53 protein-coding genes (2 of these 53 only partly in view) are annotated in these 57,449 nt (G+C 60.9%); 39 read left to right on the plus strand and 14 right to left on the minus strand.

Annotated elements, in window-relative coordinates:
• From AC1RMF_RS06950 to AC1RMF_RS06960, 3 genes are all read right to left on the minus strand, one after another.
• Positions 1-6,451 carry the 5' portion of a beta strand repeat-containing protein gene (locus tag AC1RMF_RS06950; RefSeq protein WP_493140703.1) on the minus strand. It extends 1,589 nt beyond the left edge of the window, so the window shows 6,451 of its 8,040 coding nt (coding positions 1-6,451); its start codon is at positions 6,449-6,451; its stop codon lies beyond the left edge, outside the window.
• 269 nt (positions 6,452-6,720) lie between these two features.
• Positions 6,721-8,634 carry a tetratricopeptide repeat protein gene (locus AC1RMF_RS06955; protein WP_493140705.1) on the minus strand — a complete coding sequence of 638 codons (1,914 nt, stop codon included), beginning with the start codon at positions 8,632-8,634 and terminating at the stop codon, positions 6,721-6,723.
• A gap of 2 nt (positions 8,635-8,636) precedes the next feature.
• Positions 8,637-10,001, minus strand: coding sequence for an efflux transporter outer membrane subunit (locus tag AC1RMF_RS06960; RefSeq protein ID WP_342618991.1), 1,365 nt, complete (start codon positions 9,999-10,001; stop codon positions 8,637-8,639).
• 168 nt (positions 10,002-10,169) lie between these two features.
• Between AC1RMF_RS06960 and AC1RMF_RS06965 the strand changes: the two genes are divergently transcribed.
• Positions 10,170-11,996, plus strand: a complete 1,827-nt coding sequence (locus tag AC1RMF_RS06965; RefSeq protein WP_493140707.1) for an O-linked N-acetylglucosamine transferase, SPINDLY family protein — start codon at positions 10,170-10,172, stop codon at positions 11,994-11,996.
• Here AC1RMF_RS06965 and AC1RMF_RS06970 read toward each other — a convergent pair.
• The 6 genes from AC1RMF_RS06970 to AC1RMF_RS06995 all read right to left on the minus strand — a co-directional run bounded on the left by AC1RMF_RS06970 (position 11,985) and on the right by AC1RMF_RS06995 (position 20,076).
• Positions 11,985-12,281, minus strand: a complete 297-nt coding sequence (locus tag AC1RMF_RS06970; protein WP_342618993.1) for a flagellar protein FliT — start codon at positions 12,279-12,281, stop codon at positions 11,985-11,987. The two genes, AC1RMF_RS06965 and AC1RMF_RS06970, sit on opposite strands and share 12 nt — an antisense overlap.
• A gap of 2 nt (positions 12,282-12,283) precedes the next feature.
• Entirely contained in the window at positions 12,284-12,805 is a 522-nt protein-coding gene (gene fliS, locus AC1RMF_RS06975; RefSeq protein ID WP_342618994.1) for a flagellar export chaperone FliS, read from the minus strand.
• Between the two features lie 64 nt (positions 12,806-12,869).
• Positions 12,870-16,439, minus strand: coding sequence for a glycosyltransferase (locus AC1RMF_RS06980; RefSeq protein ID WP_493140710.1), 3,570 nt, complete (start codon positions 16,437-16,439; stop codon positions 12,870-12,872).
• Between the two features lie 192 nt (positions 16,440-16,631).
• Positions 16,632-17,477 carry a flagellin N-terminal helical domain-containing protein gene (locus tag AC1RMF_RS06985; protein ID WP_342618996.1) on the minus strand — a complete coding sequence of 282 codons (846 nt, stop codon included), beginning with the start codon at positions 17,475-17,477 and terminating at the stop codon, positions 16,632-16,634.
• A gap of 162 nt (positions 17,478-17,639) precedes the next feature.
• Entirely contained in the window at positions 17,640-19,088 is a 1,449-nt protein-coding gene (gene fliD, locus AC1RMF_RS06990) for a flagellar filament capping protein FliD (protein ID WP_493140712.1), read from the minus strand.
• A gap of 142 nt (positions 19,089-19,230) precedes the next feature.
• Positions 19,231-20,076, minus strand: coding sequence for a flagellin N-terminal helical domain-containing protein (locus AC1RMF_RS06995; RefSeq protein WP_342618998.1), 846 nt, complete (start codon positions 20,074-20,076; stop codon positions 19,231-19,233).
• 333 nt (positions 20,077-20,409) lie between these two features.
• On the opposite strand from AC1RMF_RS06995, the gene flhD reads away from it, so the two are divergent.
• The 11 genes from flhD (at position 20,410) to AC1RMF_RS07050 (ending at position 30,600) form a co-directional block, all read left to right on the plus strand.
• Positions 20,410-20,736 carry a flagellar transcriptional regulator FlhD gene (gene flhD, locus AC1RMF_RS07000; protein ID WP_493140714.1) on the plus strand — a complete coding sequence of 109 codons (327 nt, stop codon included), beginning with the start codon at positions 20,410-20,412 and terminating at the stop codon, positions 20,734-20,736.
• A 23-nt stretch (positions 20,737-20,759) separates the two neighbouring features.
• The gene (gene flhC / locus AC1RMF_RS07005) at positions 20,760-21,296 is read left to right on the plus strand and encodes a flagellar transcriptional regulator FlhC (RefSeq protein WP_342619000.1); all 537 of its coding nucleotides are present in this window, start codon (positions 20,760-20,762) and stop codon (positions 21,294-21,296) included.
• Positions 21,297-21,396: 100 nt separating this feature from the next.
• A complete protein-coding gene (gene motA, locus AC1RMF_RS07010) occupies positions 21,397-22,254 on the plus strand; it encodes a flagellar motor stator protein MotA (protein WP_342619001.1) in 858 nt (285 codons plus the stop codon).
• Positions 22,255-22,272: 18 nt separating this feature from the next.
• On the plus strand, positions 22,273-23,211 hold the full coding sequence (gene motB, locus AC1RMF_RS07015) for a flagellar motor protein MotB (protein ID WP_342619002.1): 939 nt from the start codon (positions 22,273-22,275) through the stop codon (positions 23,209-23,211).
• Positions 23,212-23,272: 61 nt separating this feature from the next.
• Positions 23,273-23,662: a chemotaxis response regulator CheY gene (cheY, locus tag AC1RMF_RS07020; protein ID WP_342619003.1), complete on the plus strand. Its 390-nt coding sequence runs from the start codon at positions 23,273-23,275 to the stop codon at positions 23,660-23,662.
• A gap of 2 nt (positions 23,663-23,664) precedes the next feature.
• Positions 23,665-24,309, plus strand: a complete 645-nt coding sequence (locus AC1RMF_RS07025; RefSeq protein ID WP_342619004.1) for a protein phosphatase CheZ — start codon at positions 23,665-23,667, stop codon at positions 24,307-24,309.
• A gap of 92 nt (positions 24,310-24,401) precedes the next feature.
• A complete protein-coding gene (locus tag AC1RMF_RS07030) occupies positions 24,402-25,556 on the plus strand; it encodes an EscU/YscU/HrcU family type III secretion system export apparatus switch protein (RefSeq protein ID WP_342619005.1) in 1,155 nt (384 codons plus the stop codon).
• On the plus strand, positions 25,553-27,631 hold the full coding sequence (gene flhA, locus AC1RMF_RS07035; protein ID WP_342619006.1) for a flagellar biosynthesis protein FlhA: 2,079 nt from the start codon (positions 25,553-25,555) through the stop codon (positions 27,629-27,631). Before AC1RMF_RS07030 ends, flhA begins: the two co-directional genes overlap by 4 nt.
• Positions 27,628-29,103, plus strand: coding sequence for a flagellar biosynthesis GTPase FlhF (gene flhF, locus AC1RMF_RS07040; RefSeq protein WP_493140718.1), 1,476 nt, complete (start codon positions 27,628-27,630; stop codon positions 29,101-29,103). Before flhA ends, flhF begins: the two co-directional genes overlap by 4 nt.
• Complete coding sequence (locus tag AC1RMF_RS07045; RefSeq protein WP_342619008.1) at positions 29,096-29,884, plus strand: hypothetical protein; 789 nt, start codon at positions 29,096-29,098, stop codon at positions 29,882-29,884. Before flhF ends, AC1RMF_RS07045 begins: the two co-directional genes overlap by 8 nt.
• The gene (locus AC1RMF_RS07050; protein ID WP_342619009.1) at positions 29,884-30,600 is read left to right on the plus strand and encodes an RNA polymerase sigma factor FliA; all 717 of its coding nucleotides are present in this window, start codon (positions 29,884-29,886) and stop codon (positions 30,598-30,600) included. Before AC1RMF_RS07045 ends, AC1RMF_RS07050 begins: the two co-directional genes overlap by 1 nt.
• 25 nt (positions 30,601-30,625) lie before the next feature.
• On the opposite strand, the gene AC1RMF_RS07055 is transcribed toward AC1RMF_RS07050, so the two are convergent.
• From AC1RMF_RS07055 to flgA, 3 genes are all read right to left on the minus strand, one after another.
• Positions 30,626-31,006: a hypothetical protein gene (locus tag AC1RMF_RS07055; protein ID WP_342619010.1), complete on the minus strand. Its 381-nt coding sequence runs from the start codon at positions 31,004-31,006 to the stop codon at positions 30,626-30,628.
• A gap of 54 nt (positions 31,007-31,060) precedes the next feature.
• Positions 31,061-31,375 (minus strand): flagellar biosynthesis anti-sigma factor FlgM, encoded by a 315-nt coding sequence (gene flgM / locus AC1RMF_RS07060; protein WP_342619011.1) that lies wholly within the window; start codon positions 31,373-31,375, stop codon positions 31,061-31,063.
• Positions 31,376-31,469: 94 nt separating this feature from the next.
• On the minus strand, positions 31,470-32,219 hold the full coding sequence (gene flgA, locus AC1RMF_RS07065; protein WP_342619012.1) for a flagellar basal body P-ring formation chaperone FlgA: 750 nt from the start codon (positions 32,217-32,219) through the stop codon (positions 31,470-31,472).
• Between the two features lie 194 nt (positions 32,220-32,413).
• Here flgA and flgB point away from each other — a divergent pair, with 194 nt between their 5' ends.
• The 16 genes from flgB (at position 32,414) to AC1RMF_RS07145 (ending at position 45,724) form a co-directional block, all read left to right on the plus strand.
• On the plus strand, positions 32,414-32,869 hold the full coding sequence (flgB, locus tag AC1RMF_RS07070) for a flagellar basal body rod protein FlgB (RefSeq protein WP_493140722.1): 456 nt from the start codon (positions 32,414-32,416) through the stop codon (positions 32,867-32,869).
• Between the two features lie 29 nt (positions 32,870-32,898).
• Positions 32,899-33,303, plus strand: a complete 405-nt coding sequence (gene flgC / locus AC1RMF_RS07075) for a flagellar basal body rod protein FlgC (RefSeq protein ID WP_342619014.1) — start codon at positions 32,899-32,901, stop codon at positions 33,301-33,303.
• Between the two features lie 19 nt (positions 33,304-33,322).
• A complete protein-coding gene (locus tag AC1RMF_RS07080) occupies positions 33,323-33,973 on the plus strand; it encodes a flagellar hook assembly protein FlgD (RefSeq protein ID WP_342619015.1) in 651 nt (216 codons plus the stop codon).
• 21 nt (positions 33,974-33,994) lie between these two features.
• Positions 33,995-35,224 carry a flagellar hook protein FlgE gene (gene flgE / locus AC1RMF_RS07085; RefSeq protein WP_342619016.1) on the plus strand — a complete coding sequence of 410 codons (1,230 nt, stop codon included), beginning with the start codon at positions 33,995-33,997 and terminating at the stop codon, positions 35,222-35,224.
• 16 nt (positions 35,225-35,240) lie between these two features.
• Positions 35,241-35,981, plus strand: a complete 741-nt coding sequence (locus AC1RMF_RS07090; RefSeq protein ID WP_342619017.1) for a flagellar basal body rod protein FlgF — start codon at positions 35,241-35,243, stop codon at positions 35,979-35,981.
• Between the two features lie 21 nt (positions 35,982-36,002).
• Positions 36,003-36,785 (plus strand): flagellar basal-body rod protein FlgG, encoded by a 783-nt coding sequence (gene flgG, locus AC1RMF_RS07095; protein WP_342619018.1) that lies wholly within the window; start codon positions 36,003-36,005, stop codon positions 36,783-36,785.
• Between the two features lie 17 nt (positions 36,786-36,802).
• Positions 36,803-37,507: a flagellar basal body L-ring protein FlgH gene (locus AC1RMF_RS07100; protein ID WP_493140726.1), complete on the plus strand. Its 705-nt coding sequence runs from the start codon at positions 36,803-36,805 to the stop codon at positions 37,505-37,507.
• Between the two features lie 66 nt (positions 37,508-37,573).
• Positions 37,574-38,731, plus strand: a complete 1,158-nt coding sequence (locus tag AC1RMF_RS07105) for a flagellar basal body P-ring protein FlgI (RefSeq protein ID WP_493140728.1) — start codon at positions 37,574-37,576, stop codon at positions 38,729-38,731.
• A gap of 1 nt (position 38,732) precedes the next feature.
• Complete coding sequence (gene flgJ / locus AC1RMF_RS07110; RefSeq protein WP_493140730.1) at positions 38,733-39,635, plus strand: flagellar assembly peptidoglycan hydrolase FlgJ; 903 nt, start codon at positions 38,733-38,735, stop codon at positions 39,633-39,635.
• Between the two features lie 11 nt (positions 39,636-39,646).
• Positions 39,647-41,569 (plus strand): flagellar hook-associated protein FlgK, encoded by a 1,923-nt coding sequence (flgK, locus tag AC1RMF_RS07115; RefSeq protein ID WP_493140732.1) that lies wholly within the window; start codon positions 39,647-39,649, stop codon positions 41,567-41,569.
• Between the two features lie 20 nt (positions 41,570-41,589).
• The gene (gene flgL, locus AC1RMF_RS07120; protein WP_342619023.1) at positions 41,590-42,831 is read left to right on the plus strand and encodes a flagellar hook-associated protein FlgL; all 1,242 of its coding nucleotides are present in this window, start codon (positions 41,590-41,592) and stop codon (positions 42,829-42,831) included.
• Between the two features lie 127 nt (positions 42,832-42,958).
• Positions 42,959-43,201: a hypothetical protein gene (locus tag AC1RMF_RS07125; protein WP_493140734.1), complete on the plus strand. Its 243-nt coding sequence runs from the start codon at positions 42,959-42,961 to the stop codon at positions 43,199-43,201.
• 100 nt (positions 43,202-43,301) lie between these two features.
• The gene (locus tag AC1RMF_RS07130) at positions 43,302-43,655 is read left to right on the plus strand and encodes a PAAR domain-containing protein (protein ID WP_493140736.1); all 354 of its coding nucleotides are present in this window, start codon (positions 43,302-43,304) and stop codon (positions 43,653-43,655) included.
• A complete protein-coding gene (locus AC1RMF_RS07135) occupies positions 43,648-44,814 on the plus strand; it encodes a glycoside hydrolase family protein (RefSeq protein ID WP_493140739.1) in 1,167 nt (388 codons plus the stop codon). The genes AC1RMF_RS07130 and AC1RMF_RS07135 overlap by 8 nt, the downstream gene beginning before the upstream one ends.
• The gene (locus AC1RMF_RS07140; RefSeq protein WP_493140741.1) at positions 44,801-45,214 is read left to right on the plus strand and encodes a lysozyme inhibitor LprI family protein; all 414 of its coding nucleotides are present in this window, start codon (positions 44,801-44,803) and stop codon (positions 45,212-45,214) included. Before AC1RMF_RS07135 ends, AC1RMF_RS07140 begins: the two co-directional genes overlap by 14 nt.
• Positions 45,215-45,277: 63 nt before the next feature.
• On the plus strand, positions 45,278-45,724 hold the full coding sequence (locus AC1RMF_RS07145) for a hypothetical protein (RefSeq protein WP_493140743.1): 447 nt from the start codon (positions 45,278-45,280) through the stop codon (positions 45,722-45,724).
• A 207-nt stretch (positions 45,725-45,931) separates the two neighbouring features.
• On the opposite strand, the gene AC1RMF_RS07150 is transcribed toward AC1RMF_RS07145, so the two are convergent.
• Positions 45,932-47,359, minus strand: coding sequence for an aminotransferase-like domain-containing protein (locus AC1RMF_RS07150; RefSeq protein ID WP_493140745.1), 1,428 nt, complete (start codon positions 47,357-47,359; stop codon positions 45,932-45,934).
• A gap of 142 nt (positions 47,360-47,501) precedes the next feature.
• On the opposite strand from AC1RMF_RS07150, the gene AC1RMF_RS07155 reads away from it, so the two are divergent.
• The 8 genes from AC1RMF_RS07155 (at position 47,502) to AC1RMF_RS07190 (ending at position 54,033) form a co-directional block, all read left to right on the plus strand.
• Entirely contained in the window at positions 47,502-48,452 is a 951-nt protein-coding gene (locus tag AC1RMF_RS07155; RefSeq protein WP_493140748.1) for a DMT family transporter, read from the plus strand.
• Positions 48,449-49,048 (plus strand): LysE family translocator, encoded by a 600-nt coding sequence (locus AC1RMF_RS07160; RefSeq protein WP_493140750.1) that lies wholly within the window; start codon positions 48,449-48,451, stop codon positions 49,046-49,048. Before AC1RMF_RS07155 ends, AC1RMF_RS07160 begins: the two co-directional genes overlap by 4 nt.
• Before the next feature lie 70 nt (positions 49,049-49,118).
• The gene (locus AC1RMF_RS07165) at positions 49,119-50,348 is read left to right on the plus strand and encodes an aminotransferase-like domain-containing protein (protein WP_493140752.1); all 1,230 of its coding nucleotides are present in this window, start codon (positions 49,119-49,121) and stop codon (positions 50,346-50,348) included.
• Between the two features lies 1 nt (position 50,349).
• Positions 50,350-50,970 (plus strand): glutathione S-transferase family protein, encoded by a 621-nt coding sequence (locus tag AC1RMF_RS07170; RefSeq protein WP_493140756.1) that lies wholly within the window; start codon positions 50,350-50,352, stop codon positions 50,968-50,970.
• 21 nt (positions 50,971-50,991) lie between these two features.
• A complete protein-coding gene (locus tag AC1RMF_RS07175) occupies positions 50,992-51,945 on the plus strand; it encodes a PhzF family phenazine biosynthesis protein (RefSeq protein WP_493140758.1) in 954 nt (317 codons plus the stop codon).
• An 8-nt stretch (positions 51,946-51,953) separates the two neighbouring features.
• Entirely contained in the window at positions 51,954-52,877 is a 924-nt protein-coding gene (locus tag AC1RMF_RS07180) for a pyridoxal-phosphate dependent enzyme (protein ID WP_493140760.1), read from the plus strand.
• Between the two features lie 11 nt (positions 52,878-52,888).
• Positions 52,889-53,335, plus strand: coding sequence for a DUF3291 domain-containing protein (locus AC1RMF_RS07185; RefSeq protein ID WP_493140762.1), 447 nt, complete (start codon positions 52,889-52,891; stop codon positions 53,333-53,335).
• The gene (locus AC1RMF_RS07190) at positions 53,332-54,033 is read left to right on the plus strand and encodes an aspartate/glutamate racemase family protein (protein WP_493140764.1); all 702 of its coding nucleotides are present in this window, start codon (positions 53,332-53,334) and stop codon (positions 54,031-54,033) included. Before AC1RMF_RS07185 ends, AC1RMF_RS07190 begins: the two co-directional genes overlap by 4 nt.
• 31 nt (positions 54,034-54,064) lie before the next feature.
• On the opposite strand, the gene AC1RMF_RS07195 is transcribed toward AC1RMF_RS07190, so the two are convergent.
• A complete protein-coding gene (locus AC1RMF_RS07195) occupies positions 54,065-54,592 on the minus strand; it encodes a GNAT family N-acetyltransferase (protein WP_493140766.1) in 528 nt (175 codons plus the stop codon).
• A gap of 284 nt (positions 54,593-54,876) precedes the next feature.
• On the opposite strand from AC1RMF_RS07195, the gene AC1RMF_RS07200 reads away from it, so the two are divergent.
• The 3 genes in view from AC1RMF_RS07200 to AC1RMF_RS07210 are tightly spaced (at most 37 nt apart) and all read left to right on the plus strand, a layout consistent with a single transcriptional unit that may run on beyond the window.
• The gene (locus tag AC1RMF_RS07200; RefSeq protein WP_493140769.1) at positions 54,877-55,953 is read left to right on the plus strand and encodes a homoserine dehydrogenase; all 1,077 of its coding nucleotides are present in this window, start codon (positions 54,877-54,879) and stop codon (positions 55,951-55,953) included.
• Between the two features lie 37 nt (positions 55,954-55,990).
• A complete protein-coding gene (locus AC1RMF_RS07205; protein ID WP_493140771.1) occupies positions 55,991-57,343 on the plus strand; it encodes an MATE family efflux transporter in 1,353 nt (450 codons plus the stop codon).
• A gap of 25 nt (positions 57,344-57,368) precedes the next feature.
• A protein-coding gene (locus tag AC1RMF_RS07210; protein ID WP_493140773.1) for a histidine phosphatase family protein crosses the window boundary here: on the plus strand, positions 57,369-57,449 show its 5' portion. 594 nt of this gene lie beyond the right edge of the window; 81 of the gene's 675 nt are visible here — the first part of the coding sequence; it begins with the start codon at positions 57,369-57,371; the stop codon falls past the right edge of the window.

Genomic DNA, 57,449 nt, shown 5'->3' on the forward strand with positions numbered 1-57,449 from the left:
CCACCACCTGGCTGGTGGACAGCGCCTGGACGCCCGCTGTAGTGATCGCCTGCACCTGGTTGGTGTTGAGCGCAATCACCTGGTCGGTCGTCAGCGCCGCAACCTGGTTGGTCTGCAGTGCGGCCACGTCGGCCGTGGTAATCGCCTGCACCTGCGCTGTCGTCAGCGCCGCCACACCGGCTGTGGTGATGGCCTGGATCTGCGCCGTCTTCAGCGCTGCAACGTCCACCGTCTCGATCGCCACCACCTGGTTGGTAGTGAGCGCCTGCAACTGAGCTGTAGTCAGTGCTTGCACGCCTGCCGTGGTCAGGGCGATCACCTGGTCTGTGGTCAATGCCACCGCCTGGGCTGTCGTCAGGGCTGCGACCTGGTTGGTCTTGAGTGCCGCGACATCCGCCGTCTCAATCGCCACCACTTGGCTGGTGGAGAGCGCCTGCACGCCCGTAGTGGTGATTGCCTGCACCTGGTTGGTGTTCAGCGCCACCACCTGGTTGGTCGTCAGCGCTGCCATCTGGTTGGTGTACAGAGCCGCCACGCCGGCGGTAGTGATCGCCTGCACCTGCGCTGTCGTAAGGGCCGCCACACCGGCTGTGGTGATGGCCTGGACCTGCGCTGTCTTGAGCGCGGCCACATCCACCGTCTCAATCGCCACAACTTGGCTGGTGGAAAGCGCCTGCACGCCCGCGGTGGTCACCGCCTGCACCTGGTTGGTGTTCAGTGCCATCACCTGGTTGGTGTTCAGCGCCGCAACCTGGTTGGTCGTGAGGGCCGCCACGTCTGCCGTGGTGATCGCCTGCACCTGGTTGGTCGTCAGCGCTGCCACACCCGCTGTGGTGATGGCCTGTACCTGCGCGGTCTTCAGCGCGGCCACGTCCACCGTCTCGATCGCCACCACCTGGTTGGTGGTCAGCGCCTGCAGCTGGGCCGTCGTCAGGGCCTGCACACCGGCCGTCGTCAGGGCAATCACCTGGTTCGTGGTCAATGCCACGGCCTGGCTGGTGGTGAGCGCTGCAACCTGTGCTGTCTTGAGCGCGGCCACATCCACTGTCTCAATCGCCACCACCTGGCTGGTCGACAGCGCCTGGATGCCCGCAGTGGTCACTGCCTGCACCTGGTTGGTGTTGAGTGCAATCACCTGGTCGGTCGTCAAGGACGCTACCTGACTTGTCGTGAGTGCTGCCACGTCCGTGGTCGTGATCGCCTGCACCTGGTTGGTCGTCAGGGCCACCACGCCCGTGGTCGTCAGCGCCGCAATCTGGTTCGTCTTCAGCGCTGCAATGTCCGCTGTCGTGATGTTCTGAACCTGCGTGCTCGTCAGAGCCTGGATACCGGCAGTGGTCACTGCCTGAGCCTGGCTGGTCGTCAGCGCACCGATCTGATTGGTCGTCAGCGCAGCAACACTTGCCGTGGTGAGCGCTGCAACCTGATTGGTCTTGAGCGCGGCCACATCCGCTGTCTGGATCGCCACTACCTGGCTGGTGGACAGCGCCTGGATACCCGCAGTGGTCACCGCCTGCACCTGGTTGGTGTTGAGCGCAATCACCTGGTCGGTCGTCAAGGACGCTACCTGCGCCGTCGTCAGTGCCGCCACGTCCGTGGTCGTGATCGCCTGCACCTGGTTGGTCGTCAGGGCCACCACGCCCGAGGTCGTCAGTGCCGCGATCTGGTTCGTCTTCAGCGCTGCAATGTCCGCTGTGGTGACGCTCTGCACCTGCGCGCTCGTCAGTGCCTGGATACCGGCAGTGGTCACTGCCTGGGTCTGGCTGGTGGTGAGCACGCCCACCTGGGTGGTCGTCAGCGCCGCAATCTGGTTGGTCGTGAGGGCCGCCACGTCTGCTGTGGTGATCGCCTGCACCTGGTTGGTCGTCAGCGCTGCCACTCCGGCGGTGGTGATGGCTTGCACCTGCGCGGTCTTCAGCGCGGCCACGTCCACCGTCTCGATCGCCACCACCTGGTTGGTGGTCAGCGCCTGCAGCTGGGCCGTGGTCAGGGCCTGCACTCCGGCCGTCGTCAGGGCAATCACCTGGTTCGTGGTCAATGCCACGGCTTGGCTGGTGGTGAGCGCCGCAACCTGATTGGTCTTGAGTGCCGCCACATCCGCTGTCTCAATCGCCACCACCTGGCTGGTGGAGAGAGCCTGGATGCCCGCTGTAGTGACTGCCTGCACCTGGTTGGTGTTGAGTGCAATCACCTGGTCGGTCGTCAAGGACGCTACCTGCGCCGTCGTCAAGGCCGCCACGTCCGTGGTCGTGATCGCTTGCACCTGGTTGGTCGTCAGGGCCACCACGCCCGTGGTCGTCAGCGCCGCAATCTGGTTCGTCTTCAGCGCTGCAATGTCCGCTGTGGTGATGTTCTGAACCTGCGCGCTCGTCAGCGCCTGGATGCCGGCAGTGGTTACCGCCTGGGTCTGGCTGGTGGTGAGCACGCCCACCTGGGTGGTCGTCAGCGCCGCAATCTGGTTGGTCGTGAGCGCGGCCACGTCTGCCGTGGTGATGGCCCGTACCTGGTTGGTCGTCAGAGCTGCCACACCGGCTGTGGTGATGGCCTGTACCTGTGCTGTTTTGAGCGCTGCCACATCCGCCGTCTCGATCGCCACCACCTGGTTGGTGGTCAGCGCCTGCAGCTGGGCCGTAGTCAGGGCCTGGATCTGGGCCGTGGTCAGGGCAATGATCTGATCGGTCGTGAGTGCTGCCACCTGCGCCGTGGTCAAAGCTGCCACCTGCGAGGTCTTGAGGGCCGCGATGTCCAGCGTCTCGATGGCCACGTTCTGGGCCGTGCTCAGCGCCTGGATGCCCGCCGTGGTGAACGCCGGCATCTGGCTGGTCGTCAGCGCCACGATCTGGTTGGTCGTGAGCGCGGCCACTTGTGCGGTCGTCAGCGCTGCCACATCCGCCGTGCTGATGGCTTGCACCTGGGCCGTGGTCAGGGCCTGCACGCCCGAGGTGGTGATGGCCGATATCTGGTTGGTTTTGAGGACTGCAACGTCCACCGTCTCGATGGCCGCCACCTGACCTGTGCTCAGCGCCTGCACGCCCGCGGTGGTCACCGCCTGCACCTGGTTGGTGTTCAGCGCTATCACCTGGTTGGTGTTCAGCGCCGCAACCTGGTTGGTCGTGAGGGCCGCCACGTCTGCCGTGGTGATCGCCTGCACCTGGTTGGTCGTCAGCGCTGCCACACCCGCTGTGGTGATGGCCTGTACCTGCGCGGTCTTCAGCGCGGCCACGTCCACCGTCTCGATCGCCACCACCTGGTTGGTGGTCAGCGCCTGCAGCTGGGCCGTCGTCAGGGCCTGCACACCGGCCGTCGTCAGGGCAATCACCTGGTTCGTGGTCAATGCCACGGCCTGGCTGGTGGTGAGCGCTGCAACCTGTGCTGTCTTGAGCGCGGCCACATCCACTGTCTCAATCGCCACCACCTGGCTGGTCGACAGCGCCTGGATGCCCGCAGTGGTCACTGCCTGCACCTGGTTGGTGTTGAGTGCAATCACCTGGTCGGTCGTCAAGGACGCTACCTGACTTGTCGTGAGTGCTGCCACGTCCGTGGTCGTGATCGCCTGCACCTGGTTGGTCGTCAGGGCCACCACGCCCGTGGTCGTCAGCGCCGCAATCTGGTTCGTCTTCAGCGCTGCAATGTCCGCTGTCGTGATGTTCTGAACCTGCGTGCTCGTCAGAGCCTGGATACCGGCAGTGGTCACTGCCTGAGCCTGGCTGGTCGTCAGCGCACCGATCTGATTGGTCGTCAGCGCAGCAACACTTGCCGTGGTGAGCGCTGCAACCTGATTGGTCTTGAGCGCGGCCACATCCGCTGTCTGGATCGCCACTACCTGGCTGGTGGACAGCGCCTGGATACCCGCAGTGGTCACCGCCTGCACCTGGTTGGTGTTGAGCGCAATCACCTGGTCGGTCGTCAAGGACGCTACCTGCGCCGTCGTCAGTGCCGCCACGTCCGTGGTCGTGATCGCCTGCACCTGGTTGGTCGTCAGGGCCACCACGCCCGAGGTCGTCAGTGCCGCGATCTGGTTCGTCTTCAGCGCTGCAATGTCCGCTGTGGTGACGCTCTGCACCTGCGCGCTCGTCAGTGCCTGGATACCGGCAGTGGTCACTGCCTGGGTCTGGCTGGTGGTGAGCACGCCCACCTGGGTGGTCGTCAGCGCCGCAATCTGGTTGGTCGTGAGGGCCGCCACGTCTGCTGTGGTGATCGCCTGCACCTGGTTGGTCGTCAGCGCTGCCACTCCGGCGGTGGTGATGGCTTGCACCTGCGCGGTCTTCAGCGCGGCCACGTCCACCGTCTCGATCGCCACCACCTGGTTGGTGGTCAGCGCCTGCAGCTGGGCCGTGGTCAGGGCCTGCACTCCGGCCGTCGTCAGGGCAATCACCTGGTTCGTGGTCAATGCCACGGCTTGGCTGGTGGTGAGCGCCGCAACCTGATTGGTCTTGAGTGCCGCCACATCCGCTGTCTCAATCGCCACCACCTGGCTGGTGGAGAGAGCCTGGATGCCCGCTGTAGTGACTGCCTGCACCTGGTTGGTGTTGAGTGCAATCACCTGGTCGGTCGTCAAGGACGCTACCTGCGCCGTCGTCAAGGCCGCCACGTCCGTGGTCGTGATCGCTTGCACCTGGTTGGTCGTCAGGGCCACCACGCCCGTGGTCGTCAGCGCCGCAATCTGGTTCGTCTTCAGCGCTGCAATGTCCGCTGTGGTGATGTTCTGAACCTGCGCGCTCGTCAGCGCCTGGATGCCGGCAGTGGTTACCGCCTGGGTCTGGCTGGTGGTGAGCACGCCCACCTGGGTGGTCGTCAGCGCCGCAATCTGGTTGGTCGTGAGCGCGGCCACGTCTGCCGTGGTGATGGCCCGTACCTGGTTGGTCGTCAGAGCTGCCACACCGGCTGTGGTGATGGCCTGTACCTGTGCTGTTTTGAGCGCTGCCACATCCGCCGTCTCGATCGCCACCACCTGGTTGGTGGTCAGCGCCTGCAGCTGGGCCGTAGTCAGGGCCTGGATCTGGGCCGTGGTCAGGGCAATGATCTGATCGGTCGTGAGTGCTGCCACCTGCGCCGTGGTCAAAGCTGCCACCTGCGAGGTCTTGAGGGCCGCGATGTCCAGCGTCTCGATGGCCACGTTCTGGGCCGTGCTCAGCGCCTGGATGCCCGCCGTGGTGAACGCCGGCATCTGGCTGGTCGTCAGCGCCACGATCTGGTTGGTCGTGAGCGCGGCCACTTGTGCGGTCGTCAGCGCTGCCACATCCGCCGTGCTGATGGCTTGCACCTGGGCCGTGGTCAGGGCCTGCACGCCCGAGGTGGTGATGGCCGATATCTGGTTGGTTTTGAGGACTGCAACGTCCACCGTCTCGATGGCCGCCACCTGACCTGTGCTCAGCGCCTGCACGCCCGCGGTGGTCACCGCCTGCACCTGGTTGGTGTTCAGCGCTATCACCTGGTTGGTGTTCAGCGCCGCAACCTGGTTGGTCGTGAGGGCCGCCACGTCTGCCGTGGTGATCGCCTGCACCTGGTTGGTCGTCAGCGCTGCCACACCCGCTGTGGTGATGGCCTGTACCTGCGCGGTCTTCAGCGCGGCCACGTCCACCGTCTCGATCGCCACCACCTGGTTGGTGGTCAGCGCCTGCAGCTGGGCCGTCGTCAGGGCCTGCACACCGGCCGTCGTCAGGGCAATCACCTGGTTCGTGGTCAATGCCACGGCCTGGCTGGTGGTGAGCGCTGCAACCTGTGCTGTCTTGAGCGCGGCCACATCCACTGTCTCAATCGCCACCACCTGGCTGGTCGACAGCGCCTGGATGCCCGCAGTGGTCACTGCCTGCACCTGGTTGGTGTTGAGTGCAATCACCTGGTCGGTCGTCAAGGACGCTACCTGACTTGTCGTGAGTGCTGCCACGTCCGTGGTCGTGATCGCCTGCACCTGGTTGGTCGTCAGGGCCACCACGCCCGTGGTCGTCAGCGCCGCAATCTGGTTCGTCTTCAGCGCTGCAATGTCCGCCGTGGTGACGCTCTGCACCTGTGCGCTCGTCAGCGTGGCTACCTGGCTGGTGGTAAGGGCCTGCGTCTGGTTGGTGGCAAGAGCGGCGATCTGGGTGGTGGTGATCGCCTGCACCTGGCTGGTGGTGAGTGCTGCCACACCGGCGGTGGTGATGGCCTGCACTTGCGCTGTGGTCAGGGAAGCCAGGTCTGCCGTTTCAAGGGCGGTGATCTGGCTTGTCTTGAGGGCTGCAATGTCCGCGGTTTCAATGGCGGCCACCTGGTTGGTGGTCAGGGCAATCAGTTCGGTGCTGGTGAGGGCCTGGATTTGCTTGGTGGTCAGCGCTTGAATCTGGGCGGTGGTGAGCGCTTGGACCTGATCCGTTCTCAGGGAGGCAATGTCGTCAGTCGTCAACGACTGTATATATTGCGTCGTGAAGGATGCAATGACTGCTGTCGAGAAACCACTGATATTGCTAGCCATTTATTTTCCTTTGGAACCCGAAGGTTCACCAAACCATCTTTGAACGGCCGCCCCACCCTGGTTCAGCCCATCCCTGCAAACGCCACCCATCGCATCCAACCGCTTGCTTTTCGGCAGACACACAAATTAACAAATGCCGCAGTCGAGCAGACTACGGCCTGTCTTCCTAATCGGCAGATCTTTGCAATTCTTAAGCAAAAATCTGACAAATCCTTGAAATCAGCCGATTTCGGCCTGATTTCAGCAAACTTTTGTTACATCAGGCCATCTTAAATGCGCGTTTGCTTGTCAGAACGCGATAAAGCGCGGCTTTTCCACTCATTTGCGCGCCTTTGGCCTTCCGCCGTCTGCTTGGGGCTGTTGAGGGCCAGGGAGCGCTCCAAATTCGCCCGGGCGCTTGCATCGCCACTTTCGGCAGCCAGAAAAAGCCATTTGTGGCCTTCAATCGGGTCCAGCGCCGCCCCCTCGCCCGTGACATACATCAAGCCAAGACGGCTTTGGGCGGCCACCACACCCAATTCGGCGGCGCGGCCCAACAAGGAGAGCGCCTGGATTTCGTCCTTTTCCACGCCTTCCCCCTTGGTATATGCCAAGGCTAGGTTGTACTGGGCTTCTGGGTCTTCCTGCATTGCGGCCTTCTTCCACTCCGCCACGGCACGCTCTGGCAGTCCGGTCAGTGCATACAAAATGCCCAGATTGGAGCTGGCAGCGACAAAACCCTGGTCGGCGGAGCGCTGGAACCACTGAAAGGCGAGCTTGAGATCCCGCGTGAGCCCATCTGCACCGGCTGCGTACAAGGCACCCAAATTCCACTGCGCACGGGCATCCCCCTGCTCAGCCGCCTTGAGCAACCACTGGAGCGCCACCTTGAAGTTCTTTGCAACGCCCTTGCCACGCAGATAAGCCACGCCCAGTGCGCATTGGCCACCGGCATGCCCTTGGTGCGCGGCCTTCTCGTACCACTCGAGGGCTGTATCGCCATGCTGCGACCGCGTCTTGCCCTGCTCCAGTTGCTGCCCCAGCAGGAATTGCGCCTGGGGTTCGCCCAGTTGCGCGGCCTTTCGCAAAGCAAGCAGACCCAGTTCCCGGGTGTCACTCAGCATCCAGTGGCCCAACGCAGCCAGAGCCTGGGGATGCTCCTGACGCGCGGCCTGCATCCACAGGTCCAGGCTTTCGAGCGGGTCCTGCATGCCGCTGGACGTGTTCAGGTAGAGCTGACCCAGCGCAAATTGCGCCTGCGGCAGCCCGGCCTTGGCGGCGCTGAGATACCACTTGAACACGTCCGGTAGCCCGGCCGCCTCGCTCAGGCGCGCCAACGCCAGCTGCGCACGGGCGTGCCCCTGCTGGGCCGCAACACCATACCAATAGAGTGCCGAATCGAAATCCGCATCAAGCCCCAAGCCCCTCTCATACATCTGGCCCAGGTGATAGCGCGCATCGGAGTTCCCCTGTTCCGCAGCTTTGATCCAGCGCCCCTCATTGCGCCTGCGCTCCGCCTGCCCATGCCTTTGGACACGCAGGCCGCGCAAGGAACCAATGGTTTGACCTTCCTGCTCCAGGGTCTCAATGGCGACCTGGGCAGCCAGATGGTCCTGGCGGGCGGCCTTGCGGTACCAGGCCAGCGCCGCATCGGTGTCCGGCGGCGAGACCACCCCCTTGAGCAGCGCCTCACCCAGTGCATGCTGGGCCTCCGGCAACCCCTGAGAGGCGGCTGCCTGGTACCAATGGATCGCCTGTGCCGGGTCCTGCTCCATGCCATCACCCTGCAGGTAGGCATTGGCGAGCGCGAGCTGGGCCTGGGCCAGACCGGCATCGGCAGCACTGCGCAGAAACTGCATGGCCTGGGCGGTGTGCGTCTTCCCATACAGCACGCCCAGACGAAGCTGAGCTTTGGAATGCCCTTGTTCAGCGGCCTTGGCAAACCACAGTTTGGCCGAATGCACGCTCTGCTCGACACCGATGCCGGACTCGTAGCGCGTGGCCAGCAGGTACTGCGCGGCAGCAAGCCCCCGCTGGGCAGCCTGCGATACCCAGTGCACGGCCTGGGCGATGTCTTGCACCACACCAATGCCGTTGGCGTACATCAGGCCAACTTCATACTGCGCATCGGCCGCACCCAGCCGTGCGGATTTCAGTGTTTCATCGAATACACGCTTGTCTTTGGCGCTGAATCTGGTTGCCATGGTCAGGCTCCACCGCCCAGGGCTTTGTAGAGTTGTGCAGCCGTCTCCAGCTGGGAGCGCCTGAGTTGCAAGGTGATCTGCTGGGCTGCAACCAGATCACGCTGGCGCTCCAGTACGTCGTTATATCCGGTCAGCCCGATGTTGTGGCGCGCCTGCGCGATGTCCAGCAGCCGTTGCTGCGACTTCTCGTTGATCCTCGCGGAGCGCATCTGGCGTGCCAGCGAACCCCTGGCCGACAACAGGTCAGCGACTTCGCGAAACGCCATCTGGATGGTTTTTTCGTAGTCGGCCACCGCAATCACCTTGCGCGCCTCGGCCAGCTCCTTGCCGCCGGTCAGACGCCCGCCGTCAAACAGCGGTGCGGAAATCAGGGGCTGGAACGTCCAGGCCGCGCCACTGAACAGGCTGGACAGTCCCGCGCTGGCCACACCCAGGCTGGTGGTCAGAAGCACCTTGGGCATGAACGCTGCGCGCGCCGCATCAATATTGGCATGCGCCGCCAGCAACCGCTTTTCGGCGGCAATCACGTCGGGGCGCAGCAGCAGCACATCACTGGGCAGACCGGGAATGATCACCTCGCCAAAGCCCTGGCTGTCGAATGGCAAGGGAGGCGGCAAGTCCGGGACCACCTCTCCCACCAGGTAATTCAGGCGATTCACCGTGGTGTTGCGCTGGTGTCCGTATGCATCCAGCGCGGCGCGCGCCGACTCCTGCAGCCCTTGGGCCTGCTCGACCTCCAAGTCATAGGCACCGCCGGCGTCTCTGCCTTTCTTGACCAAATCCAGACTCTGGGCGCGCGACTGCAGTGTCTTCGTGGCAAAGGCAATCTGCTCGTCGAGCTGCAGTAGCGTAAAGTAAGTCGTAGCAATGTCGGCGATCAGCGATACCTGAAACGCCTTTTGCGCCTCTTCGGTCGCCAGATAGCTGTTTCGGGCCGATTCGGTCAAACCGGCGATGCGCCCCCAGAAGTCCACCTCGTAGGAAATCGACGACACGCCGAGGTCGTAGCGCTCTGCGGTGGTGGTGCTGGACAGACTCTCGGGCACTCCCGTAAAGGCGGCGCTGCTGAGCAGGTTGACACTGGGATACCGGTCTGCCTGGGCGATTCCGTATTGCGCCTTCGCCTCCTGCACCCGCCCCACGGCAATACGCAGGTCGCGGTTGTTCTTGAGCGCTGATTCGATCAGCGCATGCAAACGCGGATCCACGAAGTACTGGCGCCAGTGGATGCGCGACACCTCTTGCGGGTCGCCCGCCACCCCGGGCCACTGGGTGGGCACGGGCAGTTCCGGGCGCACATATTCCGACGGCTGGGCGCAGGCCGCCAGGAGCAATACCAGAAGCAGAGAACCCCACCGGCTCAACATGAAGTCCTGTCCAACAAATCAAAGCGCACACGGATAAGCAGCATGGAGTGAGTGTAGGCCGCGCTAATGACTCCATATGCGGGGAAAATAGCCCCCGAACGCACGCTACTTCTGCCCGGTCCGGGTGATGGAAGCGTGTCCAATGTGCGCCTACAACTCTCCAGACCCATGACCCCAGACGCTACGTACGCCGAATCTGTCACCCGTGCCTGGCAGAAGACCATGGACTTCTCCAGCCTGCTGGAGACCGCAAGCAGCCTGGAGGCGGCGGGGCAACCACACCTGGCTGCGGTGCTGTACCAGACCTGGCTCAGCCGCAATGAGTCGCCCTACGCCTATGCCGCACATTTCAACTGCGCGCTATCCCTGGCCAACGCCGGCGACTTGCAGGGCGCCGAGGCGGCCTACCGCAAGTCCATAGAAATCCATCCCGGCTTTGCCCAACCGCGGCTGAACCTGGGCATGCTGTACGAACGCATGGGAAGACCGGAGCAGGCGCTGCAGGAGTGGATTTGGGTCGAACAAAACATCAGCGCGGCACAAAAGGAGAACGTTCCCTTTGTCGTGATGGCCCTGAACAACCTGGGCCGCTTGCAGGAAAGCCGCAAACAGTTTGCCGATGCCTATGCCTATCTGACCCGCAGCCTGGCCATTGACCCCAACCAGCCGGACGCCCTGCACCACTGGGTGCACATACGACAGAAGCAGTGCATCTGGCCGGTGTACGCGGAACTTCCGGGTATCAGCCTGCAAGCCATGCAGCAGGCCACCTCTGCCTTGGCCATGCTTAGCATTTCCGACGACCCGGCTGCCCAGCTCGCCGCCGCCCGGCGGTTTGTGCAGAAGAAAGTGGCGGCCCCGACTCGCGTGCTGGCACCGGGTGGCGGCTACGGTCACAAAAAACTGCGCATTGCCTACGCCTCGTCGGACTTCTGCCTGCATCCGGTCTCCATGCTGATGGTGGAGCTCTTTGAGCTGCACGACCGCTCGCAGGTGGAGGTGTACGGCTATTGCTGGAGTCCCGAGGATGGCTCCGCCATGCGCCAGCGCGTGATTGCCGCCATGGACCACTTTCACCGCATTGACGCACTCAGTGATGCAGACGCGGCCGAGCTGATCCGCTCCCACGAGATTGACGTGCTGATCGATCTGCAGGGCCAGACGTCCGGCGCCCGGCCCAACATGCTGGGCCTGCGCCCGGCGCCCATCCAGATCACCTACCTGGGATTGCCAGCCACGACCGGGCTGCCCTCGATTGACTATGTCATCGCCGATCCGTTCCTGATTCCGCAGGAGTTTGCGCCTTTCTATTCGGAAAAGCCGCTGTACATGCCGGACATCTACCAGGTCAGCGACCGCAAGCGACTGGTCGGCGCCATTCCAACACGGGCCCAATGCAATCTGCCGGAAGACGCCTTTGTGTTCTGCTCGCTCAACAACAACTACAAATACACGCCCGAGGTGTTTGATACCTGGATGCGCATCCTGAAGCGCACACCGGGCAGTGTGCTGTGGCTGCTCTCCGACAACCCCTGGGCGCAGGAAAACATCTGCAAGGAAGCGGCGGCACGCGGCATTGGGCCGGAGCGTCTGGTCTTTGGCGGACGTCTGTCGCCGGAAAACTATCTGGCGCAATACGCCTGTGCCGACCTCTTTCTGGACACATTCCCATTCAACGCGGGGACCACGGCCAACGACGCGCTCTGGATAGAGTTGCCCCTGCTCACCTACTGTGGGCGCAGCTTTGCCTCGCGCATGGCCGGTGCCCTGCTGACTGCCGCCGGCCTGCCGGAGCTGATCACCTACAACCTGCAGGCGTACGAAGAGAAAGCCGTTGACTTGGCCCACGATCCGGACCATTGCAAGGCGTTGAAGGCGCGGCTCGCAGAAGTGAAAAAAAGCGGGGTGCTGTTTAACACTCCGCTTTTTGCGAGAAATCTGGAAGACCGGCTACGCACACTGGTAGCGGGTCTGCAAACCGCATCAGTGCAGTAGCCTGCTGCCTTCGATGTGCTGTTCGCACTGGGCAAGCCAGGGCTCAGCCAGGTAACGGATCTGGGCATCGTTCTTGAGGATGCGCTGCATGATGTGGGTCTTTTCGATGCGGGCCGCCAAGTCCAGCGCTTCTGACTTGGCGCGCAGACGCAACTGCTCTATCAGCACCGCGCAAGCCCCTTCGTAACGCACCACGGACTCCCAGTCCTTCATGCGTGCGGCGTCCAGCATTTTCCTGCTGCTCTCCTCGATGGCCTGATAGCAGCCGATCAAACTGTCTTGCATGGTTACCGGCCTCCTGCGGCAAAGCCTGCATAGGCATTGGAGCCATACAAGCGCTGAACGCTGGGCACAGCGCTTTTGAGAGTACGTGTGACGGTGGCCAAGACGTCCTGACTATTGTCAGCGCCAGCCTGTCCACCCGCGCGGACCGTCATCCAGGCGTTCAACAGAGGGGTGAGCAACTCGCCGATCTCGTCCAGAGCCGCCAGATCATTGCGGGAATTGGCGTGCAGCAGACGGACCGAGCAGTAGGCATACAGGTCGTCAAGGTTCACCGCGATTTCGCCACCGGCAGCCATGTCCAGATGGGCACGCAAACCTTCGCTGATGATTTCCAGTGCCTTGTTGATGTGCTTGATTTTCTGGCCGATGTCGCGCTGCGCCATGGCGGCCCTGGCCAGCTTGACGCGGTCCAGAACGCCTTCGATCAGCAAAATGACCAAATCAACACCACTGGAAGAGCTTGCCCTGCTCTCCAGGCCAACCGATGCATAGGCAGATGCTGCGCGTGATTGTAAAGTTGTCATGTCATGTCCGAGTAGCTAGTGATTCAGTTATCGGCTCAATCTGCACGAACTTTATAGCGTCGTGTCAGTCCAGCAAACAACTTTTCCACTTTTGCACCACGCCACTCAACAAAAACCCGGAATTCACCCAGTCATGCAGCTGCTGCCCCATGCCCAGACGCAATTCCCGGTCGGCAATCAGCCTGCGCAAGGCGCCTATCCACTCGTCCTTGTTGTCGCTGCAGCGGATCACAGGGGCATCATAGGAGCGATAGGGATAGACGTCCGAACACACCACCGGCCAGCCCATGGCACCGTACTCCAGCAGGCGCAGATTGCTCTTGCACTCGTTGAAAATGTTGGACTCCAGCGGCGCTATGGCAATGTCCAGATTCAGGCTGGCCATCTTGCGGGGATAGTCTGAAATCTGCACGAAGCGATGGAACTCCTTGAGGTGCGGCGCTATCTCGTCGGTCTGCATGCCCATGAACACCCAGTCGACCTCATCGGCCAGCTCACGCACCACGTCCACAACCAGATCCAGGTCACCCTTGTGCTGACCGGCACCGACCCAGCCCACGCGCAGTTTCTCGCGCGGCTCGGGAATCGTGCGCAGGCCCAGCCACTGTTTGTCCAGGGTATTGGGCACCAGCCGGACGTCGGCAACGTACTTCTTGTAGTGGGTTCTCAGGGGCTCGGTGGTCACCACCAGGATGTCCGACTTCTTGAGAGCCTGGATCATGCGTTGGTGTCCCTCGCGGGTCTGGAAGTTGCGGTTCGGGTGTTTGGCAGGTACATCACCCAGCAGATCGTCCACCATCTGCACTATTTTCAAATCGGGCATGACCAGCCGGTATTTGTCGATCAGGCCCAGTTGACCATCGTCCACCGAATGCTGCAGTACCAGGCGATCGGGCGCGGCTCTTGCCAGCTCGAGCGGCAACAAGGGTCGCGTCGTTCCTCGCATGGGGGGAATGACCACACAGGTTTGTACCAGGCTGGCATCCTGCAGTGCGTTCAGTGGTTCGATCACGCGGTACTGCCCGGCGCCGCTGGTCAGCGGAACGGCCAGCACCCTTGGCCTGTCGTGGCGTTTGGGATGCCAGTCGATCACCACGATGGACTCCAGATCAAACGGAGCCACCAGGGACAAATGGCGGTTGTAGCAGGGGTCCGAAGAAAGCACGCTGGCCCACTTGAGCAACAGGGCATCCTTTTCCTGCAGCTCCGAGTCCGCCAGTCTGAATTTGCTGCGTGCGTCGCGGGCCAGGCTGCCCACTGTCTTGCCACCGTGGTGCAGGACATTGCTCAACGGCGTCCAGACGTGGCGCTTGCCCGCCTGCGACAGGCGTAGGCAGTAATCCAGTACGGCGTACCAGAGGCCAAATTCCGTCTCGTTGAATCCGCCCAGACTTTTCCAGTCACTGCGGCGCATCAGGAAAAAGTGGCCCGAAACCGTGCTGACGTCCTGTGTAAGCTGCAAGCGGGAATAGATGCCGGACTCTTCCAAGCGCCCTTCCTCCCCGTTGTAGCTGGCGGCAGAACCGTTGATGCCCAGCACCATGGGACCACCGACCACGCGCGCTTCCGGACCGCGATTGGCCATCAGGCGCGGCGCCACACAGCCCACATCGGATTGCAGCGCAATACCCAGCAGGGGCGTCAACCAGTCCTTGTGCAGGATCTCGGTGTCATCGTCACAGACCAGGATGAAGTCGCCGCTGGCGCGCTCTATGCCCGTGTTCAACGCGCGGGAGTGGCAATAGCTGTCTTGCTGCAGCTGGACTATGACCAGGGGGATGGCCGGCATCACGTCGCTGAGCGCGTATTCCACTTCCGACACCTGGTCGGGCGCGGTCACCACGATGATTTCCGCCAGATGCGATTGCGGGTACGACTGCAGGGATTCAACCAGACTGCGCAGGTAACCGGTCTGCAATCCGCTGGGGACCACCAGGCTGACGCGGGCGTCCGGCCGGGCGTCATAGTCCACCAGCCAGGTACCCAACTTATCGTGGGGTAGCATGCGTTTGGCAATGCCCCCGTCCACCAGCACTTGGCGCGCAGCCAGGAATTCACGATTTTCGCTCTCGGGATCCAGGCCGCCCGCGATGTGCGAGAGCACGATGTCTATATGGGCCAGCGCGCTACGTCCCTTGCGCGCCAACAGGTCCAGTGCGTGGCGGTAGATCTCGTCACCCGACAAGGGGCAGGAAGCCTTCGCCCACGACTGCACGTTCACCAGTACTGCGTTGCCCAGGTAATTGGTACAGCGCAACAGCTCCACGTTGGCATCGGGTTTGAAATTGGGGTACTGGCCGGAGCTTTCCTCAGACCAGCTATCGTCATCCGCATAGATCAGGTCCACACCGGCGTGCGAAGCAGCAGCCAGTGACCATTCGACAATGCCCTGCGGAAGAATCCTGGTGCCGGACTTGACCAGCAGCGCCCAGTCGGTACCCAGCCCTGCGCCTTCCAGATTGAAAGTTGCGTCACCGCCAGGCGTTTCGAGCCAGTGGATATGGGCCACGCCTTCCAGTTCTGCGGGTGCGGCCTGTTCACTCACGATGAAGAGTGTTGCGGGCTCACCCAGGCTCTCGGCCAGACTGTCCAGGGTATCGGCCAGTTCGTTGATGTGCGTGTTTCGATGGTCGATGACGACCGATAGCTGGGGCAATTTGCCCGAAACCAGGTGCTCGGCGTAGATGTCGGCGTCGATCTCGCGCAACGTGCACAACTCTTTCCAGCGCGTGTACTGGGCATTCAGGCGCGCATATTTGCGGCGGTCTGCACGGCCACCCAGCTCTTGCGCTGAAAGATCCGGAATGGGTAAGGTGTCGACAATGGCTGCTGGCCAAGCCTGCTCCAATGTCAGCTTTTCTGCAGCACTTTGTGTGCCCTGAATGAAGGTTTGGAGCTCCTGCTGCCACAGCGAGAGGTCCTTGAGAAACCTGGGCCACCTTTCGGTGACCGTGCGCATGGCATATTCAATTTCTTCGGGGTCTTCTCCCCACGCAATGCCCTCTTTCCCCAGCTCGTTGATCGACTGCGGCATGGTTTCCAGGGATATGGCGTTCGGAATCATCACGACCGGGCAGCCGCACAGCGCAGCCTCCAGAACAATGCCGGATGATTCGTAGGTATAGAGCACCTTGGCCTTCTTCAGAATGGCCAATGTTTCGACGTTGGTTGCCGGAAATGTGGAGGAAATTTCCAATGCATCAGGCCCGAAGTCCCGCATCTTTCCACCGGCCTTGGTGTAACGGTTGTGGTAGTAGGCCACCTGCGTGCGCTGGTCCTGCTCCAGCCTGTCGTCAACAATGTTGCGCAGATTGATGATGGGCAGATACAGGCGCTCAACGCCTGGGTAGTAGCAGTGCTGGTAGGTATAGACCAGCTCTTCCTTGGCATAGACCTTGTCACCACCCAACAGTCCGGGATAGTTCAGCACATAGCGAACCACTTGCCCGAGCCCCATGGGCGAGCCGGTGACCACCTCCGGATACACAACGATCGGTTTCTTCCCCGCCTTGTAATGCGCAAGCTTGGTCGTCTCGGTCAGGCGAGGCGTCCAGAGCTTTCCAAGCGTGCCGGGCGAGTCCACATAGGCCTCGTAACCCAACTGGTTCAGTATGCTGCAGAGCTCATGGAGCAAGCGGATTCCCGCCGATTGCTGCCGGTATGGCGGACATACTATGTAGTACGGTTGCGCGTCATGTTGGTAGTTGGAACTGCATGGTAGAACGTCGCTGTCGATCCTTCTTTCTATTCTCACCATCGCACCTCTTTCCAAAACGCACAATCATTTGGCGTAGCCAGCCGATACGGCCAACGCCTGGGTATCAGACTACTTCAGGAGCTGCAATACGCTTTGCGGCATCTGGTTGGCTTGGGCAATCATAGCGGTGCCAGCTTGTTGCAGGATCTGGGCGCGGCTCAAGTTGGAAGTTTCTGCCGCAAAGTCGGCGTCCATGATGCGACCACGCGCAGCTGTCTGGTTTTCCACCGCGGTTTGCAGATAGGTGATGGTCTGGCTGAATCGGCTTTGGATAGCACCCAGTGTTGCCCGTGAGCTGTTCACTGCAGCCAGCGCTGCGTCGATGGCGGTGAGCATGGCAGAGTTTTCTGCGTTCGCAGAAATGACCAGGGCCGAGGCAGTGCCGCTATTGGCAACCACGCCAGAAATATCGCCGGTGGCAACACCCAGGTCGGACGCGGAAATGGTAACGATCTGGCCCACATTGGCACCGATCTGGAACGTGAAGTCCGCAGTCGTGGTGAACAGTGCTGTGCCATTGAATTCGACGGAACTCATGTTGCGACCGATTTCCGAGGCCAGCTGTGAGTATTCCTGGTTCAGGGCGGAAATGTCGGCAGACGTGTTGGTCGAATTGATGGACTGCACGGCCAGTTCACGCATACGTTGCAGGATGTCGGTCACTACGGCCAAACCACCTTCAGCCACCTGTGCCAGCGAAATGCCGTCATTGGCATTGCGGATCGCAACATTCATTCCGCGCACTTGGGTGTTCATGCGGTCGGCAATCGCCAGACCGGCTGCGTCGTCCTTTGCGCTGTTGACACGCAAGCCGGATGACAGCCGTTGCATGGAAGTGGCCAAACTGCTTTGATTGGCGGAAGCGTTGCGCTGCGCATTGAGCGACATGATGTTGGTGTTGATGGTCATTGCCATGGGATTACTCCTTCAAAAATTCAGTCGTGATGGATCAACCCACACGGTTTGAAGCGAGAAACCAATTCAACCGAGTGTTGGAATGATTGTTCTCTGACCCGAAAAAAACTAAACCCCGATAAACGGGGCTTAATTCGGTCTATTTGAAGGATTCCTGGGCGTCTAGCCGCTCTTGTTCCAGGTGGTGACCTGCTGCGACACGTAGGTGCTCAGGCTGTTGAGTTTGGCCATGTTGGTGTCCAGTGCAGTGTACTGGGCCAGCAGCTGTTTGCGGTAGGCGGTGATGTGATCATTGAACTTGTCAATGGTCGCATTGTTCTGGTCAATGGACTTCTGGAACGCCGTGCTGTGCCCACTCACGGAGCCACCAACCCCCAGCGCGCCAAAGGCAAAGTCGTAGACCCGCTTGGCTATGCCGTTGCCGTTTGCAGTCCCGGTGATGGTACTGAAAAAGTTCTTCACATTGGTTGGATTCTGCAATGCGGCATCCAGCTTGGAGGCGTTGGTCTTGAGGGATCCATCCTTTTGAATTTCCAGCCCCAGATCACTCAGGCGACCTAGGGTGCTGCTTGACGGCCCCGCTGCCCCCACCAGGGTTCGGAGCATGTTCTGCACGCTGTTGGCGGTGTTGTCTCCCAGCAAAGGGCCGCCGGTCTTGGTCGTTGAATCGTAGGCAGTCTGCGTCTTCAGGTCCGCATACAGCGTGTTGTAGGCATCCTGAAAGGCCTGTATCTTGGCCTTCATGGTCGCCTTGTCCGTGGCTATCGTGATCTGCGTGGGCGTTGTCGTTGGCGTCAGCAGATTCAGCGTCACGCCGGACAATGCATCCGAAACTGTGTTGGTCGAAGAGGTGACCGTAATGCCGTCAATCGTGACCGACGCATCCGCAGCCAGTTGCCCGTAGGTCATGTCTTGCGCCGAGGTCGCGGAACTGGCAATGGCTGTGCCACTGGAGTCCACAATATTGGAAGGCATGTAGCGCAACTGCTCCAGCCCTGAAGAGGCATCCACCTGGAACGCCGCATTGGCCCCCGTCGAATTGCCCCGGATCACCAACTGCTGTTTGCCCGAAGTCGTGACGATGGAGGCCGTGACTCCCAGCGTCGAAGACTTGGCGTTGATATTGGTGACCACGTCAGCCAATGTGTCGGTGGCGGATACGCTGACCGTATCAGACGCGCCGGAAGAGACAAATTTGCTTGGGCTGTCCGTGTTGTAGTAACCCGTGTAGAAGGTCAGTGTGCCACTGGCGCCCATTGCCGATCCGGAAGTGATTGCGGCGGACTTCAGGGTTTGGGCCGTCACCAGGTTGTTGACCGTCACGGAATGAGAACCCGGAACCGCAGTGGAGGTAGCGGTCCCCATCAACGCAGTGGCATTGCCCGAGGAGAAACTCATGCCATTCCAGGTGGACGACGACATCAGTGCACTTGCGGCATCCTGGAGTGCCGACAATTCGGACTTGACTTGTCCGAAAGCAGACATCTTGGTCTGTAGGGTGGAAACCTTTGCTTGCAACAGCTTGATAGGCTGCTGCTCCACCGCAACCAGCTGGCTGACGATGGAGTTGATATCCAAACCACTACCAATACCTGTTGAGGATATGGCCACTTGAGCTCCTTGACTTCAATGCATCAATAACAAGCTGTACTTGTAACGCCTTCAAAGTTCTTGAAAAGCCAAAAATGCACGGAAAAAACCCAGCATAAACAAAAGCCTGGAAACATTCCAGGCTTTTGTGGAGCATTACTGCTTAACGCAGCAGAGCCAGAACACCTTGCGGCAACTGGTTGGCTTGCGCAATCATGGCCGTACCGGCTTGTTGCAGGATCTGGGCACGGCTCAGATTGGATGTTTCTGCAGCGAAGTCGGCGTCCATGATACGACCCTTGGCAGCAGCCTGGTTTTCCGCAGCGCTCTGCAGGAAGTTGATCGTATTGGTAAAGCGGCTTTGCACAGCACCCAGGTTGGCGCGAACGTTGTTGATCGCGGTCAGCGCAGCGTCCAGTGCAGACAGGTTGCCCGAGTTGGCGGCAGCAGCAGAAGTCACCAGAGCGGAAGCCGCACCAGAGTTGGCCATCACGCCGGAGAGGTCGCCCGTTGCCACAGCCATGGAGCTGGCGGCGATGGAAATAGTCTGACCGGAGTTTGCGCCCACCTGGAAGTCGTATTGCGCAGTGGTGTCGAGCAATGACTGGCCGTTGAACTGAACGGAGCTGACAGTACGCGCAATTTCCGTTGCGAGCTGTGTGTACTCCTGGTTCAGAGCGGAAAGGTCACCGGTCTGATTGGTGCCGTTGGAAGCCTGCACCGTGAGTTCACGCATACGCTGCACCATATCGGTCAGGGTCTGCAAACCGCCTTCAGCCGTTTGCGCCAGCGAGATGCCGTCATTGGCATTGCGGATGGCCACGTTGATACCGCGGTACTGGGCGTCCATACGGGTCGCAATCGCCAGACCGGCCGCATCGTCCTTGGCACTGTTGATACGCAGACCAGAAGACAGGCGCTGCATGGAAGTAGCCAGCGACACTGAGTTCTGACTGGCATTTCTTTGCGCATTCAAAGAAATGATGTTGGTATTGATCGTGTAACTCATGCTAAAGCTCCTAAAAAAGTTGAACCGGATTGACCGGAGCCAGATCAGCCTGGACTGCCCTGACAACGAACCCTGGTTGAAGCTCGTTGCAAGATTTATCGGTAGGGTCTGGAAGAACTTTAGGCTTCCCGATCGAAATAGTTGCTTTACGCGGTCCACATGCAGCCTGTAGGAAGTTCCCTTACAAGCCATTTCCGCAAGGCTGACAGGCCAAACATCCAAACCCTGATTCAAGTTCCTGCCCCCGGCTTCCAGAATTCAGGCCATGGTGAACGGCAAACAAATAGATGCTTTTCACCGCCCAAATGAATGAATCACTTTCTGGAGCCTGTTATGACAAACGAACAAATCCTTTCTGAAATACAGGAAGCCAATTTGACCTATCTGATGCTGGCCCAGAACCTGATCCGTCAGGACAAGGCCGAAGCCCTGTTCCGCCTGGGCATGTCAGAAGAGTCCGCCGACATGATTGGCACCCTCTCCCCCGCCCAGATCCTGAAAATCGCCTCCAGCAACATGCTGCTGTGCCGCTTCCGCATGGATGACGAAGTGGTCTGGAGCCTGCTGACCAACCACTCCGTAAACAAGGTGGACAACGATTCCACGACGCGCCTGCACGCCAGCATCCTGATGGCCGGTCGCTTCGCTGAAACCCTGTAATCCCCCATTTTTCGGAGAGTCCCATGGCTACCAAAAGCGTTTTGAACGATTCCAAGCAGGTTGAACGAGCTGTTGCCCTGATCCAGCTGGGTGCGCGCCTGCAGGTGCTGGAAAGTGAAACCGACCTGTCCTATGAGCGCCTGTTGCGCCTGTACAAGGAAGTGGCCGGCCGTTCTCCCAGCAAGGGGCAACTGCCCTTTTCCACCGAATGGTTCCTGACCTGGCAGCCCAACATCCATGCTTCCCTGTTCCAGAACACCTACGAATACCTGACCAAGGTGACCGCTCTGGAAGATATCGACGCCATCATGAAGGCCTACAAACTCTATACCGAGCAGATAGCGGCCTGCGGGGTGGAGCCGCTGCTGTCCATCACCCGCGCCTGGCGCTTGGTGAAGTTCATCGACAACAACATGCTGTCCATGACCAAATGCTCCAAATGCGGCGGGCATTTTGTGAGCGAGGCCTACGAAAACAGCCGTCACTTCGAGTGCGGCCTGTGCTCGCCACCGGCTCGCGCAGGCAAGGGCGCAAGTTCCGGCGGGATTTTGCTGCACTGATTCAAGTGCCGCCCCCAGGGGACGATATGATGGGTAGAGGCCCTGAAAAGCCACTCTATTCAACCATTGGGCCCCAAAGCCCTGCTGTCACAATGCCGCTATGTTTGTAATCGTCGGATGGCTTGTCGTACTCGGCTGCGTGTTTGGTGTGTTCATTGCACACGGGGGAAACATCAGCGTGGTGCTGCACGCACTGCCTTTTGAATTGATCACCATCGGGGGCGCCACCTTGGGCGCCTTTCTGGCCAACAACCAGATGAAGGTGGTCAAGGCCACCATGAAGGGCTTGGGTGCCTGCTTCAAGGGCAGCAAGTACACCAAGGCGCGCTATATGGATTTGATGGCCTTGATGTTTGACATCCTGCAAAAGGCCCGCAAAGAGGGCCTGATGGCCATCGAAAACGACGTCGAAAACCCCCACGAATCGGCGATTTTCAAGAAATACCCCACCGTGGGGCATGACCACCACGTGGTGGAATTCATCACGGATTACCTGCGCATGATGGTCTCGGGCAACCTCAACGCCCACGAAATCGAGTCCCTGATGGACAGCGAAATCGAAACCCACCACCACGAAGAACACGCCGCCGTCGCCGCCATCCAGCGCATCGCCGGCGGTTTGCCCGCCTTCGGGATCGTGGCCGCCGTTCTGGGTGTGGTCAACACCATGGGCTCGGTGGGCCAGCCGCCTGCCGTTTTGGGCGGCATGATCGGCTCAGCGCTGGTGGGAACCTTTTTGGGCATTTTGCTGGCCTACGCGTTTGCCGAACCCCTGGGCGGTCTGCTGGAGCAGAAAGTCGAAGAAGCCGGCAAGGAACTGCAGTGCATCAAGACCACCCTGCTGGCCAGCATGCAGGGCTACAACCCGTCGACAGCCATCGAGTTCGGACGCAAGGTGCTGTATTCCACCGAGCGCCCGACGTTCTCTGAACTTGAAGCCTTCGTGAAGAAGAAATAAGGCCGTGGGAGTCTGACCATGGCAGGGGACGCCAAGAAACTACAGCCGATCATCATCAAGCGGGTCAAGAAAGGCGGCCACGTGGCGCACGGGGGCGCCTGGAAGATTGCCTATGCCGACTTTGTGACCGCGATGATGGCCTTCTTCCTGCTAATGTGGCTACTGGGCAGCACCACCGACGGTGACAAGAAAGGCATTTCGGATTACTTCCAGTCGCCAGTCAAGGTTGCCATGGCGGGCGGCAGCGGGGCCGGCTCCAGCAACAGCGTCATCAACGGCGGCGGCAACGACATCACCCAGACCGCCGGCCAAACCGCCAAGTCCGAGAGCGAAGAGAAGCGCTCACGTCGCGTCGCCACCGAACAGTTCCGCCAATCGGAGGCCAAGGCCGACTCGCGCCGTCTCTCGGTGCTGAGCGCCAAGATTGCTGCGGCCATTTCCAACAACCGCAAGCTCGCCGAGTTCAGTTCCCAGATCAAGCTGCAGATCACCCCGGACGGACTGCAGATCCAGATCGTGGATGACCAGAAGCGCCCCATGTTCGACAGCGGCAGCGCCACCGTCAAACCCTATATGCGCGACCTGCTCAGGGAAATTGGCGTGGCCCTGATGGACGTGGAAAACAAGATCAGCCTGGATGGCCATACGGACCGCCAGTCCTACGGCAATGCGGCACGCGGCTATAGCAACTGGGAGCTCTCCGCCGACCGCGCAAACGCCACGCGCCGCGAACTCATGGCTGCCGGCATGCCGGAAGAAAAACTTGCCCGCGTAGTAGGCATGGGTTCGAGCCTGCCACTGGACCCTCAAAACCCTGACGCCCCCAGCAACCGGCGCATTACCTTGCTGGTTATGACCAAGGAAGCAGAAGAGCGTCTGCTGGGAACCCCGTTGACTCCCCCCGAAAGCGCAGAGGACGCCGCGCCAGCTGCGCCTGCGGCAAAATCGGCGCCGTAATGGCCTGGAATTTCGGTCATACTCATAGATAACAGAAAATTCGCCCGCGAAAGAGCTTGTCATGTCCAAAGAATTGCGTTTTTTAATCGTCGATGACTTCTCCACCATGCGCCGCATCGTGCGCAACCTGCTCAAAGAAAGTGGTTATGCCGATGCCGACGAAGCAGAAGACGGACTGATCGCCCTGCAAAAGCTGCGCAACAGCAGCTTCGACTTCGTGGTCAGCGACATCAACATGCCCAATATGAACGGGTTTCAGCTGCTAGGCGAAATCAAGAAGGACGACAAGCTCAAGCATCTCCCCGTGCTGATGGTGACCGCCGAAGCCCGCAAGGAAGACATCGTCATGGCAGCGCAGCAAGGCGCTGCCGGCTACATTGTCAAGCCCTTCACCAAGGCCACACTGGAAGACAAGGTCAACCACATCCTGACCAAAATGGGTCTGAAGTAACCATGGCCGAGCACGACACCCACCCCGCAAGCTCGCCACTTGCCTCAGCGGCGGAAGTCCACCAGCAACTGGGTGCGCTCACCCGCCAACTGCATGACTCCCTCAACGGCTTGGGTCTGACCGCCAAGGTGCAAACCTGGGCGGGAGAGCTGCCTGACGCCAAGAGCCGCCTGTCGTACATTGCCCGCCTCACCGGCGAAGCGGCCGAAAAAGTTCTGAACCACGTCGATCAGGCCAAGGAACAGCACGACTTCATTGCGTCCGAGACGCACCGCATCGGCCAACTCATCGTCAAGGATCCGGTGGCCGCCGTGGCCAAGGGCCATGTGATGAACTTCATCGAAGACGTGGACAAGGCCAGCCGCAAGGTGGACCAGCACCTGACTGAAATCATGATGGCGCAGGATTTCCACGACCTCACCGGCCAGGTCATTGCCAAGGTTGTGAATCTGGCCGCCACCATTGAAGAGCAACTGGTGCAGCTACTGATCCAGACGGCTCCGCCTGACGCCGTGGTCAAGGCTCCCGCCGTTCACGAACCTTATGTGCCAGCGCTGGACGGTCCGGTGGTGGATGGCAAGGGCAACCCGGATGTGGTAACCGACCAGTCGCAAGTGGACGACCTGCTGGCCAGCCTGGGCTTCTAACCTCCCCAAACAAAGCAGGTTTTACCCTGCTTTTCAGGCTTTAGTTTCGCGACCCCCTCGCGACAATGGTGTGAACCACTCAAGTTCTCACCATGGATTCCGGAAGCCAAGACCGCAACTTACCCGCATCGGAACGCAAGCTTAAGAAAGCGCGGGAAGACGGCCAGGTCAGCCGTTCCGAAGATCTGTCCCACCTTGCAGTATTGGGTGCGGGTTCTCTGGCCATTGTGTCGCTCTCACCCCGCCTGTTCGACCTGCTTCGCCAGGAGATGGGGCGTCAGCTCACCTTCGACGCACTCACCATCAAGACCCCTGCAATCGCGTTTTCCCGCCTGGATGAAGCCATGATGCTGTGCCTGGGCGTCTGTGCCCTGTTCGCCTGCATCGTGATGACGGCTTCGGTGCTGTCGGCCATTGCGTCCGGCGGCTGGGTTGCCAGCCTCACGCCGCTGATGCCGGACTTCAGCCGCCTCAACCCCCTGTCGGGCTTTGGCAACCTGGTGAGCAAGAAGAAGCTGATCACCACGGCCAAGATGGTGCTGATCACCAGCATCCTGTTCACCATCGCCACCATTTTTCTCAGGAACGGGCTGGTGCCCATGGCCTCCCTGGTGTTGCAGCCGTCCAGCTCGGCCGTCATGCACCTGGTGCAGTGGCTCATGGGCGGATTGGGTCTGATGCTGCTGGTGATCCTGCTGGCGGCCATGGTCGACGTTCCCCTGCAGAGCTTTCTGCACAAGGGCGAGATGAAGATGTCGCACCAGGAAGTCAAGCAGGAAGGCAAGGAAAGCGACGGCAACCCCCAGGTCAAACAGAAGATCCGGCAAAAGCAGCGCGAACTATCGCAACGTGCCAGCGTCACCAAGGTTCCCAAGGCCGATTTCGTGGTGATGAACCCCACCCACTTTGCCGTGGCCATCAAGTACGACGACAAGACCATGGTGGCGCCCCAAGTCATCTCCAAGGGCACCGATCTGCTGGCGCTGAAGATCCGTGACATTGCTAAGAACCACGCCATTCCCGTGTTGCAGTCCCCCATGCTGGCACGTGCGCTGTATGCCCACGCCGAGCTCGACCAGGACATTCCATCCACGCTGTACACGGCGGTTGCCCAGGTCCTGGCCTACGTCTACCGCCTGCGCGCGGCCATGAAGGGCATGGGCCCCATGCCTGAAGAAGTGCCGCAACCTTTTGTCCCGCCGGAGCTCGATCCGCTGTCCAAAACCTTGAAAGCGGTTAACGCATGAACGCCCAACTGAAAAACCTGCAGCAGTGGTATGGCAATAACGCCGGCGTCATTCAGGGCGCGGCCGCCCCCCTGCTGGTAGTGGCCATCCTGGCCATGATGGTGCTGCCGCTGCCGCCCCTGCTGCTGGATGCGTTCTTCACCATCAACATCGCCGTAGCCCTGATGGTGATGATGGTTGCCGCCTACATGGTGCGTCCGTTGGACTTTGCGGCGTTCCCCAGTGTGCTGCTGCTCACCACGCTGATGCGCTTGTCGCTGAACGTGGCCTCCACCCGGGTGGTGCTGCTCGAAGGCCACACCGGTGCTGGCGCCGCAGGCGCGGTGATTGAAGCCTTCGGTCACTTTCTGATCGGTGGCAACTTCGCCGTCGGTCTGATCGTGTTTGCCATCCTGGTGGTGATCAACTTCGTGGTGGTGACCAAGGGTTCGGAACGTATTGCCGAAGTGTCGGCACGCTTCACCCTGGATGCCATGCCCGGCAAGCAGATGGCGGTGGATGCCGACCTGAACGCCGGTCTGATTGACGAGAAGGAAGCCAAACGCCGCCGCCTGGAGATTGGCGAGGAAGCGGACTTCTTCGGTTCCATGGACGGTGCCTCCAAGTTCGTGCGTGGCGATGCCGTGGCCGGCATCCTGATCCTGCTGATCAATATCTTTGGCGGTCTCACCGTGGGTGTGCTGCAGCATGATCTGAGCCCCTCGGAAGCTGCCAACACCTACATCCTGCTGGCTGTCGGTGATGCGCTGGTTGCGCAGATTCCCGGCCTGCTGATTTCGGTGGCCGCTGCCATGGTGGTGTCCCGCGTGGGCAAGGAAGACGACATCGGCAAGCAGATCATTGGCCAGATGTTCGTCTCGCCGCGGGTGCTGGCCATTACCGCCACCATCATGTTTGTGCTGGGCATCATCCCCGGCATGCCGCACTTCGTGTTTCTGACCATTGCGGCAGTGCTGTTCTACGGTGCATGGGTGCTGGCCAACCGGCCTGTGGTCACGGAAACCGAAGTCGTGGCGCCCACGCCTCCGTCCGACGGCGAGGCATCTTGGGATGACCTGCAGCCGGTGGACCAGCTGGGGCTCGAACTGGGTTACCGCCTGATCGCCTTGGTGGACAAGACCCGCCAGGGCGACCTGCTCAACCGCATCAAGGGTGTGCGGCGCAAGTTTGCGCAGGAGGTTGGCTTCCTGCCGCCGCCGGTGCACGTGCGTGACAACCTGGAACTCAAACCCAGCGCCTACCGCATTACCTTGCGCGGCGTCATCGTCGGTGAGGGCGAGGCATTCCCCAACATGTTCCTGGCCATCAACCCGGGCGGCATTACCACGCCGCTGATCGGCACTGCCACCACCGACCCTGCGTTTGGACTGCCTGCACACTGGATCGACGACAAGCAGAAGGAAGCGGCGCAAATGGCCGGTTTTACGGTGGTTGATTCAGAGACTGTGATGGCCACCCATTTGTCACACTTGATGCAAGTCCAAGCCTCCAAATTGCTCAGCCGCACCGAGACCCAACAACTTGTGGAACACGTCGCCAAGCTGGCCCCCAAACTGATCGAGGAAGTCGTCCCCAAAATGGTTTCCATCGCTGTCTTCCAGAAAGTCCTGCAGCTGTTGCTGGACGAGGCCGTACACATCCGGGATATCCGCACCATCATCGAGTCGATAGCCGAACACGCCACCAGCACCACTGATCCGGTCGAGCTGGCCAAGCGCGTTCGGGTGGCACTGTCGCCTGCCATCGTCCAGCAGATTTACGGCCCGACCCGCGAGCTCAACGTGATTGCCATCGACCCCGGTCTGGAGCGCCTGCTGGTGCAGGCCCTGGGCAATTCCGCCGGTCCGGCACTGGACCCAGGCGTGGCCGACATGCTGTCGCGCACCGCCGCAGAGACCGCCATGAAGCAGGAAGAGATCGGTGTACCCGCCTGCCTGCTGGTGCCCGACCAGATCCGCAGCTCCATTGCGCGCCTGCTGCGTCGCGTGGCGCCACGCCTGCAGGTGCTTGCCCACAGCGAAATCCCTGAAACCCACACCATCCGCATTGGCCCCATCCTTAGAGGTGCAACATGAACATCCAACGCTTTACCGCTGCGACTTCCCGCGAAGCGCTGGCCAAGGCCCGCATGGCATTTGGCGAAGGCACTCTGATTCTTTCCAACCGCCCAGTTGAAAACGGCGTGGAGGTCGTGGCCACCGGCGAAGACAGCCTGAACAGCCTGGACCAAGGCACCTCCGGCTTTGGCAAGGGTGGCAATGGCGAACCACAACGTCGCTCGGCTGAATCCAGCTCCCGCGACACCGCATCCCTGGTGGAAGACGATGCCAACCAGTTGGCCATGAGCACCCTCTCCTTCCAGGACTATGTGCGCGAACGCATGGCGCGTCGCCGCCAGGAAGCCACCGAGGAAAGCAGCAAACTCATTCGCATTCCGCGCGACGAAGCACCCGCACCGCGTGCACCAGAACCGCGCCCGACCATGGAGCCGATGCAGCAGTCTGCAGCACCACAGGCCTTCGCAGAGCCTCGACCCGTGGTGATCAAGGCCAGCCCCCCGGTACGCCCCGAAACGGACAGCCTTGCCGGACAGGCCATGTCGCCCAGCATCAGCCGCGAACTCAATGCCATGAAGGAGCTGATTGAAGACCGCTTCAACACGCTCAACTGGCTGGGCCAGGCGCGCCAGAACCCGATCCAGGCTAACCTGATGCTCAAGCTGATCCGCGCCGGCTACTCGCCCACGCTGTCGCGCACCATCCTTGAACGCCTGCCGGCAGCGGCCGACGCCATGCAGGCCATGCAATGGGTGATGGATGTGCTGGAGCGCAATCTGCATACCGATTCCAAGGGTGTGCCCTTGCACCAGGAAGGCGGTGTATTCGCCCTGGTGGGCGCCACCGGCGTCGGCAAGACCACCACCACGGCCAAGCTGGCCGGCCTGTGCGCACGCACCCATGGTCCCAACAGCGTGGGGCTGATCACGCTGGACTCCTACCGCGTCGGTGCACAGGAACAACTGCGCGCCTACGGCAAGATGCTGGGCATCGTGGCCCACCTGGCCCATGACCGCGCCGCGCTGCAGGACCTGCTGGGCTTGCTGGCCAACAAGAAAATGGTCCTGATCGACACCACCGGCCTGGCACCGCGCGATCCGCGCAAGCGCGAAATGATGGACCTGCTGGAGATCCCGGGCGTCAAGCGCCTGCTGGTGCTCAATGCGGGTGGCCACGGCGACACGCTCGAAGACACGGTTGCCAACTTCAAGACGACCGCCAACCAGCAGGTCATCCTCTCCAAGACAGACGAGGCGGTCAAACTGGGCCCGGCCCTGGACGCCGCCATCCGCCACCAATTGGTGCTGCGTGGCATCACGACCGGCCAGCGCGTTCCGGAAGACTGGGAAGCTGCCAACGCCAACAAGCTGGTGCGCGCTTCCATGCGTTCGGCCGGCAACTCGGTGTATGACCCCAAGATCTCGGATCTGGGCTTCATCTTCAGCCACTCCACATCGAACCCTGCAGCCCGGAACATGTTCAATGCATGATGTCCCGCTCAATCAGGCGATTGGACTGATGGGCCTGGGCGCCACGCAATCTCCGCAGCTGCTGGCCATGGTCAGCCATGGAGACCTGCGCCATGAGCAACCCCTGCTCTGGCAACTGGGCAACGCACTCACCCAGCTTGGCTACGGAGTGACTGTGCTGGACGGCACAGTGGCCGAAACGGAACAAAACCCGGGTCTGCAGCAACTGCTGGACTTCCAGTTTGGCCATGGTGTCGTGGAAAGCGATGCCCCTGAGTGGAATGTGCTCCCGGCTGCACTGGGGTTGCAAACCCTGTGCGCCCTGGGCATGCGGCCCACGCACAGCCTGCTGCGCCTGGCCCAGACTTTCCAGACCAACGGGGTCGTGGTGCTCTATGCGGGCGTGGATGTGCTGGTCAAGCTGCTCGGCCACACCGATGCGCGACCGCTGCTCAGCGTGTCCTCTGAAAAGGGATCGCTCATGACCACCTATCTGGCCCTCAAACGGCTTTTGCGCAACGGTCGGATCGAGCCCACAATATTGAATATGATGGACAAGGACACGGATGGTCGCGGTGACCTGGGCGTTGCCAAGGCGCTGAGCGAATGTGCCAGGAACTTTCTGAACTACGAAGTCCAGGCGCTGCGCATTGACCCGACGCAAAAAGAATCGCTGCTGGACATGGATATGCGGCGACTGGCGACCCGTTTGTTGGAGAATGCGTTACCGCTCAGGAGCCAGGGCTCGGGTAATGCAGGATTTGATTCGTCAGGATATAGGGAATTGGGCAGGAGCCATTGATGTACACGGCCAAAGGTCAACTGGACCGCAACGCGCTGATCAAGCAGTACCAGCCACTGGTACGTCGGCTGGCGCACCACATGATGGCCAAATTGCCCCCCAGCGTGGAGGTGGATGACCTGATCCAGGTGGGGATGATCGGCCTGGCGGATGCACTCACACGCTACGAAGCCGCTCAGGGCGTGCAGTTCGAGACCTTTGCGACCCAGCGCATACGCGGCGCCATGCTCGACGAGCTACGCGAGAACGACTGGATGTCGCGTGGATCCCGCAAGAGCCAGAAGGACATCGAAATCGCTATCCGCAAGGTCGAGCACAAGGTCGGACGCTCACCCATGGAGTCGGAAATTGCCGCCGAACTGGGCATGAGTCTGTCCGATTACCAGACTTTGCTGGGCAAAGTGCGCGGCACCCAGCTGGTCTACCTGGAAGACATGACCGGGCGCAATGAAGACGACGACACCTATCTGGACCGCCATGTGGCAGATACCGAGTCCGACCCGCTCAATATGCTGCGCGACCAGAAGCTGCGCGAAGCACTGGTGGCCGCCATCAAGCTGCTACCCCAGCGTGAGCAGTACATCATGAGCATGTACTACGAGCAGGACATGAACCTCAAGGAAATTGCCGCTGTACTGGAAGTGACCGAATCGCGCGTCTGCCAGTTGCACAGCCAGTCGATTGCCAGACTGCGCGCCAAGATGCGCTCGCACTGAAGATCCGGCAGACGGCGCGGCCCGTTCAGGCCGCCAGCACCTTGAATGCGCCGGTCTGGCGCGCCACCGATCCATAGACGGAACTGCCGGCCGAATAGGTCGACTTTTCCGCGACCGGCACCACCACGGCCAAGGCCTGGTCGGTGTAGGCGGCCCGGCGAGACAGGTTGTCCCGCAATATCTGCATTCCTGCAGCCAGTGACTGGACGCGTCTACGCAACACGGCCTTGGCCGCCGGACTGTACTGGGAAGAGGTTTGCAGCAACTTGGCCAGTTCCAGACCCAAGGACTGGAGCGACTGGCTGGCGGTCTGCAACTGGAGCGCATCTCCATTTGCCAGAAACGCAGCGACCTGGTTGAACTGTTGTTCCACCAGGTCGAGTTGGGCTTTGACGGGGTCTTGCATTTCAGGTCCTTTGCACAGAGAGGGTTGCGCAGACCTGAAAACCCGGGACGCGCTTTATTTCAGCGTGGTATTGAGCAGGTCCTGCGAATTGGAAAGCAGCTTGTCGGCGATGGCTTCCGGGTTGACTACAAAGGTGCCGTCCTTGATGGACGCCTTTACGGCCTGCACTTTGGCATTGTCGATTTCCGAATGTTGATTGACCGAGTCCTTGCTCAGGGAGCGTGCGGCTCCACCGATCACCACGGCCACGCCGGCGTTGGAGGCTGACTTGGTTGCAGTTTGAGCCGCATTCTGGTCTGCCTTGGGCGCATTGGTCTGCTGGGGCTTTTGCCCGGAAACGTCGGATAGGGGTTGGCCAGTAACTCTCATGGTGTGCTCCAAAACTACGATGCGCGTAGCCTCGTACGAAGGTTATCGGCTCGAATCTAACGGACTTTAGGACTAATTGCAGCCGGTTTTTCATTTAGAGCTCAATTTTTACTGTGCGTGCATCCAGTACCGTGCCACTGGTGACCCGTCCGTTGTCCATGCGCACCCGGGCGGTTTGACCGACCACACCGGCCGAGAGCGCCTGCGCGTCACTGGAAATCTGGAAACCCGCCCCTTCGGCCACGACCCGGACCTGTGTGCCGGCCTGGAACACCTGGGTCGGCCGCACCATGCCCTGGCGCAGCACCTGTCCGGTCATCAATTGGCGGGTGGCGGTCTGCCCTAGCCAAAGGGCCGCATCGATCAGCACCGGGCTGCTGTCTTCGGCCCAGTCCACTTCAGTCTGTACCAGATCGCTTTGCGCCAGCGCGGCACCAGCCATCACCTGGCCCCGCACCACCCAGGCATTGCCAAATACCTTGACGGTCAGCGGAACGCTCACATTCCAGCGCGAGACGCCGTCCACGCAACGCACGCCAACCCGGGTATGCCCCCACAGACGCGAGCCCGGTGGCAGATAGGCCTCCACATTGCCGCACGGCGCCAGACGCAAGCGGCTGTCCAGCGCGCCGACCGTCATATCCACGCGCAGCGGCGTTGCAGATTCCGGCAGCGAGGCATTGACGTTGCTGCGCGCCCATTTCAGTGCCATTGCGGCATAGTCGGGCTCCTGGCTTTGAGCGTGCGCGATCTTGCCCAGCAGCAATACAGCAGCCGCTACCAGCAGCCCGCGAAGCAGCAACCAGCGCATGTGCTGTGGCCGTATCTGTATCAGTGTGCGCATACCCTGCTCCTGTGCCCACCATGGGCACGCTTGACGGCAACTATAGGCAGCAGACCCGCGCCGCAAAGAACGCAATTGCGGGCCAAAAGCCGCCCTATTCCACGGCTAAAAAATTAAAGTTTTTCCCATAATTGCCTCACGACACCAGCCCCAGGCCCTTCCTGGAGTGCGTGTCCCCTTATGCGAGGTAAGCAATGTTTGCCAATTTGACCAACGGACTGGACTTTCAGGCCAAAGCACTGGTGCTTCGGGCAGAGCGTCAGCGCGTCATTGCCAGCAACATTGCCAACGCCGACACGCCCGGCTACGTCGGGCGCGACATCAATTTCAAAGAGGCCATGAATGCCGCCCTGGGCGAAACCCAGGCCGGTGGCCGGCTGCAACTGTCCCGCAGCAATGAAACCGCCGCCAGCAGTGACGGCACTTCCCACAGCGCCCACATTCCGCTGCAAAGCACACTGGGCAGCCTGGGTGACGGCACCAATTCCCTGGCCTATACGGTTCAGAGCCAACCCTCCATGGACGGCAACAGCGTGGACCTGGACCAGGAGCGCGCCAACTTCGTCGACAACTCGGTCCGCTATGAAGCAACCCTACGCTTCATTAACGGCTCGTCCAAGACAATCTTGAGCGCCATTCAGGGCCAGTAGCTCTCTGACCACCCACAAGGAGCAGCACCATGTCCATGTTTTCCATTTTCAACGTCTCGGGCAGCGCCATCAGTTCACAGGCGCAGCGCCTCAACGTGGTGGCCAGCAATTTGGCCAATGCCGATGCCGTGGCCGGACCCGATGGAAAAGGCTACAAGGCGCGCCAGGTCATCTTCGAAACCGTGCCCATGGACTCGCAGGCTTCCGCCGGCGTCAAGGTCAGCGGCATCCAGGAGAGCCAGGAGCCGCTCAAACGCGTGCACAACCCGTCACACCCCTCTGCCGATGCAGATGGCTATGTGACCCAGTCCAACGTGAACCCGGTGGAAGAGATGGTCAACATGATCTCTGCTTCGCGTTCCTACCAGAACAACGTCGAGGTGATGAACACCGCCAAGACCTTGCTGCTCAAAACCCTGCAAATGGGTCAATAAGACGTAAAGGAATCCTTCCATGGTCGCCTCAGTCAGCTCCTCCACCTCCTCAACCAGCAACACAGCCTCGTCGTTGAACTCCACCTCGGCGCAAGATCAGCAGGACCGTTTCCTGAAGCTGCTGGTGGCGCAGCTCAACAACCAGGACCCCATGAACCCCATGGACAACGCCCAGATGACGACGCAGATCGCGCAGATCAACACCGTCTCGGGCATCCAGCAGCTCAACGACACCATCAAGTCGATGGCCTCGCAATACACCTCCATGCAGGTCATGCAGGGAGCGGCCATGATCGGTCACCAGGTGGTGGCCGACGGCTCCACCATTAGCGTCAACAGCGGCGTGGGCACTGCGGCACTCAGCCTGGATGCCGACGCCTCCAGTGTGCAGGTGCAGGTGCTCTCTTCCAGTGGCTCGGTGATCGACCAGATCAACCTGGGCGCCATGAAGGCCGGCAACCACAACTTCCAGTGGGATGCGTCCAAGTACAAGGGTACCGACAACCCCAGCTTCAAGATCATCGCCAAGCAGGGCACCACCGCCGTGACAGGGACACCGCTGGTGCGCGACACCATTGCTTCGGTCGGAACCGATTCCACTGGTGCCATGACGCTCAACCTCAAGAGCGGCACCAGCATCAAGTACGACACCATCGTATCCATTCTCTAAATCCACCACGAGGATCGCACCATGAGCTTTCAAACAGGTCTCTCCGGACTGAACGCCTCCAGCCAAAGCCTGGACGTCATCGGCAACAACATCGCCAATGCCAACACGATTGGAATGAAGTCATCGCGTGCCGAGTTTGCCGATCTGGTGGCTTCCACCATTGGCGCTGGTGGCGCCAATGTGTCGCCCGGAATTGGTACTGCGGTGGGGGCGATATCACAGCAATTCACCCAGGGCAATGTGAGCATCACCGGCAACTCGTTGGACATCGCCATCAATGGCAGCGGCTTCTTCCAGCTCACCAAGCCCGATGGCACCACCGCCTACTCCCGCAACGGACAGTTCAAGCTGGACAAGGACGGCAACATCGTCACCAACACGGGCGCCAACCTCATGGGTTACCCCACCGACACGACCGGCGCCGCCACGAGCACGACCCCGCAAAAGCTCGCCCTTCCCACGGGCGCATCCATTCCCGCCAAGGTGACCGGTACGATTACCGCGGAAATGAACCTCGACGCGCGTGCGCCCATTGCCTCTGCCACCACGGCGCCCGGCCAGTACGGTACATCGGTTGTGGCCTACGACACGCAGGGCAACCAGGTTCCCCTGAGCCTCTACTTTGTCAAAAGCGCCAACAACACCTGGAGTGGATATACCGACCTCACTGCCGCACAAACAGCCATTACCAGTGCTGACTACAGCACCGCGAATGCCACGCTGGTCTTCAGCACCACCGGCACCCTGATATCACCCACCGCCGCCACGTCCATTACGCTGAACTCGCCCTACAACGGCATTGGCAACTTCAATGTGCAACTGGACCTGACCAAGGCCACCCAGTACGGGACCGATTTCGCGGTCTCCAACCTGACGCAGGACGGCTATACCGCGGGCAACTTCACCGGCCTGAGCATCGACAGCAAGGGCGTGATCACCACCACCTATTCCAATGGCCAGACCATGAAGAACGGTGGCATGGTGGCCCTGGCCAACTTCCGCAACACGCAGGGCCTGACGCCCACGGGTGGCGGCGAGTACACCGAAACCTTCAAGTCCGGCCAGGCCCAGCTGGGCAAACCCACCATCGGTAACTACGGCGAGCTGCGCTCGGGTGCACTGGAAGAATCCAACGTGGACCTGACCGCCGAGCTGGTCAACATGATGACCGCCCAGCGCGCCTACCAGGCCAACGCCCAGACCATCAAGACACAGGACCAGATCATGTCGACCCTGGTCAACCTGCGCTAACCGGAACTAGCACGCCATGGACCGCCTGATATACACCTCCATGACCGGGGCCAGCGCTGCCGCGAACCGGCAGGCGATTCTGGCGAGCAACCTGGCCAATGTATCCACCAACGGCTTTCGTGCCCAACTGGAAACCTACCGCGCCGTTCCGCTCAATGGCGAAGGTGCCAGCACCCGCGTGTTTGCGGTGGAGTCCACCGCCGGTTTTCTGGACAAGCCCGGCTTTGCCCAGCAGACCGGGCGCGCACTGGATGCCATGACCACCGACAAAAGCTGGTTTGCAGTGCAGGCTCTGGACGGCAACGAGGCATACACCCGCAACGGCAGCTTTGAAGTGGCTGCAGACGGCACGCTCAAGACGTCCAACGGCTTACCTGTGCTCTCCAGCGGTGGGGCTCCCATCACCGTGCCACAGGACTCCGAAGTCACCATCAGCTACGACGGCACCGTGAGTGCCAAGGCCATCAACCAGCCCATCACCGTGGTGGGCAAGCTCAAACAGGTCACACCCAACGAGGAAGACCCACTCAAGCGCGGTGATGACGGGCTGTTTCGCACCTACTCGGGCAACCCGCTGGACAACGACGAAACCGCCCGGCTGCATGTGGGCGTGCTTGAGGGCTCCAACGTGAATGCGATCGAGACCATGGTCGGCATGATCCAGACCGCACGCCAGTTCGAAGCGCAAACCAAGCTGCTCAGCAGCGCCGAAGCCAATGACCGCTCTGCTGCCCAACTGTTGGGCTTGCAAGGCTGATCCAGCACCTAAGGAACCACCATGATCAACTCGCTCTGGATCTCCAAGACCGGAATGGAAGCCCAGCAAATGCAGCTGGACGTGATTTCCAACAACCTGGCCAATGTGTCCACCAACGGCTTCAAGAAAGCACACGCCGTCTTCGAAGACCTGATGTACCAGAACCTGCGTCAAGTCGGCGCCACCACCGCCGAGCAAAGCACCTTGCCTACCGGCCTGCAGGTCGGCCTGGGTGTGCGCACGGTGGCGACCAGCCGCAATTTCACCCAGGGCAGCATGCAGCAGACCAACAACAACCTGGATGTGGCCATTCAGGGAAACGGCTTCTTCCAGGTGACCATGCCGGATGGCACCACCGGCTACACCCGAGACGGCTCCTTCCAGCTGGACAACCAGGGCCGCATGGTCACAGCCAACGGTTTGCTGGTGCAAGGCGGCATCACCGTGCCCTCCAATGCGACCAATGTGGCAGTGGCCGCCAACGGTACGGTCACGGCCAGCATTCCCGGCACGACCACGCCGCAGACCATTGGAACCATCACGCTGGCCAACTTTGTGAATCCGGCCGGCCTGGAGCCCAAGGGCCAGAACACCTATGCCGAAAGCGCCGCCTCCGGCCAGCCCAATGCGGGCACCGCTGGCTCCAACGGCCTGGGCAACATCATGCAGGGCTTTGTGGAAACATCGAACGTGAACGTGGTGCAGGAACTGGTCAGCATGATCCAGACCCAGCGTGCCTACGAGATGAACTCCAAGGCCATCCAGACTTCCGACCAGATGCTGCAAAAGCTCGGCCAGCTGTAACTCCATAGGTGCTCGCCATGTCCTCTTCCACCTCTACCCTTGCGCGCCGCAGCGCTGTTGCGGCCACGGTCCTGCTGTGCGCCGCCTGCGCGCCGCTGCCGCAAAAAGTCGTGGTGGACTTCGCCGAACCCAAGGTGACACCGGCAGGCGCCAGCGCCGACGCCATGGTGCGCAAGCCCAATGGCAGCCTGTTCCAGCAGACCAACTATCGCCCCGCGTTCGAGGACAGCCGGGCCCGCCTGCTCGGCGATCTGGTCACCATCCAGATTGTGGAAAGCCTGGCCGCCAGCCAGGTCACCGCGTCCACCGTCAACCGCAACACATCGGCCGACACCACCATCAGCGCGGCCCCCTTGCCCGGTCTGCTGGGGGCCGACCTGATGAACCTGAACATGGGCGCCAAGACCAACAACGACTTCTCCGGCAAGGGCGGAACCACGGCGGCCAACACCTTCACCGGATCGATCACCGCCACGGTGGTCGAGGTGCTGCCCAACGGCAATCTGGTGGTCTCCGGCGAAAAGCAGATTGGCGTGAACCAGAATGTGGACGTGATGCGCTTCACCGGCACGGTGGACCCGCGCCTGCTGCAGCCCAACAACATCATCAGCTCCACCCAGGTCGCCAACGTGCGCGTGGAGTCCAAGGGACGCGGCGCCCAGGGTGAAGCCCAAACAGTTGGCTGGTTATCCCGGTTCTTTTTGAGCTTTAATCCGTTCTAAAGAACTCCAGAATTGTGCCGAGGGGTATAGGGTCCAGTCGGATCCCCCCACCTACCGACTCAGCACATGAAAACCCAGACGCACACCCTTTCAGGCACCGGCCAGCAGCAGCTGCTCAGGCTGTGGGTGGCGCTCGGGCTGGCCCTATGCGGCCTTTTTTTCACTCCCTGGGCACAGGCTGCGCGCGTCAAGGAAATCGCCTCCATTGAGGGCGTTCGCAGCAACCAGTTGACCGGATTCGGACTGGTCGTGGGCCTGGATGGAACCGGTGACCAGACCACCCAGATGCCCTACACCACCCAGGGACTGGCCAATTACCTGCGGCAACTCGGTTTGACCTTGCCCGCCGCACAGCTGACCCAGTTGCAAATGAAGAACGTGGCCGCCGTGTTGGTCACGGCCCAGCTCCCCGCCTTTGCACGCCCTGGCCAAAGCATGGATGTCAGCGTCTCGTCTATTGGCAACGCCAAGTCGGTCAAGGGCGGCACACTGATCGCCACGCCGCTCAAAGGCGCCGATGGTGAGGTCTATGCCATGGCCCAGGGCAACATCATCGTGGCCGGCGCCGGTGCTTCGTCCGGCGGCAGCAAGGTCACGGTCAATCATCTGGGCGTGGGCCGCATTCCGGACGGCGCCCAGGTGGAACGTGCCGTGCCCACCCCTCTGCTGGAGGGCAACAGCATCAGCCTGAGCCTGAACGCATCCGACTTTCAAACCGCGCGCAAGGTGGCAGCTGCAGTGAACCAGCACTTTGGCGCAGGCATCGCTGCCGCGCTGGACGGACGCACGGTGCAGGTGCAGGTTCCCCCCGGTCCGAATGACCGCGTCAGCTTCATTGCCGAGATGGAAGAGTTGCCGGTCGAGTCTTCCGTCCAGTCCGCCAAGGTAATCATCAATGCACGCACCGGCTCCATCGTGCTCAACCAGGCCGTCACACTGGGTGCCTGCGCCATCGCGCACGGCAACCTGTCCATCAGCATCTCCTCCACTCCTTCCGTGAGCCAGCCCGGTGCTTTTTCCGGTGGCCAAACGGTAACCACCGAAAAGGCCAATATCGACATCAAGTCCGAACCCGGCAAACTGATCCAGCTGCCTGCGGCCGCGCAACTGGCGGACGTGGTCAAGGCACTCAACTCGCTGGGAGCCACGCCACAGGACCTGCTGGCCATATTGCAGGCCATCAAGTCGGCTGGCGCCCTGAACGCGGAACTGGAGGTCATCTGACATGAGCTACGGTTCCATCAACGGCACTTCTGCATTCAGCCAGAGCCTGGCTGCCGATGCGCAGTCGCTGGGCAATTTGAAGATGGAAGCCGGCAAGAGCACACCCGAATCCATCAAGGAAACGGCCAAGCAGTTTGAGTCGCTGTTCATGAAGGAGCTGCTCAAGAGCATGCGCGACGCCAATGCAGCCATGAAGTCGGGCATGCTGGACAACGCTGGCAGCGACCTGGGAACCGACTTGCTGGACCAGCAGTTCTCGGTGCAGATGTCGGGCCAGCCCGGTGGATTGGCCGACCTGATCGCCGCCCAGCTCACACGCCAGATGGGGGCCTTTCCCGAAGGCACCAGCAAGCCCGCCACCACCACTCCGGCCATATCCGCCCCCGCCAGCAATGCAACCCCGGCAGCCAAGGTGAGCAAGTCACCCACGGCGGGCCAGGTGAACTTTGTGAACAAGCTTTCGGACGTGGCCGCCAAGGTCGAGCAGGAGACTGGCATACCGGCCAGCTACATGATCGGTCAGGCCGGGCACGAAACAGCCTGGGGCCAGCACGAAATCAGGAACAAAGGCGGCAGTCCGTCGTTCAACCTGTTTGGCATCAAGGCCGGTGCCGACTGGAAGGGCAAGGTGGCCGAAGTCACCACCACCGAATATGTCAACGGTGTGGCGCAAAAGCAGGTGGCCAAGTTCCGTTCCTACAACTCCTATGAAGAATCCTTCAAGGACTATGCCAAGCTGATTGGCGACAGTCCCCGCTATGCCAAGGTCAAGCTGGCCACCGCTTCGCCACAGGCCTTTGCCAGCGGACTGCAAAAGGCCGGTTACGCCACCGACCCCCAATACGCGGCCAAGCTGAGCCGGGCCATCAACACCACGCTGCAGCTGCGGCGGGTGCAAGTCTAGAGGGTTAGCACATGGGCATTCTCAACATCGGTTCGCAGGCCCTGCAGGCCAACCTGGTCGCGCTGCAGACCATTGGCAACAACATTGCCAACGTCAACACCCAGGGCTACTCGCGGCAGAACGTCTCCCTGGCAACGGTACAAGGCCAATACACCGGCAATGGCTACGTCGGCAAAGGCGTGACCGTCCAGACGATCACGCGCAACTACGACCAGTTCCTGGACCGCCAGTCCACCCTGGCCAGCGCCACCCAGGCCTCCGATGCAGTGCGCACGGATTACCTGAAACAGCTGAGCTCGATCTTTCAAGGCGGAACCAACGGCATCGGCCAGTCCATCAACGACATGTTGAACTCGTTTTCGGACGTGGCTTCGACCCCTACCGACATTACGGCCCGCACGGTGGCACTGACCCAGGTGGACGAAACCTCGCGCCGACTGCGTGAGGCGTCACAGAGCCTGGATGACCTGCAAACCGGCATCACCCAATCGCTGAACGAAAAGATCAACTCCGTCAATTCCATTGCCAAGCAGATCGCGGACGTCAACGGCAAGATTGCACTGGCCCAGTCCAGCGGCCAGCCGCCCAACGACTTGCTGGACCAGCGCGACCAGCTGGTACGTAATCTGAACCAGTATGTGCAAACCACTTCGCTGCCGGCCAGCGATGGCTCCATCGGCATTTTCATTGGCGGCAGCCAGTCCCTGGTGCTGGGCAACCAGGCAGCCACCATGTCCCTGGTCAAGGATGACTTCAGCAACGCACAGCAGTCCAAGATCGCCATCACCCGTGGTGGTATCAGCGTATCCATGGACGAAAACACGCTGGGCGGAGGCCAGGTATCGGGCCTGCTGCGCTTTCAGAACAGCGACCTGGTGGAAGGCCGCAACCTGCTGGGAAGATTGACGACATCCGTCACCACGGCGATGAACACGCAGCATCAGTTGGGCCTGGACCTGAACGGCAACCCGGGTGCCAACCTCTTCACGCCGGTGAGTGTGGACAACGTGCTGCAACCGGTGGCACCGGCGACGGTCAACGCCGGCACGGCAGACCTGCATCTGGCAATCAGCGACAGCACCAAGTTTGTTGCCTCGGACTACGAAATCACGTTTACGAGTGGTACGGCGGGAACGATCAAGCGGACCTCCGATGGCACGACCCAGAACTTTGATCTGGCCAGCCCTCCGGTAGTCGTAGACGGTCTCACTATCAGCAACGCAGGCGGCAATGCAGTAGCCGGCGACCGCTTCTACCTCAAGCCGTTCAGCTCGGCGGCCAACTCCATTTCCAGGGAGTTCTCCAACCCTGCTGCACTGGCCGTGGCAAGTCCCGTGGTCGGAAAGATGGGGACCAACAACACTGGCAGCCTGCAGTTGAGCAGTCTCACAGCAGGGGTCAACCCGCCGACCAATGTACCTGTCACGATCACTTTCACATCGTCCAACAGCTACACGCGCAGCGACGTTGCCGGCACCTTCACCTACACATCGGGACAAGCCATCCAGAGCGGCGATACGCCGAACTCGTGGACGCTGACACTGCAGGGCTCACCCAAGTCGGGGGACACCTTTGACGTTCGCAGCATTTCCGACCCAAGCCTCCACCTGGATCTCAAGTTGAATGGTGGCAACGCCACCAACATCATGAACCTGCGTGACGTGCCCACATTTGACGGGGCCGCCATGAGTGACGGTTACGCCGGCCTGATTTCGCAGATTGGCGTGCGGGCCCAGAGCGCCAGCTACGCGTCCCAGGTCTCCAGCAGCATTGCAACTACTGCCGAGCAAAACCGCACCGCCGTGTCGGGTGTCAACCTGGATGAAGAAGCGTCCAAGCTGCTGCAGTACCAGCAGGCCTACCAGGCTTCTGCAAAAATGGTGCAGGTTGCGCAAAGCATTTTCGACACCCTGATACAGACCCTTGGAGCCTGAGTTTCAGCAGGAGCGATCCCATGTCAATTACCGGACTTACCCGCCTCGGCTCTGCCAACGCCTACGACACCGTCATCGGCAACCTGGAAACGCGCCAGAGCAATCTCACCAAGATTCAGGAGCAGCTGTCCACCGGCAAGAAGATCACCACGCCCGGAGACGACCCCACCGGTGCCGCACAGGCAGAGCGTGCACTCAACCGCCTCTCCCGCATCGCAACCGATCAACGTGCGCTGGACGCACAGAAGAATGCAATCACCACGGCGGAAAGCACCCTGGGCGACATCACCGATGCGTTGCAACAGGTGCGCGACCTGGTGTCCAGCGCGGGCAACGCAAGCTACAGCAACGCGGAGCGCAAGACGGTGGCGAATCAAATTGCAGGCTTGAGCCAACGCATACTGAGTCTGGCCAATACGCAGGACAGCAATGGGCAGCCCCTGTTCGCGGCGCTGGGTAGCGCACTCAAGCCTTTTGCCGGTCCTGCCACCTCGCCCGATTACTCCTTCAACGGACTGCCCGGTACCAATGCCACCGGGACCTACACCATCCCTGCATCCCTGGACGGCGAGAGCGCCTTCATGCTGCAACCCGCACGTGACGCGGTGTACAACGTGCAGATCACTAATGGTGGCACTGCCCCCAACCTTGTCAGCTCGCCGGTCACCATGACCAATTCATCGCAGGTGAATGGTTCGTCGTATTCCATCCAGGTAACTGCTTTTGATCCGGTTGCCGGCACGGCCACCTACGACCTCACCGAGACGCCTACCTCGGGCTCGCCCACCACGACCAGCGGGATCACCGTTCCCTGGACCAAGGCCAGCGGATTCACCGTCACCGGAATGCAAGGCCTGACCATGAGCGTCAGCGGCACGCCCACGGTGGGCGACACCTTGAGCGTCACCCCGAACTCCAGCGTCTTCTCGACTGTGGACAAGGCGGCGAATGACATCGCCAACGCCACCACCAGTGCGGCTGCCAGCCAGGCCGTGGCACAGGCGCTGCACAACATCGACATCAGCTTGGGACGGATTTCCGCCGTACGCGGCCAGGCGGGCGACCTGCTCAACCGGGCGGACATCATCAGCAGCTCCAACGACAAGCGCAACATCGAGCAGGAGTCCAACCGCTCCGCCGCCGAAGACGCGGACATGGTGAAGACCATTTCGCAATTCCAGAACCAGACCACCGGCTACCAAGCCGCGCTGCAGTCCTACGCGCAGATCCAGAAGCTCTCGCTGTTCAACTACATCAGCTGATTCGGCTTTTGAATTGACGCCGATTGAGGTAGGTCAATTGGTGTGAGCGTGCCAGCGCGACATGCGCTTGAGCTTTGTCCGTGAGAGTGCGACCATATGGGTACTAACCCTAGATCTGGTGCCGCCCGTGTCCAACCCTTCGCATGACGTCAATCCGCGTCTCACTCTCGAGGACCGTCTTATTTACCCGCCCGCTTACGAAGCCATACGCCCATTCTTTGACCCCAGAACGCAATGGGGTCACGGTGCACAGGAACACCTGGCATTCCATACCCTTAAGGATCATTTCCCCGAACTCAGCTCGCAGGAGGTGTTCCTGATCATCGCGACTGCCAAGCGCCTGTTTGCCAATGGGCACGAACATATCTAGATCAAGGGGGCAAATCTTCGGACAAAGTGTCTTTAAACGGACAATTTTTCGAGTCTTTCGCTAGTTTCCGCCAGATGATCCGCCATTTAAGGAGAGTCAAATGGCAGATCAAAACCTATACATCGCCCTGGAAGGAGCCCGCACCCTCAAAGGCGGAATCGTCCGCGTCAATGACACAGACCGTCCGGGCTCGCCTGGCGAGTTTGTTGCACTGGTGGGGGACGAAGTGGTTTACCCCGACGGCAGCGTGGCCAAGATCACATCCGGTGCCGGTTTTGGCATGGCGTCCAATGGGCGGCCTAATGCCCTGGTAGGAAGCCACGTGAGTGGCGATGACCGCATCATCTGCTCTCCCGACTGCCGGGTAAAACTGGACATTGGAGACACGGGTTGGGTAGAGGGGCTGTTCGACCCCAATTATGTTTACCCCACCGAGGACGCACGCCATGACTGACTATGCGGGCCCTCGGCGCATCGGCGCTCTTATAGGTGACAAAACCACTGCCGGTGGTGTTGTCATTGAAGGAAGCAGCAACAGAACCTTTTATGGCAAAGGACTTGCACTTAACGGGCACAAAATCGACTGCCCCGCATGCGGCACTATCGGGCACATTCAGGTAGTTCCACCCCGTGACATTGAGGTTTGCGACGGGCGGGAATTTGCTTACGGCGGTGACCTGTGCATTTGTGGATGCAATCCACCTCCAAGACTTGTTACTTATAGCGAGCGTCGCTTCCACTTCAGCTTTTCTGATGAAGCATATGCCGACCCGGCCGCGGAGCCTTGGCTCATCCATGCGGGACTCAATCCTGCGGACTTCGCACTCCCCTTCGACGAGCAGTTCATGCTGCTGGATGCCAAAGGCAAAGCGCTGGTAGACACCTATTACTCAGTCAAATTGCCCGATGGCAAGGTCGTGCATGGCACGACAGACAGTAGCGGACTAACCCAGCGATACAAGACCGAGGGCGCTAAACACGTTGAAATTTACCTTGGGCATGTTGGTGTGAAATTCCCCGAGCCTTTGGCTTGGAGGAAAACCAATGTGAAATCGGATTCTTTTGTGGTGGCGAAGTCTGACAGGCTTGCGAAGCCGTGGAAAATTACCAATATGGGTCTTGAGTTTATGGCGGTGTTGGAGAGCGGCGTTGTAAATGGAAAGAATTTTCTTAATAAGGACGTTATTTCCGGAATGATTCTTGAGGTCTACGATGATGGATATCACATACCGACCGTTGGCATGGGACACAAAGTCGTCCCTGCCGATCATTTAACAATAGGCGAAAAAATTACACTTGACCAAGCTAGGGAATTTACGCGAAAGGACATTGCTGGGGTTGAGGTGGCAATAAATAAACTTGTTGCCGTTCCACTCTACCAATACGAGTATGACTCTCTGGTCTCAATTCTTTTTAATACTGGAATTTATCTCAACAAAAAGCACGACACTGGCGACGAGTCCCGTGCTCAAAGAGTCGCCAATATGGTGAACGGTGGGGATTACAAGTCAGCGTCAGAATTATTGGGAATATTCTTTATAGATCGCGTCCCAAGCAGGAGAAAGTTAGAGGCAAGACTATTCAAAACAGGTGTATACGATGCGAATCATTAATGCAGTTCTCGGCCTTGGTTTACTCGCAGCCTCTCACTCATCCAAAACCGAGGAATTGGTCAATATGGCTGCCGTTTGCAGCAACCCAATTGCTGAACAACAAATAATATTCTGCAAAAGAGCCGCGTTAAAAGCTAGCGAACAGAGCCTATCCAAGGCATTCTCCAAGTCACTGAAAAGCTATCAAGAAAACGACAAAGAAATATTACTTAAGAACAACCTTCCGCCTGCAAGCAACCATTTTGAAACTGCGCAACAGTCTTGGATTAGGTTTAAAAATGAATCGTGCAAGGCCGATTATAACTACGCAGGAGATGGGGAGTTACGTGAAATAGAGTTTATAGACTGTCTGATGAAGTTTAATTATGAAAGAATAAAGACTCTAAAAAACCAAAAGTAAAATAACATGCATATGCAATGCACCACTCCTACAAAAGGCATTAGTACTAGCATTGCGTTCCTCATGCTGTCTGCGATTGGGGCAGCAACAGCAGAAGACCTATCACAGATCAACCCAGTAGGAACATATTCTTTGCGTTCAAAGATGGAGAGGATTTCAATACAAAACAGCGGCGAGGCGCCCAAATCCAAATATGTACCCACTGGCTTCTCTGGAGAGATAAAGGTGACTCGCGTTGACGAAGATCATATACTTGTTGACTTGAACGGTAACAAAGGTTTCCCTAGTTTCAATCAAGGAAAATTTACGACAACCATCGCCTACAAAAACAATACGGCGGTTTACACACCCTTGGAATACGATAAGTCATGTGTCATAACCATGAAATTCGAAAAAACCGCCGTTATTGTTTCGCAAGTCTCAGATGATCCTAATACAGCTTGCGGTTTTGGTCATGCGGTTGCAGTTGATGGTGTATATAAAAAGCATCATCAAAAAACCCTCAGATAAGCACTCTCGCTATGGAGCAATCACGGTGGTAACTCCTTCTGTGCGCCGCAATCGTTATTCCTTCTTTTGTCTGTGAGCCAGGGCTGCCGCCCTGGCCAAGACCGACTCGATGATTAATGAGGTACTACTCAATCGCCATTGCATGACTGACATGACAAATCAACGTATTCAAGAATTAACCTGTTCGAATAACTAAGCCCCCCCCGACTACTCCGCACACAAACGCTTGAGCGTCTCCCAGAACACTGGCTCCTGTGTGGTGGCAAAGTTGATGCGCATCAGGCTGCTGGGCGTGCGTTGGGCGTGGAACAGCGCGCCGGGCGCCAGCAGGTAGCCCTCGTCCAGCATGCGCTGCGATAGCGCGTCGGTGTCCACGCCGGTCTCCACCCAACCAAACAGGCCCGTCGGTTCTGAGGCAAATGTGAACCCGTGCGCCAGCGCCAGTGCCACGCTGCGCGTGCGGGCGCCATCGAGCCGCAGGCGTATGCGCTCGGCGTGGCGGCGTATCTGCCCCTGCTCCACACACCAGGCCAATGCCTTCTCCAGCAAGGCCGGTGTCGTCAGCGTGGATAGCAGTTTGGTATCCAGCAGCCGCTCCACGAGGTCCTGCGGCGCGGCCATGTAGCCCACGCGCCAGTTGGGCGCCAGGATCTTGGCAAAGCCGCCCACGTAGATGGTGCGCTGCAGCCCGTCCAGGGCGCACAGGCGGGTGGAATGTTCGGGCGCAAAGTGGCTGTAGGTATCGTCCTCCACCACATGGAAGTTGTGCGCATTGGCCAGTTGCAGGATGCGGTGCGCGCTGGTCGGGTTGAGGCTGTAGCCGGTCGGGTTGTGCAGCACGCTCACGCTCACGAACAGCTTTGGCGCGTGGGCCTGGGCGTAGCGTTCCATCACCTCCAGATCCGGCCCTTCGGCACGGCGTGGCACCGGCAGTATGCGCATGCCCAGTGCATCCAGGCGGGCAAATTCCACCGCCCAGCCGGGCTCCTCCACCATGACGTAGTCCCCGGCCTTGAGCAGCGTGCGGCTGACGATGTCCAGCGCGTGGGTGGCGCCAATGGTGGTGATGATTTGCGCCGGAGTGGCCTGCACGGCAACGTTCTTGAGCTTCTGCGAGATGGCCCGGCGCAGCCCGGTGTCGCCGGCAGGTTCACCGTATTGCAGCGACAGGTCGTTGAGTTCCCGCACATTGCAGAACCGCCGCACCGCGCTGGACAGAAAGGAGCTCTGCAGCCACTCCTGCGGCAGCACACCCATGCCCGGCTGCGGCTTGTCACTCACAGCGTGGAACATGCCGCGAATCAGGGTGGTGGCGTTCAGCGGCGGCGGGTGTGGCGTTGCGCCAGCCTGCGTCACATCCCCTGCACCGACCTCAGAAGTACTGACTGGCTCGCCCGGATGGCGCACGCTTTCCCGTACATAGAAGCCGCGGTTACGCCTGGCCTCTACCAGCCCTTGGGCCAGCAACTGGTCGTAAGCCCCCACCACGGTGGACGGACTCACACCCTGCTGCTGCGCACATTGGCGCACCGAAGGCAGTCGTGCGCCTGGCGCCAGCAGGCGATCCCGAATGCGCTGGGCAAAGCGCTGTGCCAGTTGTTCGGTCAGCGATTGCGCGCTGCTTTTCATCAGCATGGGTAAATCCTTACGTACTTGTGCCAGTTCTGCCAGCAGTACAGTTCAAAAAATGTTCATAAAAACTGTACTGCAAGTGTATTGATTTTGCACGTACAGTGGAAGCCATGCGCCACACGCCCCCTACCCTCCAGGCATTCCCATGAAAAAAGAAACACGGGGTATGTGGCTGGGCGTTCTGGGCGTGGCCATCTTTGCCGTCACCTTGCCGATGACGCGTCTGGCCACCGGCACGCCGCAAGACCCGCAGCTCTCGGCCTGGTTCATCACCTTCGCCCGCGCCGCCCTTGCTGGCGGCCTGTCGCTGGTATTCCTGGGGCTGACGCGCTCACCCCTGCCTACCGCTGCACAACGCAAACCCCTGTTCATGGCCATGCTGGGCAACGCGCTGGGATTTCCGCTGCTGCTGGGCTTTGCCCTGCGACACGTCACCTCCGGCCATGCCGCTGTATTCACTGCACTCTTGCCCCTTGCCACCGCCGCCATGGCCGCCTGGGTGCTGCACCAGCGCGCCCGTCTGGGCTTCTGGGTCTGCGCCGGTCTGGGGGCGCTGCTGGTAATGGCGTTTTCCTTGATGCGGGCCTACCAGCATACGCAAGGTTTCGCGCTGGAGTGGGCAGACCTGCTGCTGCTGGGCGCCATTCTTTCCGCCGCCGTGGGCTATGTATACGGCGCCCAGGTGACGCCGCAGCTGGGTGCCGAGCGGGTGATCTGCTGGGTCTGCGTGATGACATTGCCCTTTAGCGTTCCGGGCGCCCTGCTCAACTGGCCCGCGGGCAGCATCCACACCGCGTCGTGGTTTGCGCTGGCCTACGTGGGCGTCTTCTCCATGTGGGCGGGCTTCTTTGCCTGGTACCGCGGCCTGGCTATCGGTGGCGCACTGCGCGTAAGCCAGGTGCAGTTGTTGCAGCCGTTCTTCAGCATTCTGGCTGCCGTCCCCCTGCTGGGCGAAATGCTGGAGCCGGTCACCCTGGGCTTTGCCCTGGCCGTGGTGGCCGTGGTGTTTCTGGGCAAGCGGCTGGCCAGCAGCCCAGCGCCCACACAACAACCCCGCGAGATATCCGCGCCGCTTGGCGCAAAGGCACCCACATGAACGACGAACTGCTTGTTGCCGCCAGCCTGTTTGCCGTGGTCAGCCTGATCACACCCGGACCCAACAACACCATGGTCCTTACTTCGGGGGTGAACTTCGGCCTGCAGCGCACGCTGCCCCATTTGCTGGGCATCTGCATTGGCTTTGGCCTGATGCAGGTGCTGGTGGGCCTGGGCCTGCACACCGTGCTCGGGCAATACCCGTCGGTGCTGGAAATCCTGCGCTATGTGGGCGGCGCCTACATGCTGTGGCTGGCCTGGAAACTGGCGACCTCGCGTGCTGCACCCAACGAGGTTGCGGCTGGTTCGCGGCCCCTGGGTTTTTGGGGTGCAGCTGCATTCCAGTGGGTCAACCCCAAAGCCTGGGTGATGTGCATGACCGCCATGACCGCCTATCTGCCCGCCCACGCCAGCACCACCCAGGTACTCATGCTGGGCAGCATGTTCATGGTGCTGGGTATCCCCTGCGTGGGGACCTGGGCGGCCTTTGGCAGTAGCATGCGCAGATTCCTGCAAGACCCCCTGAAGCTGCGCATCTTCAACAACGCAATGGCACTGGCCCTGGTGGCCTCGCTGTATCCCATGCTGATGACATGACGCCGACTCCGGGTTACGCACAACAACACCTGACTTCACCCTCCATCCATAACAACAGAAAGCACACTGCATGAGCACTGCCAAATCCCCATGGACTCTTTCCGCCCGCGCGGCCAAGATGAACCCGTCCGTGATCCGAGAAATCCTCAAGGTCACCGAACGACCCGGCATCATCAGCTTTGCCGGTGGCCTGCCCTCGGCCAAGACGTTTCCCGTGGCGGAATTTGAAGCAGCGTGCGCCAAAGTACTGCGCGACGATCCCAGTGGCGCACTGCAGTACGCCGCCAGCGAAGGCTATGCGCCACTGCGCGAGATGGTGGCAGCCAACTTGACGAAACAGGCCAGCGAACAGGGCCAGAACTGGGACGTCAACCCCTCCCAGGTATTGATCACCACCGGCTCCCAACAAGGTCTGGATCTGGTGGCCAAGATCCTGGTGGACGAAGGTAGTCGCGTGCTGGTGGAGTCGCCCACCTATCTGGGCGCGGTGATGGCCTTCACCCCCATGGAGCCTGAAGTGGTGAGCGTGGAGAGTGACGACCAAGGCATTGACTTGGCCGATCTGCGCGCCAAGGCGCAGGGTGCCCGTTTCCTCTATGTGCTGCCCAACTTCCAGAACCCGACCGGACGCACCATGTCCGAAGCGCGCCGTGCCGCACTCAGCACAACGGCTGCCGAGCTGGGCCTGCCGCTGATGGAAGACAACCCGTATGGCGACCTGTGGTTCGACACGCCGCCGCCAGCTTCGCTGACGTCGCGCAACCCCGAAGGCGGCATCTACCTGGGCTCGTTCTCCAAGGTGCTGGCACCGGGCTTGCGCATGGGCTTCATCGTGGCGCCCCAGGCGGTGTACCCCAAGCTGCTGCAAGCCAAGCAGGCTGCCGACCTGCACAGCCCCGGCTTCAACCAGCGGATGATTTACGAGGTGATGCAGGACGGCTTTCTGGACCGCCACGTGCCCACCATACGCGCGCTCTACAAGACCCAGCGCGACGCCATGCTGCAGGCACTGGCCAGCCACTTTCCGGATACGGCCACACAGCCCGAGCAATCCCTGACCTGGAATACGCCTGCGGGCGGCATGTTCCTGTGGGCACGTCTGCCCGCAGGCATGAACGCGGTGGAGCTGTTGCCCCATGCAGTGGACAAGGGCGTGGCCTTTGTGCCGGGCGCACCGTTCTACGCCAGCCATGCCGACGGGCGCAGCATGCGCCTGAGCTTTGTCACCCCCAGCGTGGAAGAGATTCACCGGGGTGTGGCAGCATTGGCATCCGCCATCAAGGAACAACAAGGACGCTGACATGCTGCATATCTGGGGTCGCCTGAGTTCGCTCAACGTTCGCAAAGTCGTGTGGGCCGCGCAGGAAGTGGGCGTACCCTTCCAGCGCACCGATGCGGGACTGAGTTACGGCGTAGTGAAGACGCCCGAGTACCGCTCCATGAACCCGAACAGCGAAGTGCCCACCATCCAGGATGGCGAACTGGTGCTGTGGGAGTCCAACGTCATCGTGCGCTATCTCTGCGCCAAGCATGCCAACGGCACGCTGTATCCGCAGGACCTACCCACACGCTTTGATGCCGAGCGCTGGATGGACTGGCAACAGACCACCTTCAACCGCTTCGCCGCCACGGCCTTCGTGCAATGGTTTCGCACCCCCGCAGAGAAGCGCGACATGGCGGCCATTGCCCAATCTGTAGAAGCCACGCAGCCGCTACTGGCAATGCTAGACGCCCACCTGGCCCGTCAGGCCTACATGGCCGGCGACCACTTCACCATGGCCGACATTCCGCTGGGCTGCGACGTGCAACGCTGGCTGGGCCTGCCTGAGCAACATCCCGCATTGCCAAACCTGCGGCGCTGGATAGCCACCCTGCTGCAACGTTCAGGCGCCAAGGGCGTGCTGGACCTGCCCTTGTCCTGAACCTGCACATCGGGTCCCACCATGCCGCACCAACGCCCCTTCAAACAGGTCGACGTCTTCACTGCACGCCCCTATTACGGCAACGCCCTGGCCGTGGTGCTGGATGCCAGCGGCATGAGCGACGACGCCATGCAGCGCTTTGCCGCCTGGACCAATCTGGCCGAAACCACCTTCCTGCTGCCACCCACGCCTGAGGCGGCGGCGGCCGGTGCGGATTACCAGGTGCGCATCTTCACCACCGCGTACGAGATGCCCTTTGCCGGTCACCCCACGCTGGGCAGTTGCCATGCCTGGCTGGAGCACGGCGGCACACCCAAAGACCCGGCGCGCATCGTGCAGCAGTGCAAGGTCGGCCTGGTGGCCATTCGGCCCGAAGGCCGGCGCCTGGCGTTTGCCGCACCGCCGCTTGCGCGCTGCGCCATCGCGCCGGAGCTGTTGCCTGCACTGCTGGCGGCCCTGGGGCTGCAAGCAGAGCAACTGGTCGCCAGCCAGAGACTGGTCAACGGCCCACAATTCTTCGGCCTGCTGGTGGACAGCGCGGACACCGTGCTCTCCCTCAAGCCAGACGCTGCCGCCATCCGCGCAGTGCTGGCACAGGGCGGATGCAGCGGCGTTGGCATTGCGGCCGTCGAGCAGGAGAGCGGCAGCCATGGGCTGATCAAACGCTCGAACCGCGAGGCGCGCGCCTTCGGCGGCACAGCAGCTGCTGCGCCCACGGACAACGCCCAGCCCAGTGTGGAAGTGCGCATGTTTGTCAGCGACCTGGCGGTGTCGGAAGACCCCATCACCGGCAGCTTCAACGCCAGCCTCGCCCAATGGCTGATTGCCGACGGACACGCGCCTTCCAGCTATGTCGCAGCCCAAGGAACCCGCATAGGGCGCGAGGGACGGGTGCACATTCACCAGGACGCGTCCGGCCAAGTCTGGGTTGGCGGGGACAGCGTCACCTGTATCAACGGTCAAGTTCTTCTTTAACGCCATCCATGCCTTTGCACATTGCCACTCCACTGGTTCAATCCAACCCTCTGTCCCATGCCGCAGGACGTTCCGTCTGGCTCAAGCTCGAAGCCCTGCAGCCGCCCGGATCCTTCAAGATCCGCGGCATAGGCGCCGCCTGCGAACACTATGCACAGCACGGCGCCAAGCGCTTTGTATCGTCCAGCGGCGGCAATGCCGGTCTGGCCGTGGCTTATGCAGGTCGCCATCTGTCCATTCCCGTGACCGTGGTGGTCCCGTCCACCACCTCGGAGCGTGCCAAAGACCTGCTGCGCCAGGAAGGTGCCGAGGTCACCGTGCATGGCGCCAGCTGGCAGGAAGCCAATGCGCTGGCGCAGTCGCTGCTGACCGGCACCGACGCCTTTCTGCATCCGTTTGACAACCCGCTGCTGTGGAGCGGCCACGCCAGCATGATTGATGAAGTCGCAGCCAGCGGCGTGCGGCCCGATGCCGTGGTGCTGTCGGTTGGTGGCGGCGGATTGCTGGCCGGTGTCATGGAAGGCCTGGCGCGCAACGGCTGGGGCGATGTGCCGGTGCTGGCCGTGGAAACGCACGGCGCCGCGTCCCTGCACGCCGCCATGCAGGCTGGCGAGCGCGTGACGCTGGATGCCATCACCAGCATTGCCACCTCCCTGGGCGCACGCCAGGTCTGTGAAAAAGCTTTCGATCTGGGCCAAAGCGGCAAGGTGCACAGCGTGCTGGTGTCGGACCAGGAGGCCGTGGAGGCCTGCAACCGCTTTCTGGACGACCACCGCTTGCTGGTGGAGCCGGCCTGTGGTGCTGCGCTGGCCGCGGTGTACGGCAACGCCGCTGCACTTGCCCCCTATCGCAATGTGCTGGTGATCGTGTGCGGTGGCGCCACGGCCACTGCGGGCAATCTGCAGCAATGGGCCCGGCAGCTGGCCGCCTAGCAAGGAACACCATGGCCGCCTACCACCTCGCCCAACTCAACATCGCGCAAATGCGCACGCCCATGGACTCGCCCGAGATGGCCGACTTTGTCGCCAACCTGGACCGTATCAATGCGCTGGCCGACAGCGCGCCGGGCTTTGTTTGGCGCCTGGCAGGTGAGGATGGCAACGCCACCGCGTTTCGCCCCTTTGGTGACGACACACTGGTCAACCTGTCGGTGTGGGACAGCGTGGACGCCTTGGGCGCGTTCGTCTACAAGACGGCACATGTGGAAATCATGAAGCGGCGCAAGGAGTGGTTCGACCGCATGGAGCAGGCCTATATGGTGCTGTGGTGGGTACCCGCCGGCCACCGTCCCGATGAGGCCGAGGCCAAGGAGCGGCTGCAGACCCTGCGCACCCTGGGCCCGACCGACAAGGCCTTCACCTTCAAACAGCCTTTCCCCGCGCCGCGATGAAGACCATTGGCCTCATCGGTGGCATGAGCTGGGAGTCCACTGCGCTCTACTACCGCCAGATCAACGAAGCGGTCAAGCAGCGCCTGGGTGGACTGCACTCGGCCAAGCTGATTCTGCTGAGTGTGGACTTTGCCGAGATCGAAGTGCTGCAGCGCGCCGGCGACTGGCAGGCCGCCGGTGAAATCCTGGCGCAGGCAGCACGCACGCTGCAGATCGCTGGAGCCGACTTTCTGGTGCTGTGTACCAACACCATGCACAAGGTGGCGTCTGCCATCGAGGCCGCGGCCACCATCCCCCTGCTGCATGTGGCAGACCCTACGGCACAGGCTATCCGGGCAGCCGGTTTTTCCAAGGTGGGACTAATCGGCACGCGCTTCACCATGGAGCAGAGTTTCTACAAGGACCGCCTGATCCAGCGGCACGGACTGCAGGTACTGCTGCCCGATGAGGCCGATCGCGCCACCGTGCACCGCATCATCTTTGAGGAACTGTGCCTGGGCAAAACCCTGGACAGTTCGCGCCAGGAATACCGCCGCGTCATGCAGAAGCTGGTAGACCAGGGCGCAGAGGCCATCATCCTGGGTTGCACGGAGATCACCCTGCTGGTGGCGGCAGAAGATGCAACCGTACCGTTGTTCGATACCACCGGCCTGCATGCGCAGGCGGCGGCAGAGGTGGCGTTGGAGCAGACCGGCTGACCTGCGCGGCACCGCTATCGACGCATTCCCGTCACAGACTGCACCCCATAAACCGCCACCTTCCGCGAAACTGGACGGGAACCTCTGTCTCCTCATAGGCCGCACAGTCGACAAAGCCGCAGACTTCGTACGCTCTGTGCGCAGAAGTCATGAAAGGCGCAGAGTCCAGGAGTACGCGCTCATATCCGAAAGCACGCGCGTCTGACAACAAGCGTCTGAGCATCCGTTCTCCCAATTTGTTGCCTCTGTATTGCGGGCTGAAATAAATGCGTTTGATTTCCGCTGTGCCTTTGCGCAGATAGCGCAGACCACCCATGCCTGCCAGGCTTCCAGCCACATAGACCAGGTAGAAAATCCCCTTGGGAGGTGGATCACCACAGACCTTGTCGATAACGGCTGCAACGTACTCGTTCACCGACACACCTGCAATGTCGTTCATGGGTACGGCGAAATACGCCTCGATTTCCCCGAATGCCCAAGTCATGTATTCGAGGTTGAGATTGATGAGTGCGGCGCGGTCCCGTACTGCATCAGCAACTGTGAATTCCACGTGGGGCATAGGCTTCCTTCTTTTGACCTCGTCGGGGCGGGTGGGGTCAGTGTACGAGGGTCGCTTTGCTACACTGCGTGCATGTTCTGCAAGCCTTTCTCCGATGCCTTCACTGCCCCGCAACGGGCCTTGAATGCCACACCCGCCTCCGTGCGAACGGAGCTTGCACGCAATACCACCATTACCACCACGGCCACCTGAGTCGTGCAGGTGGCCGTCCCGGCTGCCTTCTGGTGTCTCTTCAAACAGTTCCCAGCCCAGGCAGTTGGGTTTTCAACTGTCTGGAGAGAAAGATGTTTCAAGCAGTCACAAGTACAAATCATGGCACCGTTCCTTTCCACGCGGAACATGCGCCGCTGCGGGTAGGCCTGCTCGGCCTGGGCACGGTCGGCGGAGGCACCTACCGTGTGCTCATGCGCAATCAGGCACTCATCGCGGCGCGCTGTGGCCGAGCCATCACCATCACTGCGGTCGCGGTTCGCAATACAGCGCGGGCGCAAGCGAAGGTTGGGTCTGAGGTGCGGGTGCTGTCGGACCCGTTCGCTCTGGTGAACCTGCCCGACATCGACGTGGTGGTAGAGACCATGGGCGGCACCACGCTAGCCAAGGAGCTGGTGTTGCAAGCCATTGCCAGCGGCAAGCATGTGGTCACTGCCAACAAGGCGCTGCTGGCCGAACAGGGCGCGGAGGTATTTGCAGCGGCGCAGGCGTGCGGCGTGATCGTGGCGTATGAGGGCGCGGTGGCTGTGGCCATTCCCATCGTCAAGGCCTTGCGCGAGGGCCTGGCCGCCAATCGCGTGGAAAGCGTTACCGGCATCCTCAACGGCACCACCAACTTCATCCTGACCGAAATGCAGGATAAGGGTGTGGACTTTGACACGGCCTTGCGCGAAGCACAGGCGCGCGGCTTTGCCGAAGCTGATCCGCACCTGGACGTGCAAGGCATTGACGCCGCGCACAAGCTTTGCCTGCTAGCGGCGATTGCGTTTGGCACGCCCATCTCGCTCGCGCAGGTGGACGTGCAGGGCATAGCGCACCTGCAGCCACGTGACATGGAAGAGGCCAAGCAACAGGGCTGCCGCATCAAGCTGCTGGCCGTAGCCAAGCGGGATACACATGGCCTCCACCTGTCGGTCCGGCCGACGCTGGTACCGGCGCAGGACTGGCTGGGCTGCGTGAGCGGCTCCATGAACGGCATCCTGGTACGCAGCGACGCGGCAGGCGACACGTTTTATTACGGCGCAGGCGCAGGTTCCGAACAGACCGCCTCCGCCGTGATTGCCGATCTGGTGGATGTGGCAAGGGCGATGCACTGCCCGCCGCAGTTTCGCGTTCCCTACCTAGGCACCCCGATACAAAGCTTCTCCTGAAAGCGGTTTTTCCAATCCATGACACACTGCGCCCCCTATGACCCGTACCGCAACCAGCGTCCCTGCAGCACCCGCCCGCTACTTGAGTGGCTCCCTGTTCCACCATGTGTTCGTCATGGCCGGTACCGGGGCCATCGGGCTGGTGGCGGTGTTTGCGGTGGACCTGATCAACCTGTTCTACATCTCGCTGCTGGGTGAAAAGGAGATTGCGGCAGCGGTGGGCTTTGCCGGGGTGGTGGCGTTTTTCCATACCTCGATCTGCATCGGTCTGATGATTGGCATCACCGCCTGCGTGGCCCGAGCCATTGGTGCCGGCCACATGCAGGACGCGCGCCGCATGGCAACCCACAGCCAGCTGATCATGGTGGCCATCGCTGCCGTATTGGGCCTGGGCACGGTGCTGGTACTACCGGCACTGCTGAATGCGCTGGGTGCCACCGGGGAAGTGGCGCGACTGGCGCAGCGCTATCTCACGGTGACCATGCCTTCGGTACCGCTGCTCGGCATCGGCATGGCCACCTCGGCCCTGCTGCGTTCGGTAGGCGATGCGCGACGCTCCATGTGGGTGACGCTGGGCGCGGCTGCGGTCACTGCCTGTCTGGACCCGCTGTTCATTTTCGTGTTCGGCCTGGGTTTGGATGGCGCCGCCATTGTCTCGGTGATTGCACGCTGCGTCATGGTGGGCTTGGGCGCGTTCGGTGTGTGGCGTGTGCATCACATGCTGGGGCCGGTCGAGTGGCAGCACTTCTCCGCCGACGCCCGCGCGCTCTCGGCCATTGCCGCACCCGCAGTGCTTTCCAACCTGGCCACGCCGGTGGGCGCTGCCTTTGTGACGCACAGCGTGGCGCAGTTCGGCCCGTCCGCCGTGGCCGGGCAGGCCACCGTGGACCGCATCACACCGGTTGCTTTCGGGCTCATCTATTCCCTCAGCGGTGCGGTCGGTCCCATCCTGTCACAGAACCTGGGCGCCCGACAGTTCGAACGCGTGCGCGCCTGCATGCGTGCCAGCCTGTGGTTCATGGCGCTGGCGGTAGGCGCCGCTTGGTTGCTGCTAGCGCTGCTGCAAGGCCTGCTGATACGCGCGTTTTCTCTGGAAGGCGTGGCAGCCGAGATGGTGCACGCGTTCTGCTCCTGGATTTGCGCCAGCTTTCTGTTTGCCGGAGCCCTGTTCGTAGCCAATGCGGCGTTCAACAACCTGGGGCGCCCGCTGTGGTCCACCGGTTTCAACTGGGCGCGTGCCACCCTGGGCACCATTCCTTTTGCCTGGTGGGGCGCACACTACGGCCCGGTGCAGGTGATGGCCGGGCAAGGTGCCGGGCTGGTGATCTTCGGCACCCTGGCCATGCTGACCGCCCAGTGGCTGACGCGGCGCTTTGGCGACACGCACTGAGGCCCAGGTCTCTTACAGTGCAGCCATGGGAACTCTCTATCTGGTCCGCCATGGACAAGCCTCGCTGGGCGCCGACGACTACGACAACCTGAGCGGCCTGGGCCAG

The organism is Rhodoferax sp. GW822-FHT04A08, assembly GCF_058801025.1.

Bases quoted from the DNA above. Each gene is read 5' to 3' on its own strand.
- AC1RMF_RS07055 (WP_342619010.1), bottom strand. From the start codon at position 31,006: ATGCAAGACCCCGTCAAAGCCCAACTCGACCTGGTGGAACAACAGTTC.
- AC1RMF_RS07045 (WP_342619008.1), top strand. From the start codon at position 29,096: ATGCATGATGTCCCGCTCAATCAGGCGATTGGACTGATGGGCCTGGGC.
- AC1RMF_RS07025 (WP_342619004.1), top strand. From the start codon at position 23,665: ATGGCCGAGCACGACACCCACCCCGCAAGCTCGCCACTTGCCTCAGCG.
- flgK (WP_493140732.1), top strand. From the start codon at position 39,647: ATGGGCATTCTCAACATCGGTTCGCAGGCCCTGCAGGCCAACCTGGTC.
- AC1RMF_RS07180 (WP_493140760.1), top strand. From the start codon at position 51,954: ATGCCTTTGCACATTGCCACTCCACTGGTTCAATCCAACCCTCTGTCC.
- AC1RMF_RS07175 (WP_493140758.1), top strand. From the start codon at position 50,992: ATGCCGCACCAACGCCCCTTCAAACAGGTCGACGTCTTCACTGCACGC.
- AC1RMF_RS07200 (WP_493140769.1), top strand. From the start codon at position 54,877: ATGTTTCAAGCAGTCACAAGTACAAATCATGGCACCGTTCCTTTCCAC.
- AC1RMF_RS06995 (WP_342618998.1), bottom strand. From the start codon at position 20,076: ATGAGTTACACGATCAATACCAACATCATTTCTTTGAATGCGCAAAGA.
- flgE (WP_342619016.1), top strand. From the start codon at position 33,995: ATGAGCTTTCAAACAGGTCTCTCCGGACTGAACGCCTCCAGCCAAAGC.
- flgA (WP_342619012.1), bottom strand. From the start codon at position 32,219: ATGCGCACACTGATACAGATACGGCCACAGCACATGCGCTGGTTGCTG.
- motA (WP_342619001.1), top strand. From the start codon at position 21,397: ATGTTTGTAATCGTCGGATGGCTTGTCGTACTCGGCTGCGTGTTTGGT.
- AC1RMF_RS07150 (WP_493140745.1), bottom strand. From the start codon at position 47,359: ATGCTGATGAAAAGCAGCGCGCAATCGCTGACCGAACAACTGGCACAG.
- cheY (WP_342619003.1), top strand. From the start codon at position 23,273: ATGTCCAAAGAATTGCGTTTTTTAATCGTCGATGACTTCTCCACCATG.
- AC1RMF_RS07195 (WP_493140766.1), bottom strand. From the start codon at position 54,592: ATGCCCCACGTGGAATTCACAGTTGCTGATGCAGTACGGGACCGCGCC.
- flgC (WP_342619014.1), top strand. From the start codon at position 32,899: ATGTCCATGTTTTCCATTTTCAACGTCTCGGGCAGCGCCATCAGTTCA.
- AC1RMF_RS07135 (WP_493140739.1), top strand. From the start codon at position 43,648: ATGACTGACTATGCGGGCCCTCGGCGCATCGGCGCTCTTATAGGTGAC.
- AC1RMF_RS07100 (WP_493140726.1), top strand. From the start codon at position 36,803: ATGTCCTCTTCCACCTCTACCCTTGCGCGCCGCAGCGCTGTTGCGGCC.
- flgG (WP_342619018.1), top strand. From the start codon at position 36,003: ATGATCAACTCGCTCTGGATCTCCAAGACCGGAATGGAAGCCCAGCAA.
- AC1RMF_RS07165 (WP_493140752.1), top strand. From the start codon at position 49,119: ATGAGCACTGCCAAATCCCCATGGACTCTTTCCGCCCGCGCGGCCAAG.
- AC1RMF_RS07080 (WP_342619015.1), top strand. From the start codon at position 33,323: ATGGTCGCCTCAGTCAGCTCCTCCACCTCCTCAACCAGCAACACAGCC.
- flhF (WP_493140718.1), top strand. From the start codon at position 27,628: ATGAACATCCAACGCTTTACCGCTGCGACTTCCCGCGAAGCGCTGGCC.
- AC1RMF_RS06965 (WP_493140707.1), top strand. From the start codon at position 10,170: ATGACCCCAGACGCTACGTACGCCGAATCTGTCACCCGTGCCTGGCAG.
- AC1RMF_RS07050 (WP_342619009.1), top strand. From the start codon at position 29,884: ATGTACACGGCCAAAGGTCAACTGGACCGCAACGCGCTGATCAAGCAG.
- AC1RMF_RS07145 (WP_493140743.1), top strand. From the start codon at position 45,278: ATGCTGTCTGCGATTGGGGCAGCAACAGCAGAAGACCTATCACAGATC.
- AC1RMF_RS07160 (WP_493140750.1), top strand. From the start codon at position 48,449: ATGAACGACGAACTGCTTGTTGCCGCCAGCCTGTTTGCCGTGGTCAGC.
- AC1RMF_RS07170 (WP_493140756.1), top strand. From the start codon at position 50,350: ATGCTGCATATCTGGGGTCGCCTGAGTTCGCTCAACGTTCGCAAAGTC.
- flgL (WP_342619023.1), top strand. From the start codon at position 41,590: ATGTCAATTACCGGACTTACCCGCCTCGGCTCTGCCAACGCCTACGAC.
- flhD (WP_493140714.1), top strand. From the start codon at position 20,410: ATGACAAACGAACAAATCCTTTCTGAAATACAGGAAGCCAATTTGACC.
- AC1RMF_RS06960 (WP_342618991.1), bottom strand. From the start codon at position 10,001: ATGTTGAGCCGGTGGGGTTCTCTGCTTCTGGTATTGCTCCTGGCGGCC.
- AC1RMF_RS07190 (WP_493140764.1), top strand. From the start codon at position 53,332: ATGAAGACCATTGGCCTCATCGGTGGCATGAGCTGGGAGTCCACTGCG.
- AC1RMF_RS07030 (WP_342619005.1), top strand. From the start codon at position 24,402: ATGGATTCCGGAAGCCAAGACCGCAACTTACCCGCATCGGAACGCAAG.
- AC1RMF_RS07140 (WP_493140741.1), top strand. From the start codon at position 44,801: ATGCGAATCATTAATGCAGTTCTCGGCCTTGGTTTACTCGCAGCCTCT.
- AC1RMF_RS07185 (WP_493140762.1), top strand. From the start codon at position 52,889: ATGGCCGCCTACCACCTCGCCCAACTCAACATCGCGCAAATGCGCACG.
- AC1RMF_RS07105 (WP_493140728.1), top strand. From the start codon at position 37,574: ATGAAAACCCAGACGCACACCCTTTCAGGCACCGGCCAGCAGCAGCTG.
- flgB (WP_493140722.1), top strand. From the start codon at position 32,414: ATGTTTGCCAATTTGACCAACGGACTGGACTTTCAGGCCAAAGCACTG.
- flgJ (WP_493140730.1), top strand. From the start codon at position 38,733: ATGAGCTACGGTTCCATCAACGGCACTTCTGCATTCAGCCAGAGCCTG.
- fliS (WP_342618994.1), bottom strand. From the start codon at position 12,805: ATGACAACTTTACAATCACGCGCAGCATCTGCCTATGCATCGGTTGGC.
- AC1RMF_RS07205 (WP_493140771.1), top strand. From the start codon at position 55,991: ATGACCCGTACCGCAACCAGCGTCCCTGCAGCACCCGCCCGCTACTTG.
- flgM (WP_342619011.1), bottom strand. From the start codon at position 31,375: ATGAGAGTTACTGGCCAACCCCTATCCGACGTTTCCGGGCAAAAGCCC.
- AC1RMF_RS07155 (WP_493140748.1), top strand. From the start codon at position 47,502: ATGAAAAAAGAAACACGGGGTATGTGGCTGGGCGTTCTGGGCGTGGCC.
- AC1RMF_RS07090 (WP_342619017.1), top strand. From the start codon at position 35,241: ATGGACCGCCTGATATACACCTCCATGACCGGGGCCAGCGCTGCCGCG.
- AC1RMF_RS06955 (WP_493140705.1), bottom strand. From the start codon at position 8,634: ATGGCAACCAGATTCAGCGCCAAAGACAAGCGTGTATTCGATGAAACA.
- flhC (WP_342619000.1), top strand. From the start codon at position 20,760: ATGGCTACCAAAAGCGTTTTGAACGATTCCAAGCAGGTTGAACGAGCT.
- AC1RMF_RS07130 (WP_493140736.1), top strand. From the start codon at position 43,302: ATGGCAGATCAAAACCTATACATCGCCCTGGAAGGAGCCCGCACCCTC.
- flhA (WP_342619006.1), top strand. From the start codon at position 25,553: ATGAACGCCCAACTGAAAAACCTGCAGCAGTGGTATGGCAATAACGCC.
- AC1RMF_RS06985 (WP_342618996.1), bottom strand. From the start codon at position 17,477: ATGGCAATGACCATCAACACCAACATCATGTCGCTCAATGCGCAGCGC.
- AC1RMF_RS06970 (WP_342618993.1), bottom strand. From the start codon at position 12,281: ATGCAAGACAGTTTGATCGGCTGCTATCAGGCCATCGAGGAGAGCAGC.
- motB (WP_342619002.1), top strand. From the start codon at position 22,273: ATGGCAGGGGACGCCAAGAAACTACAGCCGATCATCATCAAGCGGGTC.